This window comes from Marinobacter pelagius (genome assembly GCF_003315345.1).
Taxonomy (GTDB): Bacteria; Pseudomonadota; Gammaproteobacteria; order Pseudomonadales; family Oleiphilaceae; genus Marinobacter; species Marinobacter pelagius_A.
On the sequence record NZ_QNRO01000004.1, the window covers coordinates 1 to 57,671 of the forward strand.

The window sequence follows — 57,671 nt, forward strand, 5'->3', positions numbered from 1 at the left end:
AACTCAACTACGGAGTCGATCTATCAACCATCTGAGGGTGGTATCAGATTGATGGGGTGAAGGTGCCCCATCAACCATTAAATCCGTATACCCTTTTACAGATTGACCACCGATACCGAAGTGTTGCTTGGGCATTTCAGTAATGATGACTCGGACATTTTCTGCGGGCGATCCCAGTGAGCGTGCGATTGCATCGGTTACCTCCCTGATCAGCGTTTCCTTTTGTTCATCAGTCCGGCCTTCCAGAATGTTGATCTGCGCAACGGGCATGGAGCCTCCTTATTCGAAACGAGCGGATACAGTACCCAGCCCCTGGTAACGGACGGTAATGTTGTCACCGGGCTCGACAGTAATGGCGGCAGTTATTCCGCCGGTCATGATGAAGGTGCCGGCCGGGATGTGCTCACCGCGCTCAGCCAGCAAGTTGGCCAACATGGCGACACTGGAGGCGGGGTGACCCAGCACCGCGGCACCGGCGCCCACATCCACCACTTCGCCGTTCTTCTCGACGACGACCCCCAGGGTCTTCAGGTCGACGTCCGCCACATCGGCCATCTGGCCACCGGTAATGAAGCGGGTGGAGGAGGCGTTGTCCGCCACCACACTCACCAGGTCAAACTTGAAGTTCTCGTAGCGGGAGTCGATCACTTCCACAGCCGGGATAACAAAGTCGGTCGCGGCCAGCACCTGGCCAATGTGACACCCCGGGCCCTTGAGAGGCTCCTTGGTCACGAAGGCAATCTCCGCCTCGATTTTCGGGTGGATCAGCTCCTTGGTGTTTACCACGCCGCCATCGGGCACGCTGAAGTAGTCCGCCAGGAAGCCGTAGATGGGCGTTTCAACGCCCATCTGGGCCATCTTGGCCCAGGAGGTCAGGCCCATCTTCATGCCGACCACCTTGTTGCCCCGCTCTTCCTTGCGACGGCGGATTTCCCACTGGACGTCGTAGGCATCCTCAAAGGTCATGTCCGGATAGTCGTTGGTGACCTTGGTGATGTCATGGGCCTTCAGTTCGGCGTTCTCGACGTGCTCGGCCAGCGCCAGCACCTGCTCTCGGGTCAGTGTCTTGCTCATGCGGTTTGCTCCTTCTGTGCCGCCAGCAGATCCAGCGCCACATCCACGATCATGTCTTCCTGGCCACCCACCATGCGGCGGCGACCCAGCTCTACCAGAATGTCCACAGTCTTCAGGCCATACTTCTGTGCCGCCACTTCGGAGTGACGCAGGAAGCTGGAATAGACGCCGGCATAGCCCAGGGCCAGGGTCTCGCGATCCACGCGAACCGGACGATCCTGCAGCGGGCGCACGATGTCGTCGGCCGCGTCCATCAGGGCGTACAGGTCGGTGCCATGCTCCCAGCCCATCTTGTCGAAGGCGGCGATGCACACTTCCAGCGGGGCGTTGCCGGCACCGGCGCCCATGCCGGACAGGGAGGCATCGATACGGTCACAGCCCTCTTCCACCGCCACGATGGAGTTGGCGACACCCAGGGCCAGGTTGTGGTGGGCGTGCATGCCGGTCTCGGTTTCCGGCTTCAGCACGTCTTTCAGCGCCCGGAAGCGATCGCGAATGTCGTTCATGTTCATCGCGCCGCCGGAGTCGACCACGTACAGGCAGGTCGCGCCGTAGTCTTCCATCAGCTTGGCCTGCTCGGCCAGGCCCTGGGGCGTCTGCATGTGGCTCATCATCAGGAAGCCGACGGTGTCCATGCCCAGCTTGCGGGCGTGTTCGATGTGCTGCTTCGAGACATCGGCCTCGGTGCAGTGGGTGGCCACCCGGACGGTCCGGGCACCGGCCTTGTAGGCATCTTCCAGGTCTTCGACAGTGCCGATGCCGGGCAGTAGCAGGGTGGCGATCTTCGCGTGTTCGACCACTTCGGCCACCGCCTCGATCCACTCCAGGTCGGTATGGGCACCGAAGCCGTAGTTGAAGCTCGAGCCCTGCAGGCCGTCGCCGTGGGCCACTTCGATGGAATCGACTTTGGCCTTGTCCAGCGCCCGTGCGATGTCCTGCACGTTCTTGATGGAGTACTGGTGGCGAATGGCGTGGCTGCCGTCGCGCAGGGTCACGTCGGATATGTACAGTTTCTTGCCGGGGTTATAAGTCATGAGTCAGTCTCCTCACTTGACCAGCGATTCGGCGATGCGCTCGGCGGTGCCCAGCGCGGCGGAGGTCATGATGTCCAGGTTGCCGGCGTAGGCCGGCAGGTAGTGGGCCGCGCCCTCCACTTCCAGGAAGATGGAGGTCTTCAGGCCGCTGAAGCGGCCCGGGCCCGGGACGTTCATGGGCTGGTCTTCGGGGATGTCGTCGAACTGCACCTTCTGTTTCAGGCGGTAGCCCGGCACGTAGGAGGACACGGCCTTGACCATCTCCTCGACGGAGGCTTCCACCTCGGCCTTGTCGGCTGCGTCGGACAGCACATAGACGGTGTCGCGCATCAGCAGCGGCGGCTCGGCCGGGTTCAGGATGATGATGGCCTTGCCCTTCTGGGCGCCCCCGACCACTTCGATGGCCTTGGAGGTGGTTTCGGTGAACTCGTCGATGTTGGCGCGGGTGCCGGGGCCGGCGGATTTACTGGAGATAGACGCCACGATCTCGGCGTAGTGCACCTTGGCCACCCGGGACACCGCCGCCACCATCGGGATGGTGGCCTGGCCCCCGCAGGTGACCATGTTGACGTTGCCTTCCTGGAGGTTCTGCTCCAGGTTCACCACCGGCACGCAGTAAGGGCCGATGGCCGCCGGGGTCAGGTCGACGATCTTGATGTTTTCCTTGTGACCGCGCAGGAACACCTCGTTGTGCATGTGCGCCTTGGCGGAGGTGGCATCGAACACGATGTCGATGTCGGCGAACTCCGGCATCTTCACCAGGCCGTCCACACCCTCGTGGGTGGTGGCCACGCCCATGCGCTGGGCGCGGGCCAGGCCATCGGATTCCGGATCGATCCCGACCATGGCGCCCATCTCGATGTGCTGGCCGTTGCGCAGGATCTTGATCATCAGGTCGGTGCCGATGTTGCCCGAGCCGATGATGGCGGCTTTCAGTTTCTTGCTCATAGTCTTGTCCTCTTCAATCCGGTCAGGCAAAGCGCACCGACGTGCTGCCGATGCCACCGATATCCACTCGCATGTAGTCCCCGGCCTTGACCGGCTCCAGCGGTACCAGCGAGCCGGAGAGAATCACCTCTCCCGCCTTCAGGGGGATGCCGAATTCGCCCAGGGTGTTCGCCAGCCAGGTCACACAGTTCACCGGAGAACCCAGGGCAGCAGCACCGGCACCGGCGCTGATCACGCTGCCGTTCTTCTCCACCACCATGCCGCAGGTGACCAGATCCACCTTGCGCGGGGAGACGGCCTGGTCACCCAGCACGAACAGTCCGCAGGAGGCGTTGTCAGCAATGGTGTCCTGGATGGCGATCTTCCAGTCCTGGATGCGGGAATCGACGATCTCGAAACAGGGCATCACACACTCGGTCGCGGCCAGCACGTCGGCGTTGGTGATCCCCGGCCCGTTCAGATCCTTTTTCAGGATGAAGGCGATCTCGCCCTCGGCACGGGGTGCGATCAGCCGGTCACTGATCGGCATCACTTCACCGCTGTTGAAAACCATGTCGTCGGTGAGGTAGCCGAAATCCGGCTGGTGCACGTTCAGCATGTTCTGCACTGCCTTGCTGGTCACGCCGATCTTCTTGCCGATGACCGAAGCACCGTCCGCCAGACGCCGCTCCAGCATGCGCAGGGAAATGTGGTAGGCATCATCAATGGTGATGTCCTCGCCCCGGCTGGTCAGGGGCGACACCGCCTCCCGCTTGACCATCGCCTGGTAGAGCTCGTCTCCGAGCGCCTGGATTCGTGTTTGTTCCATCAGGAGTCTCCTGCAGCCGCTTGATCGGCTTCATTGAGAAAATCGTTGACCAACCGGGCAAACCGGTCGGCATGTTCAATCTGGGTCCAGTGGCCACAGCGGCCGAACACGTGTAGCTGGGCGCGATCAATCAGCTCAGCCAACCGGTAAGACGCTTCCAGCGGGATCACCTCATCCTCGCGGCCGTGGAGAATCAGGGTCTCGTGGGGCAAGGCACGGATATCGTCCTCGTTGCTCGCCAGGTTATCGACCCAACGCTGCCGGGGCGCCGGGAACATGGCTGCGAAGGACTCCTGGAAACCGGGTCGAATGCTTGCCTGATAGCGCATCTCCGCCAGCTCATCGGTCAGCAGGCCTTTGTTGTAGGCAAATACATCCATCAGGCGACGCATGGTTTCGAGTGACGCCTCGTAACCCCAGACCTCATCCAGGCCTTTGGTGATCGGGAAGCTGACACCAACCGAACCCATCAAAACCAGGCGACGAACCCGGTCCGGGTGTTCTATGGCCAGAGCAAGAGCCAGACCACCGCCGAAAGAGTTGCCCACCAGATCCACCTGTTCCAGGCCCAGCTCATCCATCACGCCAAGCGCATGCCTGACCCAGCGTTCCCGGTTGTAGGTCTGGTCCTCCGGCCGTTCGCTGTAACCAAAGCCGAGCATATCCGGCGCGATCACGCGGCGGTGTTTCGCCAGCTCTGGGATGACCAGGCGCCAGTTGGCCCAGGCGGTCACGCCGGGACCAGAGCCATGGATCATCATCACCGGGAAACCACCTTCACCCTGGTCATGGACGTTGGTCCGGTAGCCCGCCGCGATGATTTCGCGCCCGATTTCCGGGCTGTCTACAGGTGCGTTCATGGCTACCTCACAGCTTGATGCAGACGTTCTTCATTTCGGTGTAGAACTCCAGGGAGTGCACACCACCTTCACGGCCAATACCTGACTGCTTGCTGCCACCAAACGGTGTGCGCAAGTCACGGAGGAACCAGCTGTTGACCCAGATGATGCCGGCTTCAACCTGACCGGCCACACGGTGAGCGCGACTCACGTTCTCGGTCCAGATTGCCGATGCCAGGCCATAGGGGAGCCTGTTGGCCAGTTCAATCGCCTCTTCCTCAGTGTCGAACGGACAGATATGACAACAGGGCCCAAAGATTTCATCGGTGACGACGGAAGAATCCTCGGAAAGACCTGTCCAGATGGTGGGCTGAACCCAGGCACCACCGGCGTATTCCTCCGGCATGTCCGGGACACCACCGCCGGTGACAACCGTTGCACCGTCCTCAACCGCTTTCTGGTAGTAGGACAGAACCTTCTCCCGGTGCTTGAGGCTGACCAGGGGGCCAAAGTTGGCCTTGTCATCATCGGGCGGGCCAATCCGCAGTTTTTCCGCTTCTTCCTTCAGGCGCGACACGAACTCATCAAAGATCGAACGCTCCACGTAGACACGCTCGGTGCCCAGGCACACCTGGCCACAGTTCACGAATGCGGAACGCATGGTGCCTTCGATCGCTTTATCCATGTCGCAGTCGGCAAAGACCAGGCCGGCATTCTTGCCACCCAGTTCCAGGGAGATATCCCGGATTCCTTTGGCAGCGGATTTCATGATGATTTCACCGGTGGTGGTTTCACCGGTAAAGGTGAAGCCGTCTACGTCCTGGTGTTCAGTCAGGAAGGCGCCGGCGGAATCACCACCGAAGCCGTGAACGACGTTGTACACGCCATCCGGTACGCCGGCGTCCTTCATCACCTCACCCAACAAGGCCGTGGTGCTCGGAGTTTCCTCTGAAGGCTTGACCACGACGGTGTTACCACAGGCGAGGGCTGGCCCCACTTTCCAGGTCATCAGCAGCAAAGGCAGGTTCCACGGGCTGATCACACCGATGACACCTTTGGGTCGACGCACCGCGTAGTTCAGTGCACCGGTGCCATCCGGAGTGGGCATTTCAAAGGATTCGGTGGGCACGTTCTTGATCATGTCCGCGAATACCTTGAAGTTGGCCGCACCCCGGGGGATGTCGATGTGACTGGCCATGGACTTCGGTTTTCCGGTGTCCTGGCACTCCGCCTCCAGAAACTCGTCAAAGCGGTCGTTGATGCCATCGGCCACCTTGTGCAGAATCCGGGTGCGCTCCTCCAGCGTCATCTTGCCCCAGGGACCGCGCAGAGCGGCACGGGCCGCTTTCACGGCCGCGTCCACTTCTTCCCGGCCGGCCTCGTGAACCTTGGCGATCACCTTGCCGTTCACCGGGTTGACGTTGTCAAACAGCTTTCCGCTGGCAGAACCCACGTACTCGCCGTTGATGTAGTGCTTGATCTCTTTCATTGCTGCTTAGTCCTGTTTCAATCGGTTCGGGATCAGGTCAAAACGGTCAGGAAGCGTTCGTTCAGCACACGATCGTGATAGAAGATCGCTTTGCCGAGCTGTTCAGCCTGCCAGGTCACCGGCTTGTGATCCGGGTAGAAGTAATCGCCGCCACAGAACACCTCGTTACGGTTGCCGGACGGGTCAAAGAAGTAGATGGTCTTGCCATGGGTGAGACCGTGGCGGGTCGGGCCGATATCAATGGAGGTATCGGTCATGGAGATCAGATCCGCTGCCCGCAGCACGTCTTCCCAGGTTTCCAGGAAGAACGATGCATGGTGGAACTTGCCTTTCTCTTCGTGGTGAATGAAGGCAATGTCGTGTTCTTTCATCGACACGGTGAGGAACTGGGCAATGCGGGTGCCTTCAGGGTCCAGCACCTGCTCGGCAAGGTGGAAGCCCAGAACATTCACGAAGATGTCGTATACGGCTGCCAGTTCCGGGCCGTAGAACAGGCAGTGGTCAAAACGCACGGCCTTCATGCCTTGCAGGCCACGGGGCCAGGCTTCCGGGTTCACGCTCGACAGCCCCCACTTTCCCGTGTACTTCTTGTCAGCAAACAACTCGAAGGCATGGCCTGAGGGCACTGAGAAACGCACACGACGGCCACAATCCTTCAGCTCCTCCGCCGGTACCTGCTCGACCTCGACGCCATACTCCACCAGGTCCCTTTCCAGCTGGCTCAGGGCCTCTTCATTAACCACCTTGAAGGCCATGAAGTCGCAGCCTGGCTCGTCGGCTTCACGCAGAACCAGAGAGAACTTGTCCACTTCAGTCCATGCTTTGAGATACACACGGCCCTGGTCGTCGCGATCGGTTTCGATCATACCCAGCAGGTCCGTATAGTGTTTTACAGCTTCATCCATATCGAGAACACGGATCTGGACGTGGCCGGGGCGCATTACACCTTTCTTCATGACAATTACCTCAACGATTTTGTTGTTGTTTGCTTGGCAAGTGCGGCCTCAGGAAGGGGCACGCACTCTATGGTCAAATCCGTCAGGGGGTAGATCCGGCAGGCCAACACTTCCCCCTTTTCAACAGCTTCGGGGGGAACATGCACCTTGCTCATCTTTCCGCACTCGAACTCCCCCTCCAGCACTCTGATCTTGCAGTAACCGCAACCCCCACCGCGGCAACCGACAGGCACACACTTCAGGCCCAGTTGCTCCATGGCCTTGAGCACACTCTGGCCATCCTGGCAGGTGAAGCGATCTCCGGTGGTCCGGTTCAGTACCTGGAATCCGGCCATGACTGCCTCCCCTGTCATATCTTCTTGAACAGGGCCGAGCGCTGGGTTTCTTCCGCGCCATCCGCCGCTGTCAGGAATTTCTCCATGAAGATGTCCCGCTCGAACAGCCGACCCTGCATCAGGGCGGTGATAGCAGCATCGATCATGGGAGGTGGTCCGCACATGTAGGCTTTGTTGCCGGAGAAACGACCGTCGTAATGCTCCTTGGCCGCTTCATGGACATAGCCCCGGAATCCCTGCCAGTCGGCATCGTCTGCTGCGTCACTCAAGGCCGGTACGTAGGTGAAGTTGTCGTGATCCCGGTCCAGGGCCTCGAACAATTCCCGGTTATAAAGTTCGGCCTGGTTCCGGGCGCCCTGGAACAGGGTGATCTTGCGCTCGTCGTTCTGCTCCAGCAGATCGAGGATCATGGATTGCGGGCTGGAGAGCCCCGAACCGCCGGCGATGAAGATCAGATCGCCTGGCTGGGAGCTGCGAACGAAGAACTGACCGTAGGGACCGGACAGATTCAGCTTCTCACCGTTCTTCAGTTGTTCGTGGATGTACGTGGTGGCGGCACCGCCCGGTACCAGGCGCACGTGCAACTCCACTTCATCGGCCTTGCTCGGCGGATTGGCCAGCGAGAAAGCACGCGGCCCGTCCACGCCAGGCAGTTCAATGTTGATGTACTGGCCGGCCTGGAAAGTCATCGGCCGATCCAGCTTCAGGTGCACACCCTTGATGGTCGGTGACAGATCAACGATATCGGTGACCGTTGCTTCATAATCCTCGACCGGGTAGCCCTCGAAGTCCGGGTCTACATCAATGTCCGCTTCGATGGTGACGTCGCTCTCGACCGTGGCGCAGCAGGCAAGGACTTTGCCTTCGTCCCGTTCCACATCCATCAGGGCGAACGGCGATGCATCGCCAACTTCGACATCACCCTCCAGCACCTGGACCTTGCATGTCGCACAGGTGCCATGGCCGCACGCAAAGGGCAGCCAAACGCCCTGGCGGAGAGCCGCCTGGAGAATGGTCTGGCCATCCTCCACCTCAATCTGCTCGCCAATCGGCTCGATGGTTACGGTGTGACTCATAACAGTGCCCTCAGGATGCGGTGCCGGCGATGCCGTCCAGCCCTTTGGTGGTGACGGTCAGCATGCTCTTGTGATCAATGCCGCTGTCCTTGAGGGTGGCATTGGCATCGGGGATGAATGATTCGCCATTCAACTGCCACGTGGCGCCGAGGAAATCGGCTTTCGCGGCATCCGGATGGGCCGACACCGCCGGCTTCAGCACTTCCTCGATCATCGCGCCGAAGGTCATGTCCGGCGCAACCAGAAAGGCAAAGGGTGAGCAGTACATCAGGTGATGCGGCCAGTAGACATACAGCAGCTGCATGCCGTGGAAGTTCTCGACCTTGTCTCTCGGTTCGAATTTGTAGTCGTATAAGGCATTTACACTCATGATGGTCACCTTGTTGTTTTTGTGGGTGAAGCATCCGGAGCCCTGAGGCTCCGGATGAATCCCGGATCAGGCGGCGTCCTGGCTGGAACCGCTTTCTTTGTCATCACTCTGCTTGCCCTTGATGGACAACCAGCGCTTGTGGTCCGGGGACCCGATGTACTCGAAATTGTCCTCGCCGATATTGATGTGGTAGTACTTCGATACCACGGTCTCGACGTCCCCACCTTCACAGTTGCCCTGGTAGATCTGATGCACCGGCAACCAGGCCTGAACGTACTTCTCCGGTTCGTCCTTGAAGATGTCGCAGCAGCCGTCCGAGCAGAAGTGATAGCGCTCGCCCTCGTGGACAATCTGGCGGTGACTCAGGACAGTCGGATCATCTTTCTCGGTGAAGATGGTCGGGATCTGGCACACCTGGCACAGCTGCGGCAGGGTGTTGTTGTAGAAACGGCGACCTTCCGGGTGTTCCTTCGCCCAGTACTCGAAGCGAGGGCGATAGTATTTGTCGAAAGTTTCCGGGTACTTCTGGGACAGCCAGTCCAGTTCGTCCTTTTCCGGCATCCAGGTATGGAAGTTGGTCGCATGGCCGTACTGGTAGAAGGTGGCCCAGGCCTGGTGGCTGACATGGTTCTTGGCGTCATTGGCCACGTCCTGATACTTGGGCGGACGGATGCCGTAACGCTCCAGATCCTTGAACAGGGCACCACCATTCTGCTCGTAGTACACCTCCCAGGCCTCCGCCCAGGACATGACCCGGTTCGGCAGCATGTAATCCATCATCATTCCCACCAGACTCAGCAGGCGGAAACCACGCCAGAACCACTTGTCGATCCAGCGCTGCACGATGGGTACGTTGTCCTCGTGCTGCTCCAGGATGAACTTGATGACTTCAAGCCCCAGGGTCATGTGGCGCGCTTCGTCGGACTGGGCCGAGAAGCCGAAGGTCACTGTGGCCATATCACCGTTGTAAGCGGCACCTGACATGAACGGTACGAACAGCAGATTGGTCAGTACATACTCGAACGAGAACGAGATAGCGGTCAGGAACTCGAACGGGCCGGCGGTACGCGCGTCGTCAAAGAACGACTTGGGTACGGACAGGAACCACACCCGGTCGTGCATGTGAGCAGCATCATGCAGGCCGTTGAAGTGCTTGTTGTAGTGGCTCATCGCGTGCTGCTGGGTCTGCGAGTGACGCAGCTCGTCGATCGCCTGCATCTGACACGCCACCCGGGCGCCGGCGCCGCTGAAGTCCCGGCCAACGCGGGCATAGCCCTGGAACGCCGCGTGCTCCAGAGGAGACACGCCGGTCAGGAACAGTTTCAGGGCGTTCACATAACGGGCGTCCGAGATATTCTGGTGGCCGTTGTTCTGGGCAAACGCGTCGAAGATCGCATACAGCTTCTTCTCTTTCTCGGCCTGGTATTTCCAGTAGGCGTCCATGGTCAGACGGAAAGGATCTTCCCACTGGGACCAATCAGTGATCTTGATGCCTTCGAACGATTCGTTCGGAAAGATGTCCTCTTTCTTCTGGTAGCTGGGCTCCCAGGCCATATCCCGGGTCAGGTACTGGTACTTGTCTTTGAGATTAAGCTTCTTGTTTTTAACAGGCATGATATGTCTCCCAATCAGTTCCACTGAAGAATGAAGTGGTCGTCGTCTTCATCGACGTTGCCGCCGATACTGATCACGTCGATCAGCATCTCCTGAACGTCCCAGTCGCGACCGAGCTTTTCTTCCATGGTTTCCCGGTTGATCACCAGGCGCTTCTCCGCCTGAATCCGGATCATCGCGGGCTGGTGCTGAACCTCCGCTTCCGGGTTGTCCTCGGCAATGGCGTCCACCAGGTAGCGGGCGTTGTCGTTGTCCTGGAAGGCAATGAATACGAGCTGGCTCATGCGGATACTCCCTGGCTGTTAAGACCGAATTTTTTGAGACGGGTGGCGAGTTGGGCCCGGGTTTCATCCAGGGCTTCAACACCGGTGCTGGCTTCTGCCAGAGGCTTGAGTGCGTCATAAACCCGCGGCTCCCAGTGATCGATCCAGGTTTGCAGCAGCTCGCGATTGGCTTCGCTGTCACCGGCCACCGCTTTCATCATGGCGTTGGTCCAGCGCAGGGACTCCTTGTACCAATCCCGCATGAACTCGGTGAGCATGGAGACGTCTTCAGCATCCTGCTCGCCCAGCCACTGATCCATCTTTTCGTAAACCAGCGGATAGAGCAGGCCGTCCATCAGCACGTTCTGCACCAGGCTCAGCTCGAACCAGTCCTGCATGACCAGGGTGTCTTCCACCAGCTTGCGCATCGGCTGCCAAAGCGCATCGTCCATCCAGTAGCCCTTGGATTCATCCAGACTGGTACCGGTGCTGCCGTCGATCATCAGCGCGATCCGGGACAGGTACTGGCCGATGCCCAGGCGATCCATGGCCTGATAGATGTGCATCTGGGCCACGGTCGTGGCGGTGGCGTCACCGGCAGCCTTGCTGTTGTTCATGTTGGCGCCAAGCTCGACGTGACGAAGCGGAACCAACAGGCGTAGCAGCTGCTTCTGGGTTTCTTCGGGCAGTCGGCCCAGCAGGTTGCGCTTTTCGCAGAAGCCAAAACTGGTCTCGGCCGCTTCCTGCATCTTGGCGCGGTTGCCCACATAGGCGCCGTAGTAGAACTGACGTGGATCGGTCACCGCATACCAGTCTTCCATGCGAATAGCGGTGCGGTTCGGATCGTTGAGTCCGTGCTCGGAATCCCACAGCGGGCGGTAGTGGAAGTTGGTCTTGGCCTCAAGATCGTAACTGGCTTCCTGGTAACGGGAGGCCGGCTTGTCGCCGAAACGACGGGCAATGTGGCCGTAGGTCTGGCGGATAGGTTCCACCGAGTTGGTCTTGATTTCGATGCTCATATCAACTTAACCGTCTTGTTGTTGTGAACGTGGAGGTTGATGGGTGTTGCCTAGTAACGCTGTCCCCGCTCCCCGAACCGCCACTTGACCATGTCTTCGTCAATCTCGCGGATCATGTCGGAGTCCATGTGGACAACTTTGTTGTGCTTGCAGAAGAGTTCGAAGGCCTCGCGAGGCAGCACAAGCTCGACGAACAGTTCCGGGTAGCCAATGGCAAAGTCGAATTCAACGAACTTGTCATCCGGCTCGCTGCGGACCCGGATGTATCGGGTCAATTCGTCGAAGGTTTTGATGTCAGTCGGAGAGGTCATTGTTTGCCCCTTGTGTTTGTTGTTGGCTGCAAGGGGTGGAGCAACGGCTGTGCCAGATTGGCCTCAGGAGCAGGAAAGAGTTTTCAGATCACTGTTTTTAAATGTTTTTTCTAGCAGTCTTTGGGTCGAGAGCTTCCCGGATGGAAAGCGGGGAAGGAAAAAAGAGGCCGGCATTTTTTATCAAATAATCAATTTTCATCACTCGCGTAAGCAAATGCTGAGAAGGCCTGGACTGGCCACTTTCTGAACAAAAAATTTTATCATTTGGTTGATTTTTGACTTTCATCAGGTGTTATATAAAGAGCCAACAACCGAAAACGAGCTCCAACAGAGCCGTCCCACTACAACTACAACAGGGACATCCCCATGGCCGTTACCTACAAGCCACAACTGAATTATGTGGATTTCCGGGATCTTACGGAGCAGATCCGGTTTCAGAGCACGGAAGGCAAGATCTGGTTCGGCGAGCAGCGAATGCTGCTCATGCATCTGAATGCCATGGCGGCGTTCCGTCGGGAAATGGTGAACAGCATGGGCGTCGAACGGGCCAAGGGGTTCTTCCTGCGGCTTGGTTACCAATCCGGCGTCCGGGATGCCGAACTGGCCCGAAAACTGAGACCTCACTGTGACGAACTGGACATCTTTCTTGCCGGCCCCCAGCTGCATTCTCTCAAGGGCATGGTCAAGGTCATCCCCCTGGAAATCGACATTGACCAGGAAACCGGCGAATTCTATGGCAAGCTGGAATGGATCGATTCCTTCGAGGTCGAGATCTGCCAGACCGAGCTTGGCCAGATGGATCAACCCGCTTGCTGGGCACTCCTCGGCTATGCCTGCGCCTATACCTCCTCGTTCATGGGCAGGGAGATCATCTTCCGGGAAATCAGTTGCCGCGGCTGCGGTGATGAAAAGTGTGTCATTGAAGGCAAACCCGCCGAACAGTGGGAAGATGCCGAGGAGTTCGCCCGCTATTTCAAGGCCGACCCGATCATTGAAGAACTTTATGACCTGCAGGCCCAATTGAGCTCCCTGCGCAGCAGCCTGGAGAAACAGCAAGGCCAGTATTACGGCATCGGCCAGTCCGCCGCCTACAACAAGGTCTGCAAGATGATCGACAAGGCCGCCCAGGGCAAGGTTTCCGTCCTGCTGCTGGGTGAAACCGGGGTCGGCAAGGAGGTCATTGCACGCAGCGTGCATCTTCGGAGCGAGCGCGCGGAAAGCCCCTTCGTCGCAGTGAACTGCGCGGCAATCCCACCGGATCTCATCGAGGCAGAGCTGTTCGGGGTCGAAAAAGGCGCCTATACCGGGGCCAACCAGTCCAGGGAGGGAAAGTTTGAGCGCGCCAACGGCGGTACGATTTTCCTGGACGAGGTGATCGAGCTCACCCCCAGGGCACAAGCCACGCTCTTGCGGGTCCTTCAGGAAGGCGAGCTGGAACGGGTTGGCGACAACCGGACCCGCAAGGTCAACGTCCGGGTTATTGCGGCCACCAATGAAAGCCTTGAGCAAGCCGTCGAAGAAGGCAGGTTCCGGGCCGATCTGTTCTACCGCCTCAATGTCTTTCCGGTGAAGATCCCCCCGCTGCGGGACCGGCTGGAGGACCTGCCGGTGTTGATCGAGCACTTCCTCGGCAAATTCCATTCAGAGTACGACAAACGGACACTGGGCCTGTCGGATAAAGCTCTGGACCTGTGCCTGAGGTACCACTGGCCAGGCAACATCCGGGAACTGGAGAATGTCATTGAGCGGGGCGTCATTCTCACCGACAACAATGAAACCATCAGCCAGGAAGCGCTGTTTGTAGTGTCTCCCTCCACAGCAGAGAGTTCACCCACCGACTGCGTGGACCAGGGCGGCAAGGTCACCAACGGCGAGCCGGGAAACAGCACCACAGGGCACTGGTCGGAACATATCCTGGGCGCAAACATCAGTCTTGAGGAAGTAGAAGAGACGCTCATGCGCGAAGCCATGGAGCGGGCGAACCAGAACGTGTCCAAGGCAGCACGGATCCTGGGGCTAACACGCCCGGCACTGGCTTACCGACTGAAGAAATCCGGAATACTGGCCGAAACCTGAGGCCTGCAAACTTCGGACATGGATGTCCTCCCCCTCTCCCTTGATCAAATCGGCAACCCTTCCGTTCAGTTAACGATTTGATGAAAATCAAACCATTTTCCTGCCTCTAACAAACCATTGATCAAATGCTCAAAATCACAGCTTAACCTATATTTTTCAGCAGCTTGAACACGCTTTGGCCGTCATGGCACAGCGGTTGCTGAGTCACCGTCAGTCGCTTTTCCACAAAAACAAAGACGGTGACATAACATGCCATACGCTTCGGAGTGCCCTCGCGGCATATTCCCCTCCTCCATTGCCATCGCCGGATTGTCCGCGATGCTGCTGACCGGATGTGAAGCACCGCTGAATCTCGACGCTGTCAGGGAACAATCCCAACAGGCCATTCAGCGCACAGACTTCTTCCAATCCGTGGCGCAGAACGATCAAGTGGTTGCCATGGCCGGTAATACCGGCGCCCTGCTGGTAAGCCAGAATGGTGGCCGGGACTGGCAGCGGATCTCCGTGCCCACTAACGAAAGCTTCCTCTCTCTGGACACCTGTCCGGACGGGAGCTTCATTGCACTGACTTTCGATAACCAAGTCTGGCACGGTACCGCCACGGGAACCGAGTGGACACCCCACAAGCTGCCAAGCCAGGAACAGATGATGACCGCCACCTGTGCGCCTGACGGTTCCTGGTGGGCAGGTGGTAGCTTCACCACGCTCCAGAGCTCGTTTGACCAGGGCGCAACCTGGAATGAAACCACCCTGAATGAAGATGCCATCCTGACCAATCTCCAGTTCCTGGACACTGACACCGCCATTGCCACCGGGGAATACGGGCTGGTTCTGAGAACTGAGGACGGCGGCCAGACCTGGGACTATGCGGGCTATCTGCCGGATGAATTCTACCCCCACTCCGCCCATTTCGAGTCTTCCGACGAGGGATGGGTGGGTGGCCTTAACGGCTTCATCTACCACACCACGGATGGCGGCGAGAGCTGGGACCGCCAGGCCACGGACACGAGCATGCCGGTGTTCGGTTTTATCGATGCTGACGGTGCCCTGTTCGCGCTCGGCGACAACGCCACGGTCCTCACACTCCAGAACGACCAATGGCAGAGCCTGGAAACCCCCAACCAGCCGCTGTACCTCCGCGATGGCGTTCTCCTCGAGAACCGTCAACTACTGGTTGCCGGTGGCCGAGGACTGCTCCTTCATCTCGACATTCCTGTGGCCAACCTGGCCAGTAACAACCGAGGAAACTGATCATGGCCGGACTGCATCGTTTTACGCATTTCCTGCACCTGCTGGAACTCTGGATCTTCAGGAATCCGAGGAAAGTACTGACGCTGATCGCGCTGCTCACGCTGTTCTTCGCCCTGCGGATTCCGGGGCTGAAGATCTACACGGACTTTGCGGATCTGTTGCCGCAACAGCATCCCTACATAGAGCTGCATAACAGCATCAAGGACGATTTTGGCGGCGCCAATGTCCTGGTGGTCGGGGTCGAGTTCTCCGACGGAGACATCTTCTCCAACGAGAATCTGGCGACCATCGACCGGGTCACCCAGGCCGTCGACAACCTGCCCGGGGTCAACCACAACCTGGTGGCCAGTGTCACTCACCGGAACTCCCGGGAAATCTGGCTCACCGAGGTGGGCAGCATCAACTCCGAGCCCTATTACGACTCCACCCAGGGTGAGTATTCCGAGCAGGCCCTGGCGGAGATGAAAGCGGCTGTGGCCGCCAACCCTCGGGTTTACGGACCTCTTGTGTCACCGGACATGAAGATGGCTCTGGTCAGGGCCCAGCTGATCGAGGGCAAGCTCGACTACGCCGAGACCTTTGCCCAACTGCAGGAACTGCGGCAGCAGGAAGCCCACGACGGTGTCACTATCTATGCCACCGGCCAGCCGGTGCTGGTGGGCTGGGCCTACACCTACATGGACCAGATCCTGCAGATCTTCATCTTCACCGTACTCGCCATGCTCGCGCTGCTGGTATTCCACTTCCGCAAGGCGTACGGCGTACTCATTCCTCTTGGCGGTGTGCTGATCTCCACGATCTGGGGGCTTGGGATCATCAGTCTGCTCGGGTACAACCTGGATCCACTCGGGCTGGTGATCCCCTTTTTGATCGCAGCCAGAGCCATGAGCCACGGCGTGCAACTGGTGGAGCGCTACTACGCCGAGACCCGAATCCTGAGGGAAGGCCCGAAGGCCGCCAAGGCTACCTTTGACAGTCTGTTCCGCCCGGGTTCCCTGGGAGTGGTGTCCGATGCCATCGGATTGTCCCTGATCGCTATCGGCTCGATCCCCCTCAATACCCACCTGGGCATCTATGCCTCCCTGTGGGCGATCACCGTGGTCTTCACCGTACTGATCGGTGTTCCGCTGCTGTTGTCCATCCTGCCCACTCCGAAGAACGCCGAGATGCGGGAAACCGCGTTACGCTACATCGGCAGCAGCTGTTCCCGGACCGTGACCCGACCCGGCCGTGCCAAGGTGGTTCTGGTGGCGGCGGCCGTCGTTATGGGGGCGGGCGTTCTGGCAGCCTCCAATGTCCAGATCGGGGATTCCGAACCCGGCTCCCCCATTCTCTACCCCGACCACGACTACAACATCTCCTCCCGGGTGGTGAACGACCGCTTCCCCGGCTCCGAAGAGCTGTATGTGATCGCTGAAACCGATGAGAAAGGCGGTCTGAAACGGCCGGAAGTGCTGAAGGCGCTGTCCGACTTCCAGTCTCATATGCTGAGTGATCCCAGTGTCGGCGGCAGCAAGGGCCTGCCGGATCTGGTGAAACAAGTGAATCGCCTGATGCACAACAACGATCCGCGCTGGTACCAGATCCCCCACGACGAACGCTATGTCGGTGGCCTGATGTTCACATATATGGCGTCCAGCCCCATTCCGGGAGCGCTGGATGAGTTCAATGACACCGATGATCGTGTCGCCAACCTGGTGTTCTTTTACAAGGACCGTCAGGGCGAGACCATTCGCCGGGCCATCCACATGGCCAAGCAATGGATTGCCGAGCATGGCAATGACGTCGAAGGTCTCACCATCCGGCTGGCCGGCGGCACTCTCGGGGTGGCTGCCGCGATGAACGAATCGGCCTTCAACACCAACATGATCGTGCTGCCGCTGGTGTTCCTGCTTATCTTCGCCTTCGTGATGCTGTTCTATACCTCCTGGCACGCAGGCCTGATGATGCTGCTGGCGATGCTGTTCGCCACCACCCTGACCTACGCCTACATGGGCCTCTATGGCCTGAGCATCGACATCAACACGGTACCGGTCATTGCGGTAGGTATTGGTGTCGGCATCGACTACTCCATCTACATGATGGACCGGATCCGCGAGGAAATGGCCAAGTGTGGCGAGCTGCCCGAGGCCGTACGCCGGGCCATCGCCACCACCGGCATGGCGATCAGCTTCACCGCACTGACCCTGATGGCCGGGATCATCATGTGGGTGATCTTCTCCGACCTGCGCTTCCAGTCCGACGCCGCCATGCTGCTGTGCGTGATGATCGTGATCAACGGTATCGCCGCCATGCTGCTGGTGCCGGCCTGGGTGCTGGTGTTCAAGCCGCGTTTCATCACCAACGTCTACGCCGACGAGGACGGTATTCTCCACGCCGACCGTCCACGCCCTGAACCGACTCCATCGCCCGCCAGCAACCCACTGGAAGGTGACGGATACGTAGCCGGAGCGACGTCCCGGGTCTGATCCGGGCGTCCTCCACCACAACTCAAACGAGGATCTGCCATGCAAACAAAAATAAAAGGCCTGAGCCTCTGGTGTGCCGCCCTCACGGGCGCCACCGGGCTCACCCTGGCTCCGCTGTCACAGGCTGTTGCAGCAGAAGATGCCAGGATCAACGGCTTCTACGAGAACGCGACGTACGCACGGGATGGTGTCGGACTGTCAAAGTTCCGCAACACCATTCAGTTGGAGGGAGAAAAACGTTACGGCGACGTGGGCATTTTCAGCAACGTCTCGGTAAATGCCACGCTTCGCGGCACCTATGACGGTGTCTACGATCTCAACGAAGATGAATACGGCAGTGAGGCCGGCGGCCCCATTCAGCTCCAGGATCTGGCACAGGGCTCTGTTCCCCATGGCGGCGGCCTGGTTGTCCCCGGTACCGAGCTGGGCTTTGACATCACCGAGAACCCCAACGACGGCATGGTGGTCCTTGGTGAGCACCTGCACGACCAGGACAACGGCGTCGCTTTCGGTGTTCCGGTCCGCCCCTGTGATGTCGACAGCCGCGGCTGTATCGACGACTACCTGGACAAGGACGAAGACGAGCTCCGGTTCCAGGAATTCAACGACCATCTGGATTTCATCCGGGAACTCTATGTCGATTTCGACCTGAACTTCGACAGCGGTAACGTACTGAGTACCCGGCTGGGTAAACAGCAGGTGATCTGGGGCCGGACGGACCTGTTCCGGGTGCTGGATGTGATCAACCCCGTGGATTATTCCCGCAACAACATCTATGACGAGCTGGAAGACATCCGGATTCCCATGTGGATCCTGAAAACGGACTACCGCATGGGCCCGACCAAAGTCTTCGACGGCCTAACCTTTGACGACCTCAACTTCCAGGTGGTGTGGAACTTCGATGAGTTCCGTCCCCACGACATCGGCCAGTGTGGCCAACCTAATGTCATTCTCGATGCCGGCTGTTTCTTCCGTGGCATGAACAACCTCTGGGAGAATGGTGGCACGGTAGCCAACTTTGCCGGCGCTACCCCGGACGGCGGTCTCGCAACCGACTTCGGCCCGGGCCAGATCGGCATCCGCCAGGCCAACCTGCCCAGCTGGAAACTGTCCAATACCCAGCTTGGCCTGAAGATGGAAGGTGTCTATGGCGACCTGGGCTTCTCTCTGAACGCCCTGACCTACCGCTCCCAGCTGCCATCGCTGCGCGGAGGGATTCCAGCTGAGAATGCCTTCACCAGCGAGACAGGTGTCTGGCCCTCTCTGATCGCATTCGACATCCATTTCCCCCGGGTCAACCTGGTGGGCGGCTCCCTGGATTACTATTCCCAGGGCATCGATACCGTATTCCGGTTCGAGACCGCCTATACCTCCGGTGAGGAATTCGCCAATACCCTGCGGGAAAGGCTCTATTCCGAATCCGACGTGCTTCGCTACGTCGTCGGTGCGGACAAGAACATCTTTATCCCTTTCCTGAACGAGAACCAGTCGTTCCTGTTCTCTGGCCAGATATTCGGTCAACACATTCTTGATCACGAGCGTGAGCAGAGAACCTATGGTGAAGCGGGTATTCCCGACTGGGAGCACAACTGGATTGGTACCCTGCTGATTCAGGGCTTCTACATGAACAACCGGCTGATTCCGAAACTAATCACCGCCCATGATTTCCGCGCTCAGGCCACCACCCTTGCCCCAAGCGTCGACTGGATTGTCACCGACAATTTCAAGGTCACCGCTGGTGCCAACATAAAAGTGGGTGATGGCGCCCGGAAATTCGACGACTGCCGCTCCTGTAACCCCTGGGATCCGTTCACCCAGACTCCCGGTGTCGTGGATCACCAGCCGGGTGAGTCCGCAGGCCTGTCCGGCTATGAACCACTTGGCCGTTTCAAATCCGGACCAATCGGCATGGCCCAGGAAGAAGACGAAGTCCAGCTGACCGTTCGCTACAGCTTCTGATAACGAGGTAAAACATGAAACTCAACAAATTGAATACACTGACCCGTATACTCATCGCAGGCTGCACGGCCGGCCTTATGGCCACCTCAGCCCTGGCCGACGAAGCGGTAATCACCGAATCTTTCTACCCATACAAGACCGAAACGCCTCAATTTGAGGGCCTTCAACCCGGCATGGTAATCAACCAGGACAACGTTACCCAGTTCAAAGAGATTATCGACCCCGCCTTCTACCGTTTTATCGAGCAGGGCTGGACCACAATCACGGTCGGCAAGACGACATCTTTCGACCTTCACCCGAATTACGTCGAAGCCACCCGGGTCTCCCTGGGCAAGGTTTCACTGGGCGAGCAGGTAGGTGAAATCAACGGCTGGCAGGCTGGGCGTCCGTTCCCGCAAGAGCCTAGCGCCGACGACCCCCGCGCCGGCGAAAAATTGGCCTGGAACTACAAGTACGGTTACAACTGGGGTGACAGCGCCGCCATTTACCCGTTCTACTGGAAGTACCGGGACATGGAATCCGGCGATGTGGAGCGGACCATCAAGTTCAACTTCCACTTCCTGAACTACAAGGGCCGGGTGAACCAGGAGCCGACTCCGGAAATCACGCCGAATCCGTCCGACCTGTTCCGCGCCATCTACGTTCAGGTACTGGACCCGGCAGACGTACGGGATACCCAGCTTCTGATTCACCGGGCCGCAGACGATCTGAAGCGTGACAACTCCTGGCTGTATCTGGGCTTCCAGCGCCGGGTCCGCCGTCTGGCCACCGGCCAGGTCACCGATGCCTTCCTCGGATCGGACCTGATGATCGAGGACTTCGAGGGCTATAACGGCCGCATCTCGGACATGAACTGGACCTACAAGGGCACCCGGTACATGCTGATGCCCTTCTACAACCACAATGAGCTGACCCTGGACAGCGAAACCCATCAGGATGATGACGGCTACCAGGTCGTGGCCTTCAGTGGTAAGGGCGGCTGCTTCCCGAACATCACCTGGCAGTTGCGCAAGGTGTACGAAGTGGAATCCGTGCCAGTCGACGAAAGCCACCCGCTGTCAAAGCGTGTGCACTTCATGGATGCACAGACCTTCACCATCCCGCGCACGGTGTCCTATGACCGCAAGGGCAGCCTGTGGAAGACCTTCACCATTGGCCAGGCTCACCCGGATCACCATCTGCCCAAGAACAAGGGCAGCGGCGTGTCCATTGACGACAGCTTCAGCATGATCGATGTGCAAGCCAGTCACTGCACCACCGGCCAGTTCAAGGGCCAGGTCGATCCGGAGCTGACGCCGACCAATATGTTCAACGTGCAGTACCTTCGCGCCGCCGGCACCTGATCTGCAATTCATTGTTGCTCCTCTATTGGGCCCGCTTTTGCGGGCCCCTTTTTTGGATCATGAGGAAGAAGACCATGTCATTAACCGAAAACACATCAAACGCAATAGATCAGAGCCGGGAGCCGCTCACGGTCGTTGTGTCTCGAAGGGTGAGAAAAGGAGAACAGCGCGCATTCGAGCAGCTCAGCAGCCAGATGACCGAACGGGCAGCGAATTTCCCGGGCTACCTGGGGGCTACCATGTTCCGGCCATCCTCCCCGGACGATCCCGAGTACCGCATTGTCTTCAAGTTCCGCGACCGGGAGACGCTGACCGCCTGGGAAGAATCAGAGGAACGGGCCGAACTGCTGGAACAGATCGAAAGCCTGCTGGTGCAACCCAGCGAACGTGAAGTCACCTCCGGGATCGTCACCTGGTTCACCCTGCCTGGACAGAATCCTGTGAAACCACCACCCAAATGGAAGATGACCATCGTCAGCTGGCTGGCGCTTTATCCGGCGGTAACCCTAGTTTTCGTATTGTTCGGAGACATTCTGGCGCAAATACCCTTATTGCTCAGAACCATGGCCGTGACCATCGTGGTCATGCTGCTGATGAGTTATGTGCTGATGCCGAGAATGACAAAATGGTTCAGGTTCTGGCTGTTCCCGGATCGAAAAGGAAACAGCCGTTGATTCGTTGTTGGCGTGGTCAGTCACAGGTGTTTCATCAACGCCTTGAGCTGTGGATTCTCCGGAAATCGCTCCAGAAGTGCCCTGGTCGCCTTGCGGGCCTCGTCCCGCTTTTGGAGCTGAAACAAAGCCACCGCATAGCGATAACCAAACAGCCACTGATCAGGCGCCAGTGATGTGGCCCGTTCCAGATCCTCCAAAGCTTTGCTGTAGTCTTTCAACTTCAGGTTGATCAAACCACGCAAGTGAATGAGGCTGGCATCGTCCGGAGTTTGCTCCAGGGTACGGTTGATGGCATCGATGGCTTCCAGATTGCGACCGCCGGATCTCAGGATATCAGTCAACAGAATGGTGGCAGGTGCATAGCCCGAATCCTTGTTCAGGGCCTTTTCCAATTCTCTTTCAGCCTTGTAAACGAAATCACGGGCCAAAAGATAACGGGCTTTCAGCACAAGTCCCGAAGGCAGGTCAGACTGCATCTTCAGGAAGTGTTCATACTCCCCCCGAACCTTCTCCCATTGAACGGAGTCCAGTTCAACTCCAAGCCAGGTCAGAGACTCGAAAGCGGCAATCCTTACCGCCAGCGATGAGTCGATCAGCCCGGTTTCACCAAGCTTCCCAGCATAATCAGCTGAACCATACCGGAGTACCCGAAACGCGCTTTCCCGAATAACCGCTTCATCGCTGGCCGATAGGCTCGCGACCAGGGAAGGCTGTTCCTGAGCCAGCCATTGTCCCTGCTGCTCCAATAGCGTGGCTCGGCGTAGCGCAGGTGCATTGGGATTCCGCAGGTATTCCATCAGGCCTGAAGGTGGACGCTGCTGAACCTTATACCAGGTCTCCCGCTCATAAAGTTGCGGGAACCAGCCATCAACTTCAGCGATCGACCAGTCCCGGTTCTTGTCGGTGTGGCAGCCCAAGCATACATCGGGGCTGCCGCTGGCATTCGAGATGTCCGGGCGTGGCACCATAAAACTGTGTTCGCGCCGGGCATCAATCTTCATGAACGTGCTTTCGGGCATATGGCAGTTTACGCACTGCGCCCCGTCGCTGCTTTCGGGGTGGTGGTGATGTTCGGAAGTATCGAAATCAGCGGCGTTATGGCATTGGGTACAGACAGCATTGCCTTGCGCCTTGAGCTTGCCGGTATGGGGATTGTGGCAATCGCTGCAGACCACCCCGGCCCTGAACATCTTGCTCTGCTCGAAGGAGCCCAGAACAAAGACCTCTTCCCGAACCCGGCCATCGGAATAGTAAAGCGGCTGATCCAGACGGGTCAGACTGAACTGATCATGGACCAGGCCACCGCCCTGATCGGTCAGGCTGGTCCGCAGTGAATGGCAACGACCGCAGCTTGCCACCTGATTCGGGCTGGATTCCCGGCCCTGATGTCTGGGCGGCTGTTTACCCTGACTGACCAGCCACCCCCCCATGGCGGCAAGCTCGATACCCGGGGCCAGAGACTCTCCTTCAAGGGCTGCCTGCACATGCTCTTCCGCGCTCTCATGGCAAGCCGCACAACCGACGGAAACCTGTTGCCAGCGAGTGTCATAGCTGTCCGATTCTGCATCGTAGTTGCGCTTCAGCCCGGTGGAATGGCAATCCGCACATTGATTGTTCCAGTTCTGGTAAACACCGGTCCAATGCAGCGCATCGCCGGGATGATTCTGATCCGGGACATCCAACCGGAACCAGCGCCGCCCGCCTTCGGACTCCGGTCTAGTATCCCAGGCAATATTGAAGGCCTGCAGACGGCCACTACCGACAGCAATCAGATACTGCTGAAGCGGGTAAACGCCAAAGGTGTATCTGACCTGCCACTCCCGGGTGTTTCCGCCTTCGTTCACACGGATAACAAACCCGTCGTCTTCACGTCGGAAGCTTGCCTGGACATCGCTGTCTGCATAACGGCCATTTGAAAAGTTCCCCGCCACCGTGTCCGGGGTGGCCGGTGCCATTGCTACGGCATGCTGGGAACGGGACCACTGGCGCACCTCGGAAGCATGACAGCCGGCGCAGCCGGAGACATCGGCGAGGGCGACCTCCGTGCTGGCCAGTAATAGCGCAAAGCTTGCAAAAGCGCTCAGAAAATAGTTGACCATATCATTCAATTCCGAGCCATAATTCCAGAAAATTGACCAGATCGTAAAGCCGGTATCGCTCTGTCAGCTGGTGAATGTGTTCTCACTGTTTTACCTGCAAGACCCGGCCCGGTTTTAAACGGTATGGCCTGGCAATTGCTTATTTTTATCTAGGCACAGGAAGCTTACTCCTGGCAATGCTGACAACAATAACGATGCTGCCATGAATCAACACAACGTTCCGTTTCTCAACAATGTCGGTGTGCAATCGCCTGATTTTGAGGAGGCCCGGCATTTTATCAATTCCCGGATTGACGACCGGGATGTCTCCCCGATTTCCTCAGGCGGCCACAGCAAGAATATCCTGACCTGGCAACCTCTTGACCGTTCCACTCTGTTCGGCGCTCGCTGGTCGGAAAAGGTGCACATCCAGTCCGAACCTCAAACCACCTTTCATGCCATTCTGGTGCTGGCGGGCTGCATACACTGCAAAGCCAGTAAAACGGACATCACAGCCGGTGGGCTTCTGCTGATCGCCCCGGGGCAACGGGCGGACCTGATCTGGGAAAAATCCACCCGTTCGGTGGTGATCAACCTGTCCCGTCAGGCACTTGTGGAGCATCTTGGCATTCCTTGTCTGGAAGTGCTGGGCAAAACCTCCGCCGTGCTGACCCCGGATGACCAGGATGCCCGCCTGATCCGCCAGGGCATTGAATGCATCGCGCAGCAACACGAAATTTGTCAGGGAAACCTGGATCCCTCCCTTCAGAAACAATGGCAGAGCCTGTTACTGACGCATTTCTCGAACCGGATCCTGCAGGCATCCCGAATCAGCCCGACGATTCTGCCAGCCAGGGTGCGACTGGCGACCGAATGGATACAGGCCCATCTCCGGGAGCCCATCTCCGTGGCTGATCTGTTGCAGGTGTCCGGCAGCAATCGGCGCTCGCTGGAATCCGGGTTCCGCACCTACCTCAACACCACACCGGCAAAATACATTCTGTGCCACAAGCTCAAAGGGGTTCGGGATCTGTTGCGTTCCAATGCTGACATCAGCGTGGGAGATGCAGCCTTTGCTTTCGGCTTTCAGCACCTGAGCCACTTTACCCGACACTATCAGGAGGCGTTTGGGGAGCTTCCGTCTGAAACCATTCGCCAACGACGGAAAAGCCGGGTTATCTTCCAATAAAAAGGCCCGGTCTCAGGCAAGCTGAGCCGGGCAAGACGCTTTCAGAGTCAGAATCTTACGTTAAAGCCTACGGCGTAGTTGGTGTCCACGACTTTCACGCCCTGGACTACTGCCGGCTCATCATACTGGCCCGTTTCCGCCCAGACCTTCACCGCCGGGGTGATCCTCTGCTCGACTTTCAGGGTGTACACCGAGTTATCGGCCGCATCGTAATCATGGTTCTTTTCCTTGAATCCCAGTGCGATGCCGGCGCCATTATCCGCCTGGTAATAGGCTGAAACACCATAGGCGTCATAATCCGCCTTGCCCTCAGGGTCGAGGGGATAGGGCGCGTTACGATTATTCTCCCAGGTCGCCCCGAGCGTGAGCCCGCCGATCTTGTAGCTGGCGCCCGCCGCAGTAATCAGATAATCATCTGTGGCAAACGGCGGCAGCTGATTCTGCATCAGTAGCGTGGTCCCGATGGCCACACCCAGGTTGCCGTTTCTGTGCACCAGCCGCATCGAGCGGCCATCAACATTCTCATCGTTACTGTCGTTCAGGGTAATCGCCGCCACCACAAGTTTGGTGTTCAGGAACCAGGGGGTGTGATAGGCGAAGGTGCCCGAGGTCCGGTCCGGCTGGGCAAAGATGCCATCCGGGTTCAGATCGGCGTGGGATTCGTTGTATTCGTAATGATTGATCGGGCCATAGATATCTCGCCACTGGCCACTGGTGCCGCGCGGCGCCACCACAAACATACCGTACCGGGTGGGCAACCAGAACTTGGCCTCTTTCACGTGGATATCGGCTTCACCATCACGCCCGGTCGACGGATCGTCAGCGCTGTTGGCAGCGCCGGCCAGATCCACCTCGACGGCATAGTTGAGGTTGAGTTTTTCTTCCAGAGCGACCTTGCCCTGCAGTCCGAGTTCTATTTCAAAGGCATCCGCCTCCGCATCCTCGCCCTCGACTTTCAGCGCCCCGGCACTCAGGAAGCCATAGAAGTCGGGTTGGTCCAGCTCGACCGCCAGCGCCGGCGTTGCGACTGCTGCGGAAACCGCAGCAGCCAGAAAAGTTTTGATCAGTTTCATCATCGATCTCCTGCCTGGAAAGTTGGTTTTGACTTACTCGACACACTCGCCATACAGGCAGGTGGTGAAGCTGTAACCGACTTTCCGCATGTCCGCAGGATCTGCCGGGAAGACGCCATTCCGACGGATGTAGTTGTCCCATTCAGCCAGCAGCTCTCTCAGCTTTTCCGGCTCTTGCTCGGACAGATCGGTGGTTTCGGTCGGGTCGTTGGCGAGGTCGAACAGCTGCCACTGGCCCGGGCCGTAGGGTTCTTCCAGCAGGCGAATTTTCCAGTCGCCCATGCGTATAGCAGAGCGCCCGAACAACTCCCAGCCAACCACGCGATTTTCGGAGCCGTTGCCGTTCAGGCCCGGCAACATGGAAACACCCTGGATCTCGAAAATGTCGCGTCCGTTGTAGGGACTGGTCGGCTGCTCGATACCCGCCAGCTCGAGGAAGGTGGGCATGACATCCATCACATGGAAGAACTCGTGGCTGATCTCGCCACCGGCCTCGTCACCCGGCAGATTGAGGATGGCAGGCACAACCAGCCCGCCCTGAGCCGGATACCCTTTCCACATCGGCCACGGCGTGGCACTCACCTGGCCCCATTGAGCCCCGTACCAGATGTAGGAATCGGGCCGGCCAATGTTGTCATAGCTGTTATCGTACTCATTGGCGATCCATTCCTTGTTCTTCGGCAGTACCTCCGGGCTGTTGCCATCGGCACCGTTATCAGACATGAACAGCACAACGGTGTTGTCGAGTTCGCCGGTGCTTTCCAGGTGGGCAAGGACGCGACCGATGTTATCGTCCATGTTGTCGACCATCGCGGCGTAGACTTCCATCTTGCGTGCCTCGATCTTGCGCTGTTCTTCGGTCAGCTCGTCCCAGCTTGGCAGCTCATCGAATGGCACATTGGCCGCGAGTTTGTGACCGACCAGTCCCATCTCTTTCATCTTGCCAAGGCGCTGCTGACGAATGGCTTCATAACCCTCGTCGTAACGGCCTTCGTACTTCTTGATATAGGAGTCTGGGGCTTGCAGCGGCCAGTGAGGTGCGTTAAAGGCGAGAAAACTGAAGAACGGTTTGTCGCCGGCAGCGTCAATGTAGGAGATCACCTTGTCGGCATAGAAATCCGAGGAGAAAAAGCCTTCGGGCACTTCAACCTGCTTGCCGTCCTCAAGGTAAATCGCTTTCGGGTCGACCCCGATGATGGCACGACCGTCATCAAAGTGACTGGCACCACCCTGCACCAGTACCCAGGAATGATCGAAACCCCGGGCAGCCGGGCTCAGTTCTTCGGTTCGGCCCAGGTGCCACTTGCCGGCAATTGATGTGCTGTAACCATTGTCACGCAGGACTTCCGGCAGGGTGGCCACCAGATCATTCAGATAACCTTCATAGCCCGGTTTGCCTTTCTGCTCCGCCGTCAGCAATTCGGCCATGTTGCCAATGCCTGCCTGGTGGTTGTCGGTACCCGACAACAGCATGGAGCGGGTGGGAGAACAGGTCGGTGCGGTGTGGAAGTTGGTCATGCGGATGCCTTCATCCGCCAGGGCATCGAGGGTCGGCGTTTCGATTTCGCCGCCGAACGCGCCGATGTCCGAATAGCCGAGGTCATCGGCCACGATCAGAAGAAAGTTGGGTTTTTCATCCTGGCTTCCGGAAGCCAGTGTGGAGGCTGCCATCAGCCCCAGAGCCATACCCAACCGACGAAGCAGTGCATTGTTCTTGTACATACTATGCCCTCAGTCAGCTTGTTGTTGTGCCACCTGTGTGGTGACAGCCATTCTGCTGAGAGCCAGGGAGTAGGGGTTATCCCGTATGCGCAGGCATTGTCATATTTGCGCAACAAACTGAGGAAGGTGGGTTAACGGTTTTGCACACGGTACGAACTTGCTGTTCCCCGGTCAGCGACAAGACCGGGGAACAGCTACACATCAGAAATGAATCACCGACCGAATGCTCTTACCCTCGTGCATCAGGTCAAACGCCTTGTTGATGTCTTCCAGCTTCATCTCGTGGGTGATAAACACATCCAGCGGAATCTCACCCTTCTCGGCTTTTTCCACGTAGCCAGGCAGCTCGGTACGGCCCTTCACGCCACCGAAGGCGGAACCGCGCCAGACCCGGCCGGTGACCAGCTGGAACGGACGGGTGCTGATTTCCTCGCCGGCACCGGCGACGCCGATGATGGTGGATTCGCCCCAGCCCTTGTGGCAGGCCTCGAGCGCGGCGCGCATCAGCTTTACGTTGCCCACACACTCGAAGGTGTAGTCGGCACCGCCGTCGGTCATCTCGATGATCACTTCCTGGATCGGCTTGTCGTAGTCGTTGGGGTTGACCACATCGGTGGCGCCCAACTGCTTGGCGATGTCGAACTTGCCCGGGTTGATGTCGACACCGATGATGCGGCCGGCCTTCGCCATCTTGGCACCGATGATCGCCGCCAGGCCGATGCCGCCCAGGCCAAAGATGGCCACAGTCGCACCTTCTTCAACCTTGGCAGTGTTCAGCACCGCACCGATACCGGTAGTGACGCCACAACCGAGCAGGCAGACCTTGTCCAGCGGGGCTTCCTTGGGGATCTTGGCCAGGGAAATTTCCGGCAGCACGGTGTACTCTGAGAAGGTGGAGCAGCCCATGTAGTGGTACAGCGGCTGGCCCTTGTAGGAGAAGCGGGAGGTGCCGTCCGGCATCACGCCCTTGCCCTGCGTCTCGCGGACGGCGCCGCACAGGTTGGTCTTGCCGGATGTGCAGAATTTGCACTTGCCACACTCGGCGGTGTAGAGCGGGATCACGTGATCACCGACCTGCAGGTCCTTCACGCCCGGACCGACCGCTTCGACAATGCCACCACCCTCGTGCCCCAGGATGGTCGGGAACAGACCCTCGGGGTCGGCTCCGGACAGGGTGTAGGCATCAGTGTGGCAAACGCCGGTGGCAACGATGCGGACCAGAACCTCGCCCTCTTTTGGCGGCTCCACATCCACTTCAACGATTTCAAGCGGCTTGTTGGCTTCGAAAGCCACGGCTGCACGGGATTTGATCATATATCTGGGCTCCTTGTTCCGGTTGAGATCCACTTACTTTAGCACCAATACTGCCACGGCCGATCCTGTTTGACGTGATCACCGTAATTACGGGACATTGCCCGTAGAAGGGAAGGAGATACGTTGCAGACACTTTACTGGTTTACGCGGGACCTACGCCTGCATGACAACGCCGCCCTGCTGGCCGCCGCCCGCTCCGACATACTGCTGTGTGTCTACGTTGTAGATCCGCGCTGGTTTGCCACCGGCGGCTTCCAGGGCAAGGCCATGGGCAGTCACCGCTGGCGCTTCCTGTGGCAGAGCCTGATGACCCTGGAGCGCAGTCTCCGGGCAATGGGTCAGCGCCTGCACATTGCTTTCGGCCCGCCGGAGCAGGTCATTCCGGAACTGGTGCATGCCCACGGCATCGGCCGGGTGGTGCGTTCGCGCCTGCCGGGTACCGAGGAAGCGGCACAGTGGAAGGCCCTGAAGGAAGCGCTGCCCGGGACCGTGTTCCAGCAATTCGAGACCCTGTCTCTGTTCACCGAAGGGGCATTGCCGATGCCCCTGGCGGAATTGCCCGACACATTCTCCCAATTCCGCAAACAGGTGGAGAAAACCGGCCACCGGTACAGCGAGCAGATGCGCATCCGCACTCTGACGGCGTTACCCCCGGCACCCGGCTTTCCCGAGGACAACCGGGGTGAGTGCCCGCCTATCCCGGAACCGGTGCATCCTCTGCAGTTCACAGGAGGTGAGGACGCCGGACTCAACCGGCTCCGGGAGTTCCTGTTCATCAATCACGGCATTGCCCGTTACAAGGAAACCCGCAATGCCCTGGACAGCTGGGACGCCTCCTCGAAACTGTCGCCCTGGCTGGCCAACGGCTGCCTGTCAGTGCGCGAGGTCGCAGAAAGCATCGCGGAATACGAGCGTCGTGAAACCAGCAACGAGTCCACCTACTGGCTCTGGTTCGAGCTGCTGTGGCGGGAATATTTCTTCTGGTACGCCCTGAAACACGGAGCCAACCTGTTTCGCCGGGACGGTGTGCAACGCAAGCGCCGGCCTGCGACCTTCTATGGTCACCGGTTCAAGGCCTGGTGCGAGGGCAACACCGAGTACCCGATCGTCAATGCCGCCATGAATCAGTTGCAGGAAACCGGCTATATCAGCAACCGGGCGCGGCAGCTGGTGGCAAGTTGTTTCGTGAACGAACTGGGACTGGACTGGCGTTACGGCGCGGCATGGTTCCAGGAGCAACTTATCGACTATGATGTAGGCAGTAACTACGGCAACTGGCAGTATCTGGCGGGCGTCGGCGCCGATCCCCGGGGCTTGCGCCAGTTCAACCTGGAAAAACAGGCGAACCAGTACGATCCCTGCGGCACCTTCATTGATCGCTGGGGCGGCCATGCCGAGCAACCCGTGGGACTCCATACCGTTGATGCAGCTGACTGGCCCCTGTCATGACGAACCCTGAACCGAATGCCGCCGCAATCCTGGCCCGTATCCTGGATACCGCCCAGCCCGGCAGCCTTCTTTGCTGTGGCACGACCGCCCTGCAGGTGGCCAGGCTCTGGTGCGACCAGAAGCCGGATACCCATTTGCAGCTGCTGGACACGACAGACCCCAACGCGGAACTGCCGCCGGATTCGGTCAAGGACCTTGCCCTGGTGACCGATACCCTGGAGCACCTGCCCTTCGACGAAGGGGCGCTTCTGCTCGGTCAGCTGCGCAACTACGGCACCCACCAGATTGCGGTGCTGGTTGGCGAAACACCCGGCTGGGCGTTTACCGACTTCATCGGCCTCGGTTTCCGGCGTCACGCCGAGATCGACACCGACGAAGGCCCGCTCACGCTCTACACGTACAACCTGGATACCTACAACCATAAGCGGGCCTGGAACAATCCCGATAACTGGGCCAATCCGGAAATGTGGGGGAAGGCGTGGTGGTAACCAGCCCGTCATCGAAGTCACTCAAACCCAGTACCATCCGCATCGGCCGCCGCTACCGGGCCAACCGCCTCGATGGACCCTACGATGCCATTGTGATCGGCTCCGGCATCGGTGGCCTGACCACCGCAGCCTGCCTGTCCAAAGCCGGCCAGAAAGTCCTGGTCCTGGAACAGCACTACACCGCCGGCGGCTACACCCACAGTTACGCCCGCAACGGCTACGAGTGGGACGTGGGGGTACACTACATCGGCGACATGGGCTCGCCCCACACCCTGGGCCGTCGCCTGTTCGATTACATCACCGATGGCAAGCTGCATTGGGCCCCCATGGAAGAGGTCTACGACCGATTCTACCTGGGCGACAAGGTGGTCAACCTGCGGGCCGGCAAGGAAGGTCTGCGCCAGTCCCTGCTTCAGGCCTTTCCAGACGAGCGTGAGGCGATTGATCGCTATATCCGTTTGCTGGGTAAGGTCGCCGACGGCATGCAGTGGTACACCCTGTCCAAGCTGACGCCCGGCATCCTGGACCCGCTGATTCACAAGGGGCTGGACGTTGCCCTGCCGGACTGCTTCAACCGGACCACTCGTGACGTTCTGAGTGAGCTCACCGACAACGAGGAACTGATCGGAGCCATCACCGGCCAGTGGGGCGACTGCGGCGTCACGCCGAGCCATTCGAGCTTTATGGTCCACGCCCTGATCGCCAAACACTACCTCTATGGCGGTTTCTACCCGGTCGGCGGCGCTTCCGAGATTGCCAAAACCATCCTTCCGGTGATCGAGGCCTCCGGCGGTGAGGTCTTCACCTACGCCGATGTCACCGACATCCTGCTGGAGAAGGGCCGCGCGGTTGGTGTGCGCATGGCGGACGGTGAGGAAATCCGGGCTCCCCGGGTGATCAGCAATGCGGGCATCATCAATACCTTCGAAAAGCTGCTGCCAGAGGAAGGTCGCGAGCTCGCCGGGTACCGGAGCAAGCGTGAACACATCAGCCCATCTATGCCCCACATCGGCCTCTATATCGGTCTGAAAGGCACACCGGAAGAGCTGGGACTGCCCCGGACCAACTACTGGATCTACCCAAGCGCCAACCACGACAATAACGTGGAACAATTTCTGAAAGACCCGGACCACAGCGAGTATCCCGTGGTTTACATTTCCTTCCCCGCCGCCAAGGATCCCGATTACCAGAATCGCTGGCCAGGAACCTCCACCATCGAGATCGTAGCTCCGACGACATGGGACATGTTCGAGCCCTGGCAAGACACCATCTGGGGCAAGCGGGGCGAGGAATACGAGGCCCTGAAGGCCCGGATCACAGACCAGCTGCTGGAAATCATGTACCAGAAACTGCCCCAGCTGCGTGGCAAGGTGGATTACGTGGAGACCTCCACACCGCTGTCCACAGCCTGGTTCTGCCGCTATGGCCGGGGCGAGCTCTACGGCCTCGACCACAACCCCGAGCGATTCGAGCAGGACTGGCTCAGGCCGAAAACCCCGATCCCCGGGCTCTACCTGACCGGCCAGGATGTACTGACCTGTGGTGTGGTCGGAGCGATGATCAGCGGCCTGATCACCACCCTCGCGATCCGCGGCTGGCGCGGGGCCGGCCTGGCCAAACGGATTTTCGTGGGCTGAACGCTGTGGCGAGACCAGTGTGCCAACAGTGTGGCCAGCACCCACGCATCTGTGTCTGCGACGTTTGTAGACCGGTTCCGAACTCGACACCGCTCACCGTCATTCAGCACCCCCGGGAAGTGGGTCACAGCAAGGGGACCGTCCGGGTGCTCCGGCAGACACTCACCAATCTGTCAGTACAGGTGGCGGAACGCCTGCCTCCGGACTCGCTGCAACCAGGCGCGGCCCTCCTGTTCCCGGGCCCGGGAAGCCAACCGCTGACACTGCAGAATGTGGCCACAATCAGCCACTGGATCGTCCTTGACGGTACCTGGCGAAAGGCATCAAAGCTTCTTCATCTCAACCCGGAGCTGTCCCGATTGCCCGCTTTCCACTTCTCGGATCCTCCGCCAGGGCGCTACCGGGTCCGCCGGCGACCGGCCGAGGGCCAGTTATCGACCGCCGAGGCGGTCCGTCATCTGCTGGGCATTGTCGAGCCGGACCTGGACACTCGCCCGATCGATGAAGCGTTCGAGGCGCTGGTCCAGCGTCTGATCGAGCAGGTCCCAGAACACCTGCGATACCGTTACTGATCCCGGTCGATGGCTCGATCCCCCGTGACATGACCCGGAACGATCAGCGATGATAAACATCCATCGACCGGAAATTAGCAAGAGGTAGGAGCATGGCGCTCTTCAGTGAGCGAAACGCCAAGAAACAGCTGGATGCCGAGGCATCGAAAGTCCACCGGCAGGATCTGGAAACCCTGCTGGACCGGCAACGGGCGATTGAAGAGAAGGTCAAAGGCAGCGGTAGGCTCGAACGCTTCAGTGCAGACATCAAACTGATGTTCTCGATGATCCGGGACTACTGGTACGGCAACTATCGCTCGGTACCCTGGAAAACCATTGCCGCGGTCGCCGGGGCCCTGCTCTATGTGCTCAACCCGCTGGATTTCATTCCCGACATCATTCTCGCCTTCGGTTTCCTGGACGACGCTGGCGTGGTTGCCCTGTGCCTGAAGCTGGTGGAGTCCGATCTACATCGTTACGCCGCCTGGAAGGAACAGCAGGAAGAATCGCAAGCCCAGGCATCCACAGATGTCACCAGATAGGTGCATTCTCGCGGAATACGCACCTGTTTAGTGCGAAAATGCCGCCATCTCCCGGAAAACGTTTCCCCCGATCCGGCTCAAACCCCATCCCGCTCTTGATTTGCATTGTTTTGGAACACCTCTTGCTTGAGGTGCCCTCTGTCAATGCATCAGCGGTCCGCAGAGACCGCCAATACAACATCAGGAGCATCAACCCGTGGACATCACGAGTGCAGTACATACCCTGACCGAGAGCGCCAACACGCTGTTCATCCTCATCGGTGCCATCATGGTGCTGGCCATGCACGCCGGCTTTGCCTTCCTGGAAGTCGGTACCGTGCGACACAAGAACCAGGTCAATGCCCTGGTCAAGATCATGACCGATTTCGGCGTCTCCGCCGTGCTCTACTTCTTTGTCGGTTACTACATCGCCTACGGCAGCCACTTCATGACCGGCGCCAGCGAGCTGACCGCCGGCAATGGCTATGAACTGGTCAAATTCTTCTTTCTCATGACCTTCGCTGCCGCCATTCCCGCCATCATCTCCGGCGGCATCGCCGAGCGCGCCAAATTCTATCCGATGCTGATCGGCTCCGGCCTGATCGTGGCCCTGGTCTATCCCTTCTTCGAGGGACTGATCTGGAACGGCAACTACGGTTTTCAGGCCTGGCTCGAGAGCCAGTTTGGTGCATCCTTCCACGACTTCGCCGGCTCCGTGGTGGTGCATGCGGTCGGCGGCTGGGTAGCCCTCGCCGCCATACTGCTGCTCGGTGCCCGAAAAGGGCGCTATCGCAACGGTCGGGTGGTCGCCATTGCGCCGTCCAACATCCCGTTCCTGGCCCTGGGTGCCTGGATCCTGACCGTGGGCTGGTTCGGCTTCAACGTCATGTCCGCCCAGACCCTTGATGGCATCAGCGGCCTGGTGGCGGTGAACAGCCTGATGGCCATGGTGGGGGGCATTCTGGTGGCGATGGTGCTGGGCAAGAAGGACCCGGGCTTTATCCACAACGGCCCGCTGGCCGGTCTGGTGGCCGTGTGCGCGGGCTCCGACCTGATGCACCCGGTCGGCGCCCTGATCACCGGCGGCGTCGCCGGCGCCATCTTTGTGTACCTGTTCGAGTGGGCACAGGACAAAATCGAGCGTCTGGATGACGTTCTGGGTGTCTGGCCGCTGCACGGTGTCTGTGGTGTCTGGGGCGCCATTGCCTGCGGTATTTTCGGGCAGCAAGCCCTCGGTGGCCTCGGGGGTGTCAGCCTGATGTCCCAATTGGTCGGCACCCTGACAGGCGTGATTGTCGCCTTCGGTGGCGGCCTGATTGTCTACGGCATCGTCAAGACCGTGTCCGGCCTGCGCCTGAGCGAAGAAGAAGAGTTCAACGGCGCGGACGTGAGCATCCACAAGATCGGTGCGACCTCGCTGGACTGAGCCATCACCGGTACCCGGTGAGTTCCATGTACCCCTCTCCCGTATGACTGCCAGAGACACCGACGGGGCTCTCCCAATACGGGTAGAGCCCCTGATTCATGTAGTTCCCCGGCGGTGCGGACAATTCCAGATCCACGCCCTGTTCCGGCACTTCAATCCGCCAGCGTACCGGCACACCCTCCCGTTGCTCGATCACCGACAGGGCCAGCTGCCCGGAATCCAGGGGCTGTACCTGGCCGCTTGCCGGAATCCAGGTCCCCGAGACATACGGGTTACCGTCCTCCCGCAACCGGAACGCCATCAACTTGTCCCCTGAATCCAGGTGCAGGGCAAACCAGTCCCAGCCCAGCTGGCCGGTCTTCAGAAACTGGCTGCTCCATTCCCGGTCGAACCAGCCTTTCCCCTCCACGTCCAGGACCTGGTCTTGAAACCTGACGGTGCCGCTGATGGCGATATCCACGTAGCTGAAATACATCGAGCCCTGACCGCTGTCGGATTTGGCGCTGAAACCTTCGATGCCGTGAGCGACCGGTTGATCGTTAATGGTCAGGGTCAGGTCATAACCGAAGTTCTCGGCCTGTACCTGAAGCCGCCACTGATCATCCTCGACGGCCTCCAATTGCCAGTCATCCAGCCACACTGAAACGGGCCGGGCCTCGGCCCCCGCGTTACCCACATCACCCCGGGCCAGGCGCTCCGCAAACACGTGTTTCCCATTCCAGCTCACGGCGGCGTGGGCCATCCAGGCGGCTTCCAGGGGCCAGGTTTCAGGCGCGGGTTTCGATCCCGCGTCCCTCGGCACCAGTGCCTGCCGGAACTGGGTCCACTGCAGTCCCAGGGGCTCGCCGGATTCGGTTTTCAGGTTTGCGGTCAGGTACCACCACTCGATGCGGTGGCGTGGATGGGGGCCCAGATCCTCCGGGAACGTCAGACCGGTGTCCGGTCCGGGCTGCAGGTAGGACCGCTGTCCTCGCTCGGCCACATCTTCTGCCAGCCCGGCAAAACCGGCCTGTTCCGGTTCCTGCGAGCATCCGGCCAGCACCGTCAGCAACAGGACCAGCGCTGTCCGTCTCATCGCTCACCCCCTGTCAGACTGCTGGCCGATACCGGCAACGCGGCCCCGGCCCGCAACTGACGCCCCATGAGCAGGGCGATGCCCAGGCCGATCAACAGGCTGAGCCCGATCAGCTCCACCCAGAACCCCGGGTAGACCGCCATCGGCAGCGACCAGCCAAAGGCCAGGGGATTGATCCGATGCACCAGCACCCAGGTGAGCCAGATACCCAGCGGCAGTGCCAGCAACGCCACGCTGCCGGTCAGCCCGACGGACAGTCTGGTCAGCTGTGCCGCCACCTCGCGCCGGGACAGGCCCCAGGCAGCCAGCAGCCGGAAATACCAGTTACGGCCGGTAAAAAATACCCAGCCCATGATCAGCAATGCCAGGGCGGCCAGGGCCAGGGTGAGGACCGTCATGGCTCGGGTCAGCAGGAAGGTCTGGTCGAACACCCCTGTCGCCAGGGAACGGATTTCCTCGTTGTCGCGAACGGTAATATCGGAAACCTGCCACGCCGCTTCGAGTCCCCTTATCAGTTCGGCTAGGGGCAGGGCTCCGGGAGTGATGGAAAAACTCTCGAATACGGGCTGGAACTGCTCCGGAAGCAAGGTACCGCTGATCAATATCTCGCCGGCGGGCCGGCCGTAATCAGCGTAGACCCCGGCAATCGGGAGGTTCAGCTGTTCGCCGGCCACCTCAACTGCGATGCGGTCGCCGACGCCAAGTTCCAGCCGTCGCGCCAGCTGCTCGTTCACCAGCACAGCTTCCCCACGGGTCAGGGTCGCCCAGGGATCATCGTCAGCAGCGAGCAAATCCCAATTGGTGACCAGGGAGGAAACCGGTGACAGGCCAAACAGGTCCACCGGCGTTGGGGGGCTGCCAGAGACCGATACGCTGCCACGGCCACGGATCACCCGGTGCCAGGCACCACTCGTTTGCAGTTCAGGCTGCGATGCCAGCCACCGGGCAGCGGCCTCCCCCGACCGCCCTTCGGGCACCGCAACATACAGTTCCGCCTCCAGGCGCTGCCCGAGCCAGCGATCAAAGGTGTCTTCAAAGGTGGTGACCAGGGCCTGGATCGCCAGCACCATAGCGAGGGTGAACTGCAGAGCAACAACCGGCAAGGCCAGCTGCCGAGCCATGACCGCCAGCTCCCGGTAACGCCACCGGCTGAGCGGGTCCGCGCTGGCACCGGCGGCGCGTTCAGCCAGCCGGTTGATCAGAGCCGGGGTGAGCAGGCCGGCACCGGTAAAGACGATGGCGACGGCCACGAACACCCAAAGCAGGGACGGGCTCAGCAGCGCCAACACCAGACCGACGAGCAGAAACCCACCGGCCAGCTTGCCCTTACCCCGCCTGGCGACAACACGATGACCGCCAGGCATTAGGAAATCGGCCAGACAGGCCAACAGCACCACGGCCATCATAGTGAACGCCGGCGCCAGCCACTGGCCGGGGGCCTCGTACAGGGGAGCGTCGAACAGACCCTCAAGGGAGCGCCCGAATCCCTGTCCAAGCAGGCCCGCCAGCAAACTGCCGAGCCACAGGCCTGGAAGGACACACAGCACGGACAGGACGAGGAGTTCCACCACCAGCCGGCGATCAACCTGGGCCGGAGGTACCCCGAAACGATGCAACAGGGCGAAGCTGTCCCGGCGCTGGACGATGCCCAGGCGATAGACCGAGCGTAGCAGCAAGGCGGTGATCAGCAGCGCCAGGATGCCCAGTGCGTCAAGATTGAGCAGGAAACTCTCACCCAGCTCGCCGGTATCCGGGCCCCTGCTGAAGTCTGCAAGCCGGTACCCGGCTGGCAGGGCGTCGGCGGTCACATTCCCTGCGGCAATCAGCGCCAGGGAAGGCGGGGGCTCGGCGTCCGGTAATTCCTCAGCAAGCCGTGCAGCTTCACTGACATCGACAAACGGCTCGCCCTCAAGCCGGATCTGTGAATTACCGAAGGTGCCGCCCTCTCCCCCGAAACAGGCCGCCGCAAGGGGATCAACGCCAATGACCAACCCCACATTGCCCTGCCGTGGCACTTCCAGCCAAGGCATTACGCACAGGCCCACCCGGCGCAGGGTCACGAAATCACTAACGGTCAGCCGGGCACCGTCCACACGTACCACCTGCTGCCGCCCGGCAATAACCTGTTCGCTCTGGGACAGGCTGGTGCGCGCCTGCTCGGTGAGCTGTCGCACGCCGGACCAGAGTGTGGTCGCCACCAGGATCATCAACGCCAGCGCCGCCAGCTGCAGGGGGTGGCGGCGGTAATGACTGAACAGGGCGGCAAAAAGGTTCATGGCGCTGGACCGGCCGGGGCCCCGTGCGCCAGATCGAGGGTAACCTGGCACTGTTCGGCCAGCTCCGGATCGTGGGTGGCCAGAACAAGTGCGACACCGGTTTCCGCCTGCAGCCGGAACAGTTCTGCCGTGACCTCTTCAGCTGTTCGGCGGTCCAGGCTACCGGTGGGCTCATCCGCCAGGATCAGATCCGGATTCATGGCGAAGACCATGGCCAGGGCCGCCCGCTGGCGCTGGCCTCCGGACACCTGATCCGGATAGCGCTCGGCCAGCTCGCCGATGCCGAGGCGCTCGAGCCAGGTCCGGCACTGCTCCAGGGGTTGTTCCGCCAGTCGGGCCCGGAGCCGGACATTATCCAGCAGCGACAATGCCGGCATCAGGTTGGCCTCCTGGAACATGACTCCGATCCGGCGCCGCCGGAGCCTGGCCCAACGCTTTTCCTGCTGCCCTGCAACTCCCGCCTCCCGGTAATCAAAGCGTTCGCCCAGCAGGGTAATCACACCGTTGTCGGGCCGCTCCAGGCCACAAAAAAGGTTCAGCAGGGTGCTCTTCCCGGAGCCCGAGCGGCCCATCAGCGCCAGGGATTGCCCCGCGTCCAGCGAAACAGACAGCCCTGAAAGCACCGCGATCCGTTCGGCACCGCTGGCAAAGGTCTTGCTCAGATTCCTGGCTTCCAGTACCGGCTGTCTCATAGCTTCTCCCGCCTGCTTACACATCGGCCCCAAGGGGTTCGGCATGGTCACCATGGCGCCGGGCCCGCCACTCGCGGAACTGTTCCAGCCAGGACAGCAGTGCCGGGATGACCAGCAGCACCAGCAGGGTCGACAATCCCAGGCCAAAGGCAATGGAGGTGGCCATCGGAATCAGGAACTGGGCCTGGAGCGAGGTTTCGAACAGCAACGGCAGCAGCCCGCCGATGGTGGTCAGCGAAGTCAGTAACACCGCCCGAACCCGCTGCACCGCCGCCTCGTTCAGGGCCTCCTGGATCTCCAGCCCCTTCTGCCGCTGCTGATTATAGAAAGCCACCAGGATGATGGCGTTGTTGACCACGATCCCGGACAGGCCAAACAGCCCGAACAGCGACAGGATGGTCAGCTGCAGCCCCATGATCCAGTGGCCCAGCAGCGCCCCGACCAGGGCAAAGGGAATGATGGCCATCACGATCAACGGCAGACTCCAGGAGGCAAACACCCAGGCCAGCACCACGTACATCAGGGCCAGACCAATCATCAGGCCCGTTCTCATGTCCGCCATGGTTTCCCGCTGGTCCGCAGCTCGGCCCTCGAAGCTGTAACGCACCCCGTAGCGGTTGGCGATATCCGGCAGCGCCTCGGCCTGCAGGCTGTCCAGGATCTGGTCGGTAGTGGCCACCCGCGTGTTCAGTGCGGAGGTGACTTCCACCGCCAGCTTGCCATCGGCATGGCGCAGTGCCTGGAAGCCCTGGCGATGATCCAGGTTCATCACCTGGGACAATGGCACGAAGCGGCCATCGGGAATCCGGATGGTCATGCGTGCCAGGGTGGACAACCGTTCCCGCTGGTCCCGGGGCAACTGGACCCGCACCTCCACTTCATCCCGCCCGTCCTGGTAAATCTGGGCGATGCGACCGTCAAAGGCCGCCCGCAGCTGCCGGCCCAGGTCGGCGGTGGTCAGGCCCAAAGCCTCGCCGTAGGGGCTGACCTGGTAGATCAACTGCTCCCGGCCCCAGGGCATATCGTCTTCCACATCGAGCACCCCGGGCAGGGTGGACAGCGCCTCGCCCAGCTCCTCCGCAGCCCGCTTGAGATCCTCGGCATCGTTGCCGGTGAGACGCACATTCACATCCCGTCCCGGCGGACCCGCCTGGCGTTCGGAAATGGTCAGGTTATCAATACCCGCGGGCAGAGACAGCCGGCTGCGCCAGGCCTCGATGAACGCCGGATTGCGCACCGAACGCTGATCCGACGGCACCAGCTCCACCAGCATGGAACCCAGTTCGTCACCATTGCGGGAGGTGCCCTCGGCGCCCTGGGTTGCCCCCCGGGTCGTCACCGCATGCAGGATCAGGTCACCGCCAAAGGCCTCTTCGGTCTCATTCAGGGCCCGCTGCATCTGCTCGAGGAACCGGTCCACGGTGTTCTCATCGGTACCGGCGACGAAACTGGCATTGGCATAGAACACCGAGGGTTCCGGGGTCGGGAAGAAGTTGAACCCGAGCCGGCCGCCGGCCAGCAGGCCCACGGTGACGATAGCCAGGGCCAGGGCACTGGCGACGGTCACGCCCCGGTACCTGAGGCTGAGACGGGAAAACCGACGGAAGCGGCCTTCGCGAAAGGCATCGAATCGCTGTTCGAAGCCCGTGCGCAGGCGCGCCACCGGGTTGCGCTTTTCGGTCTCCGCTTCGGCAGATTTGGTTTTTGTTCGACGCGGGATAAAGGCATGGCGCAGATGGGCCGGCAGGACGATGAAGCACTCTATCAGCGAGGCTACCAGCACACAGATCATCACCGTCGGAATATCCCCAAGGATATTACCGATCACGCCGCCGACCACCAGCAGCGGCATGAACGCCGCCACTGTGGTCAGGGACGAGGCCAGGACCGGCCATACCATGCGTTTGGCGGCGCCTTCGGAGGCATAGATCGACGGCTCGCCCATGCGCGCATGGGCATCGGCGTCCTCTCCCACCACGATGGCATCGTCGACAATGACCCCCAACGCCATGATCAGGGCAAACAGGGAGATCATGTTGATGGAACCTCCAGCCAGCCAGAGTACCGCCAGCGCCGCCAGGAACGCTGTGGGAATGCCCACTGCCACCCAGAAAGCCACCCGGCCCGGCAGGAACAGGTACAACAGGCAGATCACCAGCACCAGGCCGCCGAGGCCATTTTCCACCAGCAGCGAGATGCGATCGTCCAGCAGCTGCCAGGTTTCATCGTAGACCTCGATCTTAACCGAGGGCGGCAGGACCGGTCGGGTATCCGCCAGCCAGCCTTCCAGCACGTTCGCCGCCGCCAGGGAATTACCGTTTTCCGCACGCTGGAGCTGGAGCTCCACCGCCGGCATGCCTTCGTTCTCCAGCGTTGTCTGGTTATCCCTGGATTCCTGACGGATGATGGCGATATCCCCCAGCCGCAGCTGGATACGGTCACCGCTGAGCACCGGTATGGTCTCAAAGGCCTGGGGACTGCGCCGCTGTTCCACGGAACGCAGTTCCCGGGTGGCGTCCTGCTGTGCCAAAAGGCCGGCGGGCAGATCCCGGGAGATGGCGGCGACCCGATCGGCAATCTGGTCCAGGGACAGGTTCAGGGATTCCAGGCGCTCCACCGGCACATCGATGCTGATCTGTTGCTCCGGCAGGCCACGGATGGTGATCCGGTCGATACCCCGCTCCAGCAGTTCATCCTCATAGCGGTAGACCAGCTGACGCAATTCACTGCGCGCCATGTCGCCATAGACCAGCAGGCGGGCCACCGGTTCGTACCGTTCCACCCGGGTGACCTGGGGCTCCTCGGCATCGGCGGGGAAGTTATTGAACTCATCCACCTGCTGGCGAACGTCATCGAGTGCCTGGATCGGATTGGTCCCTTCCTCGAATTCCAGGGTGATCGAGGACACCCCCTGGGCCGAGGTGGAGGTCATTTTCTTCAGGCCATCCACGCTGCGCAGCCGTTGCTCCAGGGGATCGGTAATACCCCGCTCCACATCCTCCGCCGACGCACCGCTCCAGACCACCCGCACACTGACCACGTCCAGGGCAAAGGTGGGGAAAAACTGGATATTCATGCGGGTCAGCGCCAGCGCGCCACCCAGCAGCATCACCAGCATGACCAGGTTGCCCGCCACCCGGTGGTGGACAAAAAATCCAATCAGCCCCTTCCGGCGTTTCATTGCCCGGACTCCCCGGCCGGCTCGGCCACGGTCACCTTGAGGCCGGTCATGGCATTGGGCAGATGGGTGGTGATCAGCCGGCTTCCCGGCTCCAGGCCATCACCGGCTATCAGCAGCTGGCGTTCGCCGTTGCTGCTTCGGGCCTCGCCAATCCGCTGCACCTCCACCCGTTGCATCCGGCCGTTATCATCCATCAGGTAAACGCTGCCCGCGCCATAGAGGGCACTGAAAGGCACTGCCACCGTATCGGCTCGGGGCGGCCGTTGCAGGGTGACCGGCAGCAAGCCACCGGGCCTCAACCCGCCGGGCTCGCCAATCAGCTCCAGGATTGCCTCGGTCCCCGCCGGGTCCGCGAGGCCGGCAAACCGCACCAGCCGGAACCGGTGGCCCGTCTCGGCGGTCGCCACCAGCCGGTCACCCTGCTCGATGGCCTCCAACAGCTCCGCCCGGAACACTTCCGGCACCCGCGCCCGCAGCTCCAGCCCCTTCACCGGATAGATCGATAGCAGCCGCTCGTTACGGGCCACCTGGTCGCCGGCGGCCACCTGGATGCCGGTGACCACGCCATCGAAGGGCGCGATGACCCGCGCCCGCCCGGCATCCCGTTGCACCGAGTCCAGATTGGCCCGGGCCTGCTCGAGTTTGGCTTCCAGGCTTTGCAGCCTTGCCGGATGATCGTCAATCGCCCGCTGCCGGGTGCTGACGGTCAGCTCCGCCCGGGCCAGGCCATCGGTGGCCGCTTCCAGGTTCTCCCGGGAAGCCAGGTTCCGCGCCACCAGGGACTGGATGCGCTCGAATTGCCGGCGGGCGTTCTCGAGGATTGCCTGTTCGCTTTCCAGGGCCCTGCGATCATTGCGGAAACGCACCTGCTCGGAACGGATCTGGGCCTCCAGGTCCGCGACCTGGGCCCGCGCCTGGGCCAGCACCGGGGCAATATCGGCCTCGGACAGCGCCAGCAGCAGATCCCCTTCCCGGACATGCTGGCCTTCGGCCACCGGCCTTTGCGCCACGCGTCCGGCCAGGGTGGCGGTGATGTCCACCTGTTCCGGTGCCACAATTTCGCCATACAAGGGCAGTATCGGCATGTGGGTATCCGGCTGCACAGTCTGCACATCCACTTGCCAGCTGCGCTCGGACGCACTCACTTCCGCCGGCTCCGGCCGGGTTGCTTTCAGGAAGATAAAACCGGCGACGCCGATGGCGAGAATGATCAGCGGCAAAAGACGTTTAAGCATCGGTGATTAGCCTGTCAGGTTGATCGCGGGGCGACGCGCGAAGGTATTGAATCTACTATACAATCTGAAGATGTTTTCAGATCCCCCCAGAATAGTGGGTGCGTCAATTTTTCGCATGTTGGAGCGACTGGTCATGGAGTCCCACGTCAACCTGATCCTGGTGACATTAATAAACGTGGCAATCGTGTGCCTGGTTGTGGTGCTGCACAACGCCGTGCTGATCCGTCTGAGCGGACTGCTCTCCAAAATGCGCCAGAGCCAACATTTCCGTCTCATCGTTGCGGTACTGGGGTGCCTGGCCGCCCATTCCCTGGAAGTCTGGCTCTTCGCCGTGCCCTACTATCTCATGCATCAAGCCGATGGCTGGGGTGAGCTATTGGGCAACTTCAACGGCACCCTGATGGACTGCGTCTACTTTTCCTTCACAACCTTTACCACCCTTGGCTACGGCGACATCGAAGCCATCGGACCGCTGCGCTTCCTGACCGGAATCGAAGGCCTGACCGGGCTGGTGCTGATTACCTGGAGCGCCTCGTTCCTGTTCGTGGAAATGCAGCGCTACTGGCCCGCTCGTTAATCACATCAAAGCCATTTGCAGCGGGCCAGATTGTAGTACAACAGCGGTACCACGATGATGGTGAACAGGGTGGACATGGCCAGACCGAACACCAGGGAGATCGCCAGGCCGTTGAAAATCGGATCGTTCAGGATGAAGTAGGCGCCCACCATCGCCGATATTGCCGTCAGGGCGATCGGCTTGATTCGAACAGCGCCCGCAAGAATCACGGCCTCACCCAGCTCGACCCCCTCATCCAGCAGTTGACGGATGAATACCACCAGCAGGATCGAGTTACGAACGATGATGCCCGCCAGGGCGATCATGCCGATCATACTGGTGGCGGTGAATTCCCGGCCCATCAGGGCATGCCCGGGCATGATACCGATCAGGGTCAGCGGAATCGGCGCCATCACCACCAGCGGCAGAATGTAGGAGCGGAACTGGGCCACCAGTAGCACAAAGATCATGAACACGCCGACGCTGTAGGCCATCCCCATGTCCCGGAAGGTTTCATAGGTAATCTGCCACTCGCCATCCCATTTCAGCGTGCCTTTCTCCGGCAACACCGGTTGATTGATGAAATACTGTTCCGGCGCACCCGGGTCCTGTTGCAGACGCTCCACCATGGCAAACATGCCGTACAGGGGCGAGTCGATCTCCCCGGCCATGGCCGCGGTCACGTAGGTCACCGGTAACAGATCCTTGTGGTAGATCGCGCCCATCCAGTCTGCCTCCCGGACCCTGGCAATACTGGCCAGTGGCACCAGCTGACCACTGCGGCTGCGCACATTCACCGACAGCAGGGCGGATGGCTGGGCCTTGTCGCCTTCACTCAGGATGACCCGGATGGGCACCGGATACTTGGCATGCTCATCATGCAGGAAACTGACACCGTGCCCGCCAAGGACCGTCTGCAGGGCCATGACCACCTGCGACTGGGAAATACCCAGCCGCGCGGCCCGGGACCGGTCCACCACCACTTCCCACTGGCGGGTCGGCGCTTCAAGGGTGGTATCAACTTGTACCAGTCCGTCCACGTGGGTCATGCCTTCGGCCACCTGGGCAGCCAGTTCGGCCCTGCGCTCGTTATTCACGGCGTAGATTTCCGCCACCACCGGCGCCATCACCGGCGGGCCAGGCGGCACTTCCACCACCTTGACCTCGGCGCTGTGGCGGTCCCCGATCTCTGTCAGGGGGCCACGCAGGGATTGGGCGATAGCGTGGGACTGCCGTGCCCGATTCTCTTCCCCGACAAGGTTGACCTGGATATCGCCCTGGTAAGGTTCACTGCGCAGGTAGTACTGCCGCACAAGGCCGTTGAAGTTGATAGGCGAAGCAGTACCGGCATAGGTCTGCCAGTTGGCGACGTCGTCTACGGTTTCCAGGTAATGCCCCATCTCCAGCAGGACCCGCTGGGTCTTCTCCATGGGTGTGCGTTCGGGCATGTCCACCACGACCTGGAGCTCGGACTTGTTATCAAATGGCAGCATCTTCAGGATCACCGCCTGGAACACCGGCAAGGAAGCCGCTGCAACCGTCAGCAACACCACGCCCAGCGCCAGAAACCGGCGGCGCCAGGCGTGATCGCCAAGGAACGGCGACAACAGCGCCCGGAACAACCTCAGCGACGTGGAATTGACGCCCTCGGCGGAATTCGAAGCCTCCGCCGCTGCCTCCGCGGCCTCGCCTTTCTTGTGCCTCAGCAGACGCAGGGCCAGCCACGGCGCCACCACAAAGGCCACGATCTGGGAGATCACCATGCCGGCGGAGGCATTGATCGGGATCGGGCTCATGTAGGGCCCCATCAGGCCACTGACGAAGGCCATGGGAATAAGCGCCGCCATGATGGTCAGACTGGCCATGATGGTGGGAGTGCCCACCTCGTCTACCGCCACTGGAATGATGTCCTTCACCGCCCGGCGGGAACTCTGGATTCGCCGGTTGATGTTCTCGGTAATGACAATACCGTCGTCCACCAGGATGCCAATTGAGAAAATCAGCGCAAACAGTGAGACCCGGTTCAGCGTGAAGCCCCAGGCCCAGGAGAACACCAGGGTCAGCAACAGGGTAATCAGCACCGCGATACCGACGATCAGCGCCTGGCGCCAGCCCATGGCGGCCAGCACCAGGATCATCACCGCCAGGGTGGCTGAAATCAGGTCCGAGATCAGCTTACGAGCCTTCTGGGAGGCCGTCTCGCCGTAATCCCGGGTGACCAGCACTTCAACACCCGCGGGCAGGGCCCGGTTACGCAATAACGCCAGCCTCTTGCGGACGGCGTTGGTGATCTCGATGGCGTTTTCCCCCGGTTTCTTGGCGATGGCCAGGGTCACTGCCGGGTAGACCTCACCGGGTTCCCCGGCGGCGCCGGTCTGCTCACCCGGGCCGAAACCGGTCATCACACTCTGGTCCGCAACGGTTCCGCCACGGCGAACCCGGGCCACATCCTCCAGATGCACGGCCGCGCCGTTATGCATGCCCACCACGAGATTACGCACATCCTCGACGGTTTCGAGCAGGGTACCCACCTGCACCGGAATCGACAGGTTATTGCGGGTCACCCGGGACTCCTGGCTGCTGGCGTTCGCCGCCTGCAGGGCATTCTGGATATCACTGACCGTCAGTTGAAAGCCTGCCAGCAAGGCCGGATCAAAGAGAATATCGACACGGTCCGGTATGCCCCCCACGGTATAGACATCCCGGGTACCGGGTACACGCTTGAGCGCCACCTCCAGCATGTGGGCCAGGCGGGTAAGCGCCTCACCGGTGTGGCCGTGGGCCGGATCGTAAAGCGTCAGGGTCATCACCGGCACATCGTCAATGCCCTTGGGCTTGACCACCGGCTGGGTGGCGCCCAGGTTTGCCGGCAACCAGTCCTGATTGGAATACACCTGGTTATACAGCCGTACCAGCGCCTCCTGCCGGGGCACCCCCACCTCGAACTGGACGGTGATCACGGCCTGACCCTGACGCGAGACAGAGTAGACATGCTCGACGCCCTTGATTTCACTCATCACCTGTTCGGCAGGGGTGGCGATGGCGCTTTCGACTTCTCTCGCACTGGCGCCCGGGAAACCCACCATGATGTCAGCCATGGTGACGTCGATCTGGGGCTCTTCTTCCTTGGGGGTGATGATTACCGCCAGCACCCCCAGCACAACCGCCAGCATCGCCAGCAGCGGGGTCAGTTTGTTGTCCTGGAAGACCCGGGCAATGGCGCCGGAAGGTCCGACGCCTGGCAGTTCCTCGCTCACCGGCTTTCCTCCCCGCCGGGCTCGGCTGCCTCAGGCAGGTTCAGCCGCTCGCTGCCGACCAGAACCGAGGGATTGGTGACCACTCGCTCACCCTCACTCAGCCCCGCCAGGATCTCCAGGCGCTGGCCATCCTGCACACCGGTGCGCACCTGACGCAGCCGGGGCCGATCCTGACTGTCGAGGACAAACACTGCCCTGAGCTCACTGCGGTGAACCAGACTGCTCGCCGGCACCCACAGGGATTCACGGCTGTTCACCGGCACACTGACTTTCACCAGCATGCCGGGAAACAGGGAACCGTTGGGCTCGGTAAGCCGCATCCGCAGACGAAAGGTATGGGTCGCCGGATCCGCGTAGGGGTAGAAGGTCATCTCGCCGGTTTCCAGTAACCGGCCGTCCGAGAGCGTCACCGTGGCCCGTCGCTCGGAGCGGGCCAGGTCCGCGTATTTCTGGGGCAGATCGACCACCACCCGCAACTGTTCCAGGGAAAGCCCGCTGAGCAGCGGCTGGCCGGGATTGACCGCCTCTCCGATTTCCACGTGCCGCTCGGTCAGGATGCCGCCGTAGGGGGCCTCGATGCGGGTATAACTCAATTGTTCCTCGGCCTCGGCAACCGCCGCCTGCGCCCGTTCCACCCGGGCCCGGGCTGCGGCCAGGTTGTTCCGGGCCTGGTCGAACTCCTGGCGTGACACCAGGCCCCGCTCATGGACTGCCTCGATACGCGCGAACTGCTGCCGGGCGTCGGCCAGCGCCGCCATGGCCTCCTCCAGTCCGGCCCGGGCCTGGCTCAGCCGCGCCCGCTGTTCACTGTCTTCCAGCTGAACTATCAGGTCTCCGGCCGCCACTGAATCATCCACATCAAAAGGAAGCTTCAGGACGGTACCACTGGTCTGCGCGGAGACGGTGCTTTGCTGAACGGCCTCGATAATCCCGTCCAGGTGAACCGTCTCCTCGATGGGAGCCCGCTCAACCTCGACAATGTCCAGTTCCTCCTGCTGGGCGAGCGCCAGAGTGGGCATTAACAGGACGGCAGCGGCCAGCCAGGGATGAAAACGCGAACGGGTAACCATGGGCACCTGATTCCTTTGGGTTATTTGCTAATAACTACATGGTAACAATCGTTGCACCACACAGGAACGTAGTCGTACACAAGCATAGCCCATGGCCATCGGAGTGCTTTGATATGACACAAAAAAAGCCCCGCATGGAGGAGTTGGATCCATGCAGGGCCGAATGTCACCCGCCGGCTATGAGAAGCGGGTAACCGCCATACTTTTGCTTACCAGCGCGCGGTCAGCGCCGCCCGGAATGTCCGGCCCGGCTCGTTGACCCGGTAGGCTTCGCCGGTAAACAGGTCTTCGCGACTGACATGGGGTGCCCAGGTCTTGTCGAACACGTTATCCACCGCCCAGCTCAGGGTCAGGTAGTCCATCAGCGGATGGCTGCCGTTCAGATTAAACACGCCATACCCCGGGGAAGTACTCGGGTCGAGGCCGGATTCCTCATCAATCCGGTCCTGCCGGCGCGCCAGCATCCATTCCGCCTGGACGGTATGACCCATGTGGTGCCAGCCCAGGGTCTGGATGTACTGCACCGGCGGAATCTGCGGCAACGGCTGGTCGGTGTCGTTATTGGTCCCCCGGACGCTGGCCAGTTTGCCGGTGGCACTCCAGGTACCGTTGCTCCAGCCCAGTTCGCCCTCGACACCCAGCAGGCGGGCATCGACATTCCGGTAGCGGATCACGTCCGGTGCCGGCTCGTAGCGCAGCACGAAATCGTCCACTTCATCGACCCAGATCGCCGGGCGCCAGTGCCAGCCGTCATTCTGCCCGGCCAGGCTCAGCTCCAGTTTGTGGTGTTTCTCGGTCTCCAGGTCCGGGTTGCCGACCCAGGCCATGCCCCTGACGACATAGCGCTCATTGACACCGGGAGAACGGACGCTGTGAGACGCGGTCAGCTCCAGGGTATTGAGCGGCGAGACCCGCCATTCGCCGGTCATGAAACCGCTGATGTTGTCATCGGTGGCTCTGGTATCGGTTACGCCATAGACATTCTGGTAGATGGATGCCGGCGACATGGGCATGGCATCCGGCTTCATGGTGAACGTCTCGTCGGCACGGTTGGCGTCCATTTCCACCCGGTCATATCGGATGCCCGCGCCAAGGCGCATGTTGACCCGGATACGGTGGAAGGCTTCGGCAAACACCCCGACCCGATCACGCTCCACATCCGGCCACAGGAGCGAAGCCTTGTTGGTCAGATCCATGCCGTTATACATGGTGGCATCCCAGGTGTTGCTCTCGACATCCACACCGACAGCAATGTCCTTGGTGTAGTCGATGGTCTGGTCCAGCACCAGCCGGGCGCCCTGGGTCCGGGTTTCCGAGAGGGTCTGCATTTTCATGGGCATACCCATCATCACCGGCGGCTCACGCAGACTGAAGTTGTCCATCACGTGATCCACATCCGCCTGCCAGGCCATCAGGTTCCAGCCGCCGCTGGCCACCGGCGCCCCCAGCTCGAGGCGGTACATGTCGGTATCGGTCTTCGGGGCATCCATGCCGGAAGCGTATTTCACATCCCGCTCTTCCTGGCGGCTGACCATGCCCTTCACATAGAAACCGCTGTCTGCTGTCCAGGCGCCGTCAACGCGGCCCTCGGTGTTTTCGAAGGCGCTCCGGACCTCGTTGCCATCGCCGTCCTCGTAATCATCGGCTTCCTCGTAACCGGCAGACAGCCGAAGGTAATTGTTGCGATCGCCCACCGCCGCACTGCCATTGACCAATTTGCCTTCACCGTTATCGGACCCTCCGATGGTGAGGTGACCGGTCGTGCTATTACCGTCAGCAAAGGTTGGCGCTGCCGTCGTGGCCACCACCTGGCCGCCAGCAATGGGGCCCCAGCGCAGGGTACGGTTGCTGGTGCGCACCTCCAGCACCTGGGGCAGCGCGGAGCTCAGCCGGCTGGTGGGCGGATCCATCCGGTTCGGGCAGGCACCTTCCACCCGCATTCCGTCGAGCAGCACATCGACCCGTTCCTGGCCCTGGCCACGGATCACCGGGTCCAGACCACGCCCGCCCAGACGGGAAAGCGATACCGAGGGCTCCGAATCCAGCCGGGACACCGGCTCCGACGCCAGGGCTGCTTCCGACAACCGGGCTGCCTCAGCGGACTGGCCTTCGGTTACCCGGATCAACAACTGGTCATCGTCCTGTACCTGGGAAAAAGCGGGGGCAGTGGCACATCCGGCCAGAATCAGGCCGATAATGCGTGCCAGGGGTTTCTCGGTCATGCCTGGAGGTTCCTTACCATCGCGGGAGTGGGAAAATCGGGTTAATTGCCGGTAATGATAAAGACAAACCTGGCCGCGGGCTTGGGACACAATGCCGCACCCCTTAAGGGGTATTCCGGATGGCCTTTACTGCACAGATTTTGAGCACTGCTTGCCAAAAACTGCACTCCTGTGGTGCAATCTACGCCCATTTTCTTACCGGACGGCCATTTCCCCCGCCGTTTTCAATCAGCAACTTCCGAAACAGGTATCACCACCATGGCGGTAAAACTCGACGAGAAACTGGAACCGATCTTCCAGGACGTACTGCACCGTAATCCGGGCGAAAGCGAATTCCATCAGGCCGTTCACGAGGTCCTGGAAACACTGGGGCCCGTTCTGGTGAAGTATCCGGAATTCGCGGACAAGAAAATCATCCAGCGCATCTGTGAACCCGAGCGCCAGATCATCTTCCGGGTACCCTGGCAGGACGATAAGGGCGAGATCCACATCAACCGCGCCTTCCGGGTCGAGTTCAACAGCGCCCTGGGCCCCTACAAGGGCGGTATGCGGTTCCACCCGTCGGTGTACCTGGGCATCATCAAGTTCCTGGGCTTCGAGCAGATCTTCAAGAACGCCCTGACCGGCCTGCCCATCGGCGGCGGCAAGGGCGGCAGCGACTTCGACCCGAAGGGCAAGTCCGACGACGAGATCATGCGTTTCTGCCAGAGCCTGATGACCGAACTGTACCGTCACCTGGGTGAGTACACTGACGTTCCCGCCGGTGACATCGGTGTGGGCGGCCGCGAGATCGGCTACCTGTTCGGCCAGTACAAGCGCATCACCAACCGCTACGAATCCGGCGTCTTCACCGGTAAGGGACTGGACTGGGGCGGCAGCCGAGCCCGTACCGAAGCCACCGGTTATGGCACCGTGTTCTTCACCCAGGAAATGCTCAAGGCCCGCGGTGACTCCCTGGACGGCAAGACGGTTGTGGTTTCCGGCTCCGGCAACGTGGCGATCTACGCCATCGAGAAGTGCCACGAACTCGGCGCCAAGGTTATTGCCTGCTCCGATTCCCAGGGCATCATCGTGGATGAAAACGGCATCAACCTGCAGACCGTCAAGCGCATCAAGGAAGTGGAGCGCCGCCGCATCAGCGCCTACACTGAATTCCACAAGGATGCCAAGTACGTGGAAGACGGCAACATCTGGAACGTTCCGTGTGACGTGGCCCTGCCCTGCGCCACCCAGAACGAGCTTAACGGCAAAGACGCCAAGACCCTGGTTGAAAATGGCTGTATCGCCGTGGCGGAGGGCGCCAACATGCCGACCACGCCGGAAGGCATTGCCATCTTCCAGGAAGCGAAGCTGGCCTATGGCCCGGGCAAGGCCGCCAACGCCGGCGGTGTCGCCACCTCCGCGCTGGAAATGCAGCAGAACGCCAGCCGCGATTCCTGGACCTTCGACTACACCCAGAAGCGCCTTGAGGAGATCATGATCGATATCCACAAGAACTGTTTCGAAACCGCCGCCCAGTTCGGCTCGGAAGGCAACTACGTGCTGGGCGCCAACATCACTGGCTTCCTCCGTGTTGCCAGGGCGATGAACGCCATGGGTGTGATCTGATCCGGCCATGACCAGCGACGAGCCTCTCCAGCCCACCGACCGGGTTTCCACCGGGCTGGCCGGACTGGACGAGGTTCTGGATGGCCTTCGAATCGGCGATAACGTGGTCTGGCGGGTTTCCGACCTCGACGACTATCGCCGCTTCGTCCTGCCCTTCATTGATGCCGCTGCCCACGCGGGCCGGCAGATCATCTATCTTCGCTTCGGGGAACACGCTCCGATTGTGTCCGAACACCCGGGCGTCCGGGTCATTCATATCAACGCCCTGGGCGGATTCGAAAGCTTCACCAGCCGGATCTGGCGGCTGATTGAAGAGCACGGCCGCGGCGCCTTCTATGTGTGCGACTGCCTGAGCGAACTGCTCAATGCCTGGGCCACCGATGCCATGGTGGGCAACTTCTTCCGGGTGGTGTGTCCGTTCCTGTTCGAGCTGGACACGGTCGCCTGGTTTGCCCTGCATCCGCAACGCCACTCACGCATGACCCTGGACCGGATCCGGGAAACCACCCAGGTGATGATCGACGTGCACCGGGATGGTTACGAAGTACAGATTCATCCCATCAAAGCCTGGCGTCGGCAATCCCCCACCATGTTCCTGCCGCACCGGGAGCAGGGCGGCCGGTTCGAGCCGATCACCGACAGTAGCGACGCCACCCGCGTCCAGGCCAGCCTGGAACTTGAATACCTCCATCGCCAGCCGCTGCTGGATTACTGGGACAAACTGTTCCAGGAAGCCGGCCGGGTCCTGGCCAATCACGAGCAACACTGCGTGGACGATCTTCAGGACCAGGTCCTGAAGGTGCTCATCAGCCGCGATCCCAAGATACTGGAGCTGGCCAGGCGCTACCTGAGCCTCGAAGATCTGCTGACCATCCGCAGCCGGATGGTGGGCAGCGGCTACATCGGCGGCAAGGCCACCGGCATGCTGATTGCGCGCAACATTCTGCTGCAGGAGGATCCGGATGCCTGGACATCCTGCCTGGAGCCCCACGATTCAAGCTACCTGGGCACCGACGCCTATTACGCCTTCCTGGTCCACAACGGTCTGTGGCCGTCGGTCATGCGCCAGCGCTCGGAGGCGGGCTATCTGACCGAGGCGCCGAAATTGCAGCAGAGCATCCGTGAGGGCAACTTTCCGAATGAAATCCGCTCGGATCTCGAACGCCTGCTGGATCATTACGGCCAGTACCCGATCCTGGTGCGGTCCAGCAGCCTGCAGGAAGACGGTTTCGGCAATGCCTTTGCCGGCAAATACGACAGCGTATTCCTGGTCAACCAGGGCGGGCCGGAGCAGCGACTGGCAGCACTGGAAGACGCCATCCGGAAGGTCTATGCCTCGTCGATGAGTGAGGATGCCCTGGTGTATCGCCGACAACGGGGTCTGCATCAGCGGGAGGAGCCCATGGCGCTGTTGATCCAGCGGGTGAATGGCCGTTTTCACGGTCGCTATTACCTGCCGGACGCCGCCGGGGTGGGCGTCTCCCGCAATACCTTTGCCTGGGACAGCAGCATGGACCCGGAGGCGGGCATGGTCCGGCTGGTCATGGGGCTTGGTACCCGGGCGGTCGACCGGATCGAGGGCGACCACGCCTGTGTCATGGCCCTGGACCAGCCCGGCCGTCATCCGTTCCGGAACCAGGATGAAAGCTACCGCTTTTCCCAACATCTGGCGGACCTGCTGGACCTACAGGAAGGCGGCCTTACCACCTGCCCCCTGAGCCAGTTGGCGCAGGACGTGCCGGCCCTGCCCCTGCCATACCTGGCGGAAGTGGACCGTCCGGCCAGCGAACGGGCGGAGCAGCTCGGGCTGGCCGGGCCGGTCTGGCGACTGACGTTCACGCCGCTGGTGAAGCGCTCCCGGTTCATCGAACGCCTGTCCCGGCTGCTGCAAACACTCGAAGCCGGCTACCGGCACCCGGTGGATGTGGAATTCACCCTGCATCTCGACGGCCAGGGGGAGCCGTCCTTCAACCTGGTGCAGTGCCGTCCCCTGGCCACCATCGGTGAAACCGGGCCGGTGAGCCTGCCGGAAGAGCCGGATCCAGAACGGATCCTGTTCCGCACCGAAGGCCATTTCATGGGCGGCAACATCAACCTGACCCTGGACCGGGTGATCCGCATCGACGCCTCGGTCTACTCGCGGCTGACCATCGGCCAGCGCTATGACGTCGCCCGGCTGGTGGGAGAAGCGGTGCGCCAGGGCAACGGCCGCACCCTGCTGATCGGCCCCGGCCGCTGGGGCACCAGCAGCCCCGAGCTGGGGGTACCGGTGCGATTTACCGACATCGCCGGGGTATCGGTGCTGGTGGAAGTCTCGGAGAAAGCCGGCGAGATGGTGCCGGACCTGTCCTACGGCTCGCACTTCTTCCAGGACCTGGTGGAAACCGGTACGGCATATGTAGCCCTGTTCCCGGACGACAGACAATGCCTTTACCAGCCCCAACTCTTGGGACCCGCTTCCCGGGAGGCCGAGCCGGAAGCCCGGCCGGAAAATGCCGTCCTGGTCACCACCATCGACGATCGACCACTGCACCTTCGCGCGGATGTGATCAGCCATCGCCTGATCTGCTACTTCGCGGATTGATCCGCGGCAAGCTTGCTGAAAACAAATCTGCCGGGCGCAGCCACTGTTGGTAGAATTCCGACCATGGAATGGCTTACACACTCTCAGACCGGTATCCGCCAGGCGGCCCGCTACCTGCTCGGCATGCGGCTGGCCATCGTAACGATCCAACTGGTCGCAATCGCCGTCGCGGAAACCATGATTACCCTCGCGCACGAGGCCGAGGCCCTGTTGCTATGCCTCGGTTACGGAGTACTCGCCACCCTGGGCTGGCTCTGGTTTACCCGGCGACCGCCGGCCTCCTCCCTGGCGGTCAGTGCCGGGCTGCTGGCGGATATTGCCCTGATTGGCAGCTGGCTGTTCCTGACCGGCGGCTACACCAACCCCCTGGTTTCCCTGCTGCTGCTTCCCATCGCGGTGGCCATCATCCTGGTTCCGCTACGCCAGAGCATCGCCATCACCGCCAGTGGCATCGCCGCTTACACGGCACTGGTGATCTGGCGCACCCCGATCAGCCACGGCCAGCACAATGACAATCTGGCCCAACTCCACCTGTTCGGCATGTGGGCGACCTTTGCCCTGACCGCGGCCATCCTGTTACTGGTGGTTGGCGCCCTGGCCCGGCGGCTTCGCAGCCAGCAACTGCAACTGGCACAGTTCCGGGAGAACCGGCTACGGGATGAGCAGATCATTGCCCTCGGCCTGTCCGCTGCCGCCGTGGGACACCGGCTAGGTACCCCACTGAACACCATGACCCTGCTGCTGGACGAGATCCGTTCGGAAACCGCTCGCCATAGCCCCGCTGCGGATACCGGGGCGCTGCAGGAAGACCTGAACACCATGGAGCAGCAGATTCAGCTGTGCAGCCTGCATCTCCAGCAACTCACCCGGGCGGCGGTGGAGGCCAGATCCGCGCAGCAGGAGATACTGTCGGTCGAAGACTGGCTGTTGCGCCTTCGGGAATCCGCCACCCTGCTGTGGCCCTCCGGACCGATCCACTGGCAACAACCATTCCCGAACCTGCCGGTGGCGGTGGACGCCACCCTCGATCAGGCGGTGCTGAACCTGCTGGCCAACGCCCTGACCGCCAGCCCGGCCTGGGTCGGCGTGGCGGCCCGCACCGGTGCTCCCGGGCGGATCGAGATTGTCGTGGAGGATCACGGGGAGGGCCTGGAGGCTGCCCTCGAGGGGGCACCGGGCGAGGAGATCGTTGATTCCCGAAACGGGCTCGGTGTCGGGCTGTTCCTGTCCAATGCCACCATCCAGCGACTGGGCGGCACCCTCAGGGCCAGGGCGGACGAAAACGGCACCACCATGGTAATCGATCTTCCGGAAGCGAACTCGAACGGAGACAGCGCATGAGCCAACAAAACCTCTGGCTGATTGTGGATGATGACGTTGCTTTTCTGCAGGTACTACAGCGTTCCCTGGCCCGCCAGGACATCGAAGCGGTTCCTGCCACCACCGGGGCCGACGCGTTGGCCCTGATCGAAGCAAGGGATTTCGGTCGTTGCGTGCTGGATCTCAATCTGGCGGGTGAGAGCGGTCTGCAGTTGCTGCCTGAATTACTGGCTCGCAGGCCGGATCTCGAGATACTGGTGCTGACCGGCTATGGCAGCATCGCCACCGCGGTCGAAGCGATGCGTCGCGGGGCACTCAACTACCTGTGCAAACCGGTTACCGTGAATCAGCTCGTCACTGGATTCGAGCCACTGGACGCGCCACCGGAGCTGCGCCCGGAACCACCGTCGGTGGAAGAAATGGAGTGGGAACACATCCAGCGGGTCCTCAACGAGCATGACGGCAATATTTCCGCCACCGCCCGGGCCCTGAACATGCACCGGCGCACCCTCCAGCGCAAACTGCAGAAACACTCCCGCTGGCGCAGCTGAACCGCAGGCGGGAATCGAAACAAAAACTGACTTCCGTCAATTTCTGTCCGGCAGCATCCCGTGCCAATCGGCCTGACTTCGGGTAGCATCCCCGCCTTTGCACTGCATTTTGCAGTAAGTGTCACACAGGGAGGCGTGCTCGTAATCCATCAGCCTGACCAGCAGAAGCGAACCTGAATGCCGAAATCGACGGATGTTGTAGAGCCCCCGACGGGTATTGACGCCGAACGCCTGGCCCTGGTGGCCGCCACCACCCCCAACCTGGTCCTGTTCCTGGACGAAGCCGGCACCATCGAGTGGGTGAACTCCAGTTTCGAGCAGCACACCGGCCACCTGCTGGCCGACATCCGGGGCAAGCACCCCCGGGATGTGCTCTATGGGCCGGACACCGATCCCGACACCATTGCCCGGATCAATCGCCACCTGCACCGGGGCGATGCCTTTGCCGAGGACATCCTGCACTACACCCGCTCCGGCACCCCTTACTGGGTCCACAGTTACTGCGTGCCCATCGGCAGGGAACAGGGAACCGCCCCCGGCTATATCGTGATCCAGAACAACATTTCCGACCGCAAGCACAGCGAGCGGGGTTTGCGGATTGCCGCCAGTGTCTTTGACCGCAGCCACGAAGCGATCATCATCTCCGACCACAACAACCGTATCCTGGACGTCAACCCGGCGTTCTCACG

Annotated in this window: 45 protein-coding genes and 1 pseudogene (1 of these 46 running past the window's edge); 19 read left to right on the forward strand and 27 right to left on the reverse strand. The window is 60.7% G+C overall.

Annotated elements, in window-relative coordinates; all coding sequences use genetic code 11:
* Nucleotides 1–102: 102 nt before the first annotated feature.
* From DET50_RS19575 to DET50_RS05170, 15 genes and pseudogenes are all read right to left on the reverse strand, one after another.
* Nucleotides 103–270: pseudogene (locus tag DET50_RS19575) on the reverse strand (2-hydroxymuconate tautomerase); the annotation flags it as partial.
* 9 nt (nt 271–279) lie between these two features.
* Nucleotides 280–1,074 (reverse strand): 2-oxo-3-hexenedioate decarboxylase, encoded by a 795-nt coding sequence (gene dmpH, locus DET50_RS05105; protein WP_113861802.1) that lies wholly within the window; start codon nt 1,072–1,074, stop codon nt 280–282.
* The gene (gene dmpG, locus DET50_RS05110) at nt 1,071–2,108 is read right to left on the reverse strand and encodes a 4-hydroxy-2-oxovalerate aldolase (protein WP_113861803.1); all 1,038 of its coding nucleotides are present in this window, start codon (nt 2,106–2,108) and stop codon (nt 1,071–1,073) included. Before dmpG ends, dmpH begins: the two co-directional genes overlap by 4 nt.
* Nucleotides 2,109–2,120: 12 nt before the next feature.
* Nucleotides 2,121–3,056 carry an acetaldehyde dehydrogenase (acetylating) gene (locus DET50_RS05115; RefSeq protein ID WP_113861804.1) on the reverse strand — a complete coding sequence of 312 codons (936 nt, stop codon included), beginning with the start codon at nt 3,054–3,056 and terminating at the stop codon, nt 2,121–2,123.
* A 22-nt stretch (nt 3,057–3,078) separates the two neighbouring features.
* Nucleotides 3,079–3,864, reverse strand: a complete 786-nt coding sequence (gene dmpE, locus DET50_RS05120) for a 2-oxopent-4-enoate hydratase (protein ID WP_113861805.1) — start codon at nt 3,862–3,864, stop codon at nt 3,079–3,081.
* Nucleotides 3,864–4,724 (reverse strand): alpha/beta fold hydrolase, encoded by an 861-nt coding sequence (locus DET50_RS05125; RefSeq protein ID WP_113861806.1) that lies wholly within the window; start codon nt 4,722–4,724, stop codon nt 3,864–3,866. Before DET50_RS05125 ends, dmpE begins: the two co-directional genes overlap by 1 nt.
* Before the next feature lie 7 nt (nt 4,725–4,731).
* Entirely contained in the window at nt 4,732–6,192 is a 1,461-nt protein-coding gene (locus DET50_RS05130; protein ID WP_113861807.1) for a 2-hydroxymuconic semialdehyde dehydrogenase, read from the reverse strand.
* A gap of 32 nt (nt 6,193–6,224) precedes the next feature.
* Nucleotides 6,225–7,148, reverse strand: a complete 924-nt coding sequence (locus tag DET50_RS05135) for a catechol 2,3-dioxygenase (RefSeq protein WP_113861808.1) — start codon at nt 7,146–7,148, stop codon at nt 6,225–6,227.
* A gap of 5 nt (nt 7,149–7,153) precedes the next feature.
* A complete protein-coding gene (locus DET50_RS05140) occupies nt 7,154–7,483 on the reverse strand; it encodes a 2Fe-2S iron-sulfur cluster-binding protein (protein ID WP_113861973.1) in 330 nt (109 codons plus the stop codon).
* 14 nt (nt 7,484–7,497) lie between these two features.
* Complete coding sequence (locus DET50_RS05145) at nt 7,498–8,559, reverse strand: NADH:ubiquinone reductase (Na(+)-transporting) subunit F (RefSeq protein WP_113861809.1); 1,062 nt, start codon at nt 8,557–8,559, stop codon at nt 7,498–7,500.
* A 10-nt stretch (nt 8,560–8,569) separates the two neighbouring features.
* Nucleotides 8,570–8,929: a phenol hydroxylase subunit P4 gene (locus DET50_RS05150; RefSeq protein WP_113861810.1), complete on the reverse strand. Its 360-nt coding sequence runs from the start codon at nt 8,927–8,929 to the stop codon at nt 8,570–8,572.
* 66 nt (nt 8,930–8,995) lie between these two features.
* Nucleotides 8,996–10,543: an aromatic/alkene/methane monooxygenase hydroxylase/oxygenase subunit alpha gene (locus tag DET50_RS05155; RefSeq protein ID WP_113861811.1), complete on the reverse strand. Its 1,548-nt coding sequence runs from the start codon at nt 10,541–10,543 to the stop codon at nt 8,996–8,998.
* A 14-nt stretch (nt 10,544–10,557) separates the two neighbouring features.
* Nucleotides 10,558–10,827, reverse strand: coding sequence for an MmoB/DmpM family protein (locus tag DET50_RS05160; protein ID WP_113861812.1), 270 nt, complete (start codon nt 10,825–10,827; stop codon nt 10,558–10,560).
* Nucleotides 10,824–11,825, reverse strand: coding sequence for an aromatic/alkene monooxygenase hydroxylase subunit beta (locus DET50_RS05165; RefSeq protein ID WP_113861813.1), 1,002 nt, complete (start codon nt 11,823–11,825; stop codon nt 10,824–10,826). Before DET50_RS05165 ends, DET50_RS05160 begins: the two co-directional genes overlap by 4 nt.
* A 50-nt stretch (nt 11,826–11,875) precedes the next feature.
* Entirely contained in the window at nt 11,876–12,136 is a 261-nt protein-coding gene (locus DET50_RS05170; protein WP_113861814.1) for a phenol hydroxylase subunit, read from the reverse strand.
* 366 nt (nt 12,137–12,502) lie between these two features.
* Here DET50_RS05170 and DET50_RS05175 point away from each other — a divergent pair, with 366 nt between their 5' ends.
* From DET50_RS05175 to DET50_RS05200, 6 genes are all read left to right on the forward strand, one after another.
* The gene (locus DET50_RS05175) at nt 12,503–14,212 is read left to right on the forward strand and encodes a sigma-54-dependent Fis family transcriptional regulator (RefSeq protein ID WP_113861815.1); all 1,710 of its coding nucleotides are present in this window, start codon (nt 12,503–12,505) and stop codon (nt 14,210–14,212) included.
* A 249-nt stretch (nt 14,213–14,461) separates the two neighbouring features.
* Complete coding sequence (locus DET50_RS05180; protein WP_113861816.1) at nt 14,462–15,463, forward strand: WD40/YVTN/BNR-like repeat-containing protein; 1,002 nt, start codon at nt 14,462–14,464, stop codon at nt 15,461–15,463.
* A 2-nt stretch (nt 15,464–15,465) separates the two neighbouring features.
* On the forward strand, nt 15,466–17,931 hold the full coding sequence (locus DET50_RS05185; protein ID WP_113861817.1) for an efflux RND transporter permease subunit: 2,466 nt from the start codon (nt 15,466–15,468) through the stop codon (nt 17,929–17,931).
* Between the two features lie 39 nt (nt 17,932–17,970).
* Nucleotides 17,971–19,890: a DUF1302 family protein gene (locus DET50_RS05190; RefSeq protein ID WP_113861818.1), complete on the forward strand. Its 1,920-nt coding sequence runs from the start codon at nt 17,971–17,973 to the stop codon at nt 19,888–19,890.
* Between the two features lie 14 nt (nt 19,891–19,904).
* Complete coding sequence (locus tag DET50_RS05195) at nt 19,905–21,233, forward strand: DUF1329 domain-containing protein (protein ID WP_113861819.1); 1,329 nt, start codon at nt 19,905–19,907, stop codon at nt 21,231–21,233.
* A gap of 74 nt (nt 21,234–21,307) precedes the next feature.
* Entirely contained in the window at nt 21,308–21,907 is a 600-nt protein-coding gene (locus tag DET50_RS05200; protein ID WP_113861820.1) for an antibiotic biosynthesis monooxygenase, read from the forward strand.
* Nucleotides 21,908–21,927: 20 nt separating this feature from the next.
* On the opposite strand, the gene DET50_RS05205 is transcribed toward DET50_RS05200, so the two are convergent.
* Complete coding sequence (locus DET50_RS05205) at nt 21,928–24,006, reverse strand: tetratricopeptide repeat protein (RefSeq protein WP_113861821.1); 2,079 nt, start codon at nt 24,004–24,006, stop codon at nt 21,928–21,930.
* Nucleotides 24,007–24,208: 202 nt separating this feature from the next.
* Between DET50_RS05205 and DET50_RS05210 the strand changes: the two genes are divergently transcribed.
* Entirely contained in the window at nt 24,209–25,174 is a 966-nt protein-coding gene (locus DET50_RS05210) for an AraC family transcriptional regulator (protein ID WP_113861822.1), read from the forward strand.
* A 47-nt stretch (nt 25,175–25,221) separates the two neighbouring features.
* On the opposite strand, the gene DET50_RS05215 is transcribed toward DET50_RS05210, so the two are convergent.
* From DET50_RS05215 to DET50_RS05225, 3 genes are all read right to left on the reverse strand, one after another.
* Nucleotides 25,222–26,247 (reverse strand): porin, encoded by a 1,026-nt coding sequence (locus DET50_RS05215; RefSeq protein ID WP_181799932.1) that lies wholly within the window; start codon nt 26,245–26,247, stop codon nt 25,222–25,224.
* Between the two features lie 33 nt (nt 26,248–26,280).
* Nucleotides 26,281–27,969 carry an arylsulfatase gene (locus tag DET50_RS05220; protein WP_113861824.1) on the reverse strand — a complete coding sequence of 563 codons (1,689 nt, stop codon included), beginning with the start codon at nt 27,967–27,969 and terminating at the stop codon, nt 26,281–26,283.
* A 201-nt stretch (nt 27,970–28,170) separates the two neighbouring features.
* Nucleotides 28,171–29,283 (reverse strand): S-(hydroxymethyl)glutathione dehydrogenase/class III alcohol dehydrogenase, encoded by a 1,113-nt coding sequence (locus tag DET50_RS05225; RefSeq protein WP_091997877.1) that lies wholly within the window; start codon nt 29,281–29,283, stop codon nt 28,171–28,173.
* Nucleotides 29,284–29,406: 123 nt separating this feature from the next.
* Here DET50_RS05225 and DET50_RS05230 point away from each other — a divergent pair, with 123 nt between their 5' ends.
* From DET50_RS05230 to DET50_RS05255, 6 genes are all read left to right on the forward strand, one after another.
* Entirely contained in the window at nt 29,407–30,732 is a 1,326-nt protein-coding gene (locus tag DET50_RS05230; protein ID WP_113861825.1) for a DASH family cryptochrome, read from the forward strand.
* Nucleotides 30,729–31,220 (forward strand): DUF6231 family protein, encoded by a 492-nt coding sequence (locus tag DET50_RS05235; RefSeq protein ID WP_113861826.1) that lies wholly within the window; start codon nt 30,729–30,731, stop codon nt 31,218–31,220. The genes DET50_RS05230 and DET50_RS05235 overlap by 4 nt, the downstream gene beginning before the upstream one ends.
* Entirely contained in the window at nt 31,214–32,857 is a 1,644-nt protein-coding gene (locus DET50_RS05240) for a phytoene desaturase family protein (RefSeq protein ID WP_258546061.1), read from the forward strand. The genes DET50_RS05235 and DET50_RS05240 overlap by 7 nt, the downstream gene beginning before the upstream one ends.
* A 17-nt stretch (nt 32,858–32,874) precedes the next feature.
* Nucleotides 32,875–33,429, forward strand: coding sequence for a tRNA-uridine aminocarboxypropyltransferase (locus tag DET50_RS05245; RefSeq protein ID WP_113861828.1), 555 nt, complete (start codon nt 32,875–32,877; stop codon nt 33,427–33,429).
* A gap of 92 nt (nt 33,430–33,521) precedes the next feature.
* Nucleotides 33,522–33,950, forward strand: coding sequence for a YkvA family protein (locus tag DET50_RS05250; protein WP_113861829.1), 429 nt, complete (start codon nt 33,522–33,524; stop codon nt 33,948–33,950).
* A 196-nt stretch (nt 33,951–34,146) separates the two neighbouring features.
* A complete protein-coding gene (locus tag DET50_RS05255; protein WP_113861830.1) occupies nt 34,147–35,355 on the forward strand; it encodes an ammonium transporter in 1,209 nt (402 codons plus the stop codon).
* A gap of 4 nt (nt 35,356–35,359) precedes the next feature.
* Here the strand turns inward: DET50_RS05255 and DET50_RS05260 are convergent, their stop codons facing one another.
* The 5 genes from DET50_RS05260 to DET50_RS05280 are packed head-to-tail and all read right to left on the reverse strand — an operon-like array spanning nt 35,360 to nt 43,814.
* Entirely contained in the window at nt 35,360–36,430 is a 1,071-nt protein-coding gene (locus DET50_RS05260; RefSeq protein WP_113861831.1) for a lipocalin-like domain-containing protein, read from the reverse strand.
* The gene (locus tag DET50_RS05265; RefSeq protein WP_113861832.1) at nt 36,427–38,706 is read right to left on the reverse strand and encodes an ABC transporter permease; all 2,280 of its coding nucleotides are present in this window, start codon (nt 38,704–38,706) and stop codon (nt 36,427–36,429) included. Before DET50_RS05265 ends, DET50_RS05260 begins: the two co-directional genes overlap by 4 nt.
* Nucleotides 38,703–39,398, reverse strand: a complete 696-nt coding sequence (locus DET50_RS05270; protein ID WP_113861833.1) for an ABC transporter ATP-binding protein — start codon at nt 39,396–39,398, stop codon at nt 38,703–38,705. The genes DET50_RS05265 and DET50_RS05270 overlap by 4 nt, the downstream gene beginning before the upstream one ends.
* Before the next feature lie 16 nt (nt 39,399–39,414).
* On the reverse strand, nt 39,415–42,579 hold the full coding sequence (locus DET50_RS05275; RefSeq protein ID WP_113861834.1) for an efflux RND transporter permease subunit: 3,165 nt from the start codon (nt 42,577–42,579) through the stop codon (nt 39,415–39,417).
* Nucleotides 42,576–43,814 carry an efflux RND transporter periplasmic adaptor subunit gene (locus tag DET50_RS05280; RefSeq protein WP_113861835.1) on the reverse strand — a complete coding sequence of 413 codons (1,239 nt, stop codon included), beginning with the start codon at nt 43,812–43,814 and terminating at the stop codon, nt 42,576–42,578. Before DET50_RS05280 ends, DET50_RS05275 begins: the two co-directional genes overlap by 4 nt.
* A gap of 133 nt (nt 43,815–43,947) precedes the next feature.
* On the opposite strand from DET50_RS05280, the gene DET50_RS05285 reads away from it, so the two are divergent.
* Nucleotides 43,948–44,391, forward strand: coding sequence for a potassium channel family protein (locus DET50_RS05285; RefSeq protein ID WP_181799939.1), 444 nt, complete (start codon nt 43,948–43,950; stop codon nt 44,389–44,391).
* Between the two features lie 5 nt (nt 44,392–44,396).
* Here DET50_RS05285 and DET50_RS05290 read toward each other — a convergent pair whose 3' ends face one another.
* The 3 genes from DET50_RS05290 to DET50_RS05300 form a co-directional block, all read right to left on the reverse strand.
* Nucleotides 44,397–47,627: an efflux RND transporter permease subunit gene (locus DET50_RS05290; protein WP_113861836.1), complete on the reverse strand. Its 3,231-nt coding sequence runs from the start codon at nt 47,625–47,627 to the stop codon at nt 44,397–44,399.
* Nucleotides 47,624–48,697: an efflux RND transporter periplasmic adaptor subunit gene (locus tag DET50_RS05295; protein ID WP_113861837.1), complete on the reverse strand. Its 1,074-nt coding sequence runs from the start codon at nt 48,695–48,697 to the stop codon at nt 47,624–47,626. The genes DET50_RS05290 and DET50_RS05295 overlap by 4 nt, the downstream gene beginning before the upstream one ends.
* A 209-nt stretch (nt 48,698–48,906) precedes the next feature.
* Nucleotides 48,907–50,919, reverse strand: a complete 2,013-nt coding sequence (locus tag DET50_RS05300) for a TonB-dependent receptor domain-containing protein (protein ID WP_181799933.1) — start codon at nt 50,917–50,919, stop codon at nt 48,907–48,909.
* Nucleotides 50,920–51,177: 258 nt separating this feature from the next.
* On the opposite strand from DET50_RS05300, the gene gdhA reads away from it, so the two are divergent.
* The 5 genes from gdhA to DET50_RS19710 form a co-directional block, all read left to right on the forward strand.
* On the forward strand, nt 51,178–52,527 hold the full coding sequence (gene gdhA / locus DET50_RS05305; RefSeq protein WP_113861838.1) for an NADP-specific glutamate dehydrogenase: 1,350 nt from the start codon (nt 51,178–51,180) through the stop codon (nt 52,525–52,527).
* Nucleotides 52,528–52,534: 7 nt separating this feature from the next.
* Nucleotides 52,535–55,111: a PEP/pyruvate-binding domain-containing protein gene (locus tag DET50_RS05310; RefSeq protein WP_113861839.1), complete on the forward strand. Its 2,577-nt coding sequence runs from the start codon at nt 52,535–52,537 to the stop codon at nt 55,109–55,111.
* A 63-nt stretch (nt 55,112–55,174) separates the two neighbouring features.
* Nucleotides 55,175–56,452, forward strand: a complete 1,278-nt coding sequence (locus DET50_RS05315; RefSeq protein WP_113861840.1) for a sensor histidine kinase — start codon at nt 55,175–55,177, stop codon at nt 56,450–56,452.
* A complete protein-coding gene (locus DET50_RS05320; protein ID WP_113861841.1) occupies nt 56,449–56,982 on the forward strand; it encodes a response regulator transcription factor in 534 nt (177 codons plus the stop codon). The genes DET50_RS05315 and DET50_RS05320 overlap by 4 nt, the downstream gene beginning before the upstream one ends.
* Nucleotides 56,983–57,159: 177 nt before the next feature.
* A protein-coding gene (locus tag DET50_RS19710) for a putative bifunctional diguanylate cyclase/phosphodiesterase (RefSeq protein ID WP_113861842.1) crosses the window boundary here: on the forward strand, nt 57,160–57,671 show its beginning. It continues 1,606 nt past the right edge of the window; 512 of the gene's 2,118 nt are visible here — the first part of the coding sequence; it begins with the start codon at nt 57,160–57,162; its stop codon lies off the right edge, out of view.

Excerpts from the sequence above, each read along its gene's own strand:
- DET50_RS05145 (WP_113861809.1), bottom strand. The coding sequence starts at position 8,559 with ATGAGTCACACCGTAACCATCGAGCCGATTGGCGAGCAGATTGAGGTG.
- DET50_RS05185 (WP_113861817.1), top strand. The coding sequence starts at position 15,466 with ATGGCCGGACTGCATCGTTTTACGCATTTCCTGCACCTGCTGGAACTC.
- DET50_RS05235 (WP_113861826.1), top strand. The coding sequence starts at position 30,729 with ATGACGAACCCTGAACCGAATGCCGCCGCAATCCTGGCCCGTATCCTG.
- DET50_RS05210 (WP_113861822.1), top strand. The coding sequence starts at position 24,209 with ATGAATCAACACAACGTTCCGTTTCTCAACAATGTCGGTGTGCAATCG.
- dmpE (WP_113861805.1), bottom strand. The coding sequence starts at position 3,864 with ATGGAACAAACACGAATCCAGGCGCTCGGAGACGAGCTCTACCAGGCG.
- DET50_RS05205 (WP_113861821.1), bottom strand. The coding sequence starts at position 24,006 with ATGGTCAACTATTTTCTGAGCGCTTTTGCAAGCTTTGCGCTATTACTG.
- DET50_RS05285 (WP_181799939.1), top strand. The coding sequence starts at position 43,948 with ATGGAGTCCCACGTCAACCTGATCCTGGTGACATTAATAAACGTGGCA.
- DET50_RS05315 (WP_113861840.1), top strand. The coding sequence starts at position 55,175 with ATGGAATGGCTTACACACTCTCAGACCGGTATCCGCCAGGCGGCCCGC.
- DET50_RS05165 (WP_113861813.1), bottom strand. The coding sequence starts at position 11,825 with ATGAGCATCGAAATCAAGACCAACTCGGTGGAACCTATCCGCCAGACC.
- DET50_RS05300 (WP_181799933.1), bottom strand. The coding sequence starts at position 50,919 with ATGACCGAGAAACCCCTGGCACGCATTATCGGCCTGATTCTGGCCGGA.
- DET50_RS05295 (WP_113861837.1), bottom strand. The coding sequence starts at position 48,697 with ATGGTTACCCGTTCGCGTTTTCATCCCTGGCTGGCCGCTGCCGTCCTG.
- DET50_RS05215 (WP_181799932.1), bottom strand. The coding sequence starts at position 26,247 with ATGAAACTGATCAAAACTTTTCTGGCTGCTGCGGTTTCCGCAGCAGTC.
- DET50_RS05220 (WP_113861824.1), bottom strand. The coding sequence starts at position 27,969 with ATGTACAAGAACAATGCACTGCTTCGTCGGTTGGGTATGGCTCTGGGG.
- DET50_RS05310 (WP_113861839.1), top strand. The coding sequence starts at position 52,535 with ATGACCAGCGACGAGCCTCTCCAGCCCACCGACCGGGTTTCCACCGGG.
- DET50_RS05270 (WP_113861833.1), bottom strand. The coding sequence starts at position 39,398 with ATGAGACAGCCGGTACTGGAAGCCAGGAATCTGAGCAAGACCTTTGCC.
- DET50_RS05135 (WP_113861808.1), bottom strand. The coding sequence starts at position 7,148 with ATGAAGAAAGGTGTAATGCGCCCCGGCCACGTCCAGATCCGTGTTCTC.
- DET50_RS05195 (WP_113861819.1), top strand. The coding sequence starts at position 19,905 with ATGAAACTCAACAAATTGAATACACTGACCCGTATACTCATCGCAGGC.
- dmpH (WP_113861802.1), bottom strand. The coding sequence starts at position 1,074 with ATGAGCAAGACACTGACCCGAGAGCAGGTGCTGGCGCTGGCCGAGCAC.
- DET50_RS05320 (WP_113861841.1), top strand. The coding sequence starts at position 56,449 with ATGAGCCAACAAAACCTCTGGCTGATTGTGGATGATGACGTTGCTTTT.
- DET50_RS05265 (WP_113861832.1), bottom strand. The coding sequence starts at position 38,706 with ATGAACCTTTTTGCCGCCCTGTTCAGTCATTACCGCCGCCACCCCCTG.
- DET50_RS05190 (WP_113861818.1), top strand. The coding sequence starts at position 17,971 with ATGCAAACAAAAATAAAAGGCCTGAGCCTCTGGTGTGCCGCCCTCACG.
- DET50_RS05160 (WP_113861812.1), bottom strand. The coding sequence starts at position 10,827 with ATGAGCCAGCTCGTATTCATTGCCTTCCAGGACAACGACAACGCCCGC.
- DET50_RS05250 (WP_113861829.1), top strand. The coding sequence starts at position 33,522 with ATGGCGCTCTTCAGTGAGCGAAACGCCAAGAAACAGCTGGATGCCGAG.
- DET50_RS05115 (WP_113861804.1), bottom strand. The coding sequence starts at position 3,056 with ATGAGCAAGAAACTGAAAGCCGCCATCATCGGCTCGGGCAACATCGGC.
- DET50_RS05225 (WP_091997877.1), bottom strand. The coding sequence starts at position 29,283 with ATGATCAAATCCCGTGCAGCCGTGGCTTTCGAAGCCAACAAGCCGCTT.
- DET50_RS05170 (WP_113861814.1), bottom strand. The coding sequence starts at position 12,136 with ATGACCTCTCCGACTGACATCAAAACCTTCGACGAATTGACCCGATAC.
- DET50_RS05125 (WP_113861806.1), bottom strand. The coding sequence starts at position 4,724 with ATGAACGCACCTGTAGACAGCCCGGAAATCGGGCGCGAAATCATCGCG.
- DET50_RS05180 (WP_113861816.1), top strand. The coding sequence starts at position 14,462 with ATGCCATACGCTTCGGAGTGCCCTCGCGGCATATTCCCCTCCTCCATT.
- DET50_RS05200 (WP_113861820.1), top strand. The coding sequence starts at position 21,308 with ATGTCATTAACCGAAAACACATCAAACGCAATAGATCAGAGCCGGGAG.
- gdhA (WP_113861838.1), top strand. The coding sequence starts at position 51,178 with ATGGCGGTAAAACTCGACGAGAAACTGGAACCGATCTTCCAGGACGTA.
- DET50_RS05150 (WP_113861810.1), bottom strand. The coding sequence starts at position 8,929 with ATGAGTGTAAATGCCTTATACGACTACAAATTCGAACCGAGAGACAAG.
- DET50_RS05280 (WP_113861835.1), bottom strand. The coding sequence starts at position 43,814 with ATGCTTAAACGTCTTTTGCCGCTGATCATTCTCGCCATCGGCGTCGCC.
- DET50_RS05275 (WP_113861834.1), bottom strand. The coding sequence starts at position 42,579 with ATGAAACGCCGGAAGGGGCTGATTGGATTTTTTGTCCACCACCGGGTG.
- DET50_RS05260 (WP_113861831.1), bottom strand. The coding sequence starts at position 36,430 with ATGAGACGGACAGCGCTGGTCCTGTTGCTGACGGTGCTGGCCGGATGC.
- DET50_RS05175 (WP_113861815.1), top strand. The coding sequence starts at position 12,503 with ATGGCCGTTACCTACAAGCCACAACTGAATTATGTGGATTTCCGGGAT.
- DET50_RS05140 (WP_113861973.1), bottom strand. The coding sequence starts at position 7,483 with ATGGCCGGATTCCAGGTACTGAACCGGACCACCGGAGATCGCTTCACC.
- DET50_RS05130 (WP_113861807.1), bottom strand. The coding sequence starts at position 6,192 with ATGAAAGAGATCAAGCACTACATCAACGGCGAGTACGTGGGTTCTGCC.
- DET50_RS05155 (WP_113861811.1), bottom strand. The coding sequence starts at position 10,543 with ATGCCTGTTAAAAACAAGAAGCTTAATCTCAAAGACAAGTACCAGTAC.
- dmpG (WP_113861803.1), bottom strand. The coding sequence starts at position 2,108 with ATGACTTATAACCCCGGCAAGAAACTGTACATATCCGACGTGACCCTG.